The 57671-nt window shown below is 61.7% G+C and carries 52 protein-coding genes, 1 tRNA gene, 3 rRNA genes and 1 riboswitch (2 of these 57 cut by a window edge); of the genes, 15 read left to right on the forward strand and 41 right to left on the reverse strand.

Annotated features, from left to right (window positions below; all coding sequences use genetic code 11):
* From gcvP to A0W34_RS15545, 11 genes are all read right to left on the reverse strand, one after another.
* A protein-coding gene (gcvP, locus tag A0W34_RS15495; protein WP_081557907.1) for an aminomethyl-transferring glycine dehydrogenase crosses the window boundary here: on the reverse strand, positions 1–1445 show its 5' portion. The gene continues 1414 nt to the left of window position 1, outside the view; the window shows 1445 of its 2859 coding nt (coding positions 1–1445); the start codon lies at positions 1443–1445; the stop codon falls past the left edge of the window.
* Positions 1446–1498: 53 nt separating this feature from the next.
* Positions 1499–1627: riboswitch (glycine riboswitch) on the reverse strand.
* Between the two features lie 220 nt (positions 1628–1847).
* Entirely contained in the window at positions 1848–2402 is a 555-nt protein-coding gene (locus A0W34_RS15500) for a MerR family transcriptional regulator (RefSeq protein ID WP_021344354.1), read from the reverse strand.
* Positions 2403–2734: 332 nt separating this feature from the next.
* Positions 2735–3208 (reverse strand): bifunctional nuclease family protein, encoded by a 474-nt coding sequence (locus A0W34_RS15505; RefSeq protein WP_003946194.1) that lies wholly within the window; start codon positions 3206–3208, stop codon positions 2735–2737.
* 93 nt (positions 3209–3301) lie between these two features.
* Positions 3302–4039, reverse strand: a complete 738-nt coding sequence (gene ftsR, locus A0W34_RS15510; protein ID WP_003946161.1) for a transcriptional regulator FtsR — start codon at positions 4037–4039, stop codon at positions 3302–3304.
* Entirely contained in the window at positions 4039–4533 is a 495-nt protein-coding gene (gene garA / locus A0W34_RS15515; protein WP_003946166.1) for a glycogen accumulation regulator GarA, read from the reverse strand. The genes ftsR and garA overlap by 1 nt, the downstream gene beginning before the upstream one ends.
* Positions 4534–4744: 211 nt before the next feature.
* Complete coding sequence (gene gcvH, locus A0W34_RS15520; RefSeq protein ID WP_003946160.1) at positions 4745–5149, reverse strand: glycine cleavage system protein GcvH; 405 nt, start codon at positions 5147–5149, stop codon at positions 4745–4747.
* Positions 5150–5194: 45 nt separating this feature from the next.
* Positions 5195–5977: a DUF881 domain-containing protein gene (locus A0W34_RS15525; RefSeq protein ID WP_007731994.1), complete on the reverse strand. Its 783-nt coding sequence runs from the start codon at positions 5975–5977 to the stop codon at positions 5195–5197.
* 3 nt (positions 5978–5980) lie between these two features.
* Positions 5981–6331 (reverse strand): small basic family protein, encoded by a 351-nt coding sequence (locus A0W34_RS15530; protein WP_003946178.1) that lies wholly within the window; start codon positions 6329–6331, stop codon positions 5981–5983.
* Positions 6332–6344: 13 nt separating this feature from the next.
* Positions 6345–7211: a DUF881 domain-containing protein gene (locus A0W34_RS15535; protein ID WP_003946177.1), complete on the reverse strand. Its 867-nt coding sequence runs from the start codon at positions 7209–7211 to the stop codon at positions 6345–6347.
* Positions 7208–7807: a CDP-alcohol phosphatidyltransferase family protein gene (locus A0W34_RS15540; RefSeq protein WP_030537518.1), complete on the reverse strand. Its 600-nt coding sequence runs from the start codon at positions 7805–7807 to the stop codon at positions 7208–7210. Before A0W34_RS15540 ends, A0W34_RS15535 begins: the two co-directional genes overlap by 4 nt.
* Positions 7808–7916: 109 nt before the next feature.
* Positions 7917–8531 carry an NUDIX hydrolase gene (locus A0W34_RS15545; protein WP_003946186.1) on the reverse strand — a complete coding sequence of 205 codons (615 nt, stop codon included), beginning with the start codon at positions 8529–8531 and terminating at the stop codon, positions 7917–7919.
* Between the two features lie 139 nt (positions 8532–8670).
* On the opposite strand from A0W34_RS15545, the gene A0W34_RS15550 reads away from it, so the two are divergent.
* Together A0W34_RS15550 and A0W34_RS15555 are read left to right on the forward strand one after the other, a co-directional pair.
* Positions 8671–10806: a bifunctional lysylphosphatidylglycerol flippase/synthetase MprF gene (locus A0W34_RS15550; protein ID WP_081557908.1), complete on the forward strand. Its 2136-nt coding sequence runs from the start codon at positions 8671–8673 to the stop codon at positions 10804–10806.
* Positions 10807–10810: 4 nt separating this feature from the next.
* Positions 10811–13078, forward strand: a complete 2268-nt coding sequence (locus tag A0W34_RS15555) for a DUF2254 family protein (RefSeq protein WP_081557909.1) — start codon at positions 10811–10813, stop codon at positions 13076–13078.
* Here the strand turns inward: A0W34_RS15555 and A0W34_RS15560 are convergent.
* From A0W34_RS15560 to A0W34_RS15580, 5 genes are all read right to left on the reverse strand, one after another.
* A complete protein-coding gene (locus A0W34_RS15560; protein ID WP_042451019.1) occupies positions 13040–14329 on the reverse strand; it encodes an alpha/beta hydrolase in 1290 nt (429 codons plus the stop codon). The two genes, A0W34_RS15555 and A0W34_RS15560, sit on opposite strands and share 39 nt — an antisense overlap.
* A gap of 65 nt (positions 14330–14394) precedes the next feature.
* On the reverse strand, positions 14395–16878 hold the full coding sequence (gene pepN, locus A0W34_RS15565) for an aminopeptidase N (RefSeq protein WP_030537514.1): 2484 nt from the start codon (positions 16876–16878) through the stop codon (positions 14395–14397).
* A 48-nt stretch (positions 16879–16926) separates the two neighbouring features.
* Positions 16927–17727, reverse strand: coding sequence for a bifunctional hydroxymethylpyrimidine kinase/phosphomethylpyrimidine kinase (gene thiD, locus A0W34_RS15570; protein WP_003946192.1), 801 nt, complete (start codon positions 17725–17727; stop codon positions 16927–16929).
* 93 nt (positions 17728–17820) lie between these two features.
* Entirely contained in the window at positions 17821–18435 is a 615-nt protein-coding gene (locus A0W34_RS15575; RefSeq protein WP_228401006.1) for a class F sortase, read from the reverse strand.
* On the reverse strand, positions 18432–19160 hold the full coding sequence (locus tag A0W34_RS15580) for a hypothetical protein (RefSeq protein ID WP_081557910.1): 729 nt from the start codon (positions 19158–19160) through the stop codon (positions 18432–18434). Before A0W34_RS15580 ends, A0W34_RS15575 begins: the two co-directional genes overlap by 4 nt.
* 343 nt (positions 19161–19503) lie before the next feature.
* On the opposite strand from A0W34_RS15580, the gene A0W34_RS15585 reads away from it, so the two are divergent.
* Positions 19504–19947: a DUF7144 family membrane protein gene (locus A0W34_RS15585; protein ID WP_030537512.1), complete on the forward strand. Its 444-nt coding sequence runs from the start codon at positions 19504–19506 to the stop codon at positions 19945–19947.
* A gap of 21 nt (positions 19948–19968) precedes the next feature.
* Positions 19969–20790: a class II glutamine amidotransferase gene (locus A0W34_RS15590; protein WP_064074344.1), complete on the forward strand. Its 822-nt coding sequence runs from the start codon at positions 19969–19971 to the stop codon at positions 20788–20790.
* An 85-nt stretch (positions 20791–20875) separates the two neighbouring features.
* Here the strand turns inward: A0W34_RS15590 and A0W34_RS15595 are convergent, their stop codons facing one another.
* The gene (locus tag A0W34_RS15595; protein ID WP_021333511.1) at positions 20876–21433 is read right to left on the reverse strand and encodes a QsdR family transcriptional regulator; all 558 of its coding nucleotides are present in this window, start codon (positions 21431–21433) and stop codon (positions 20876–20878) included.
* 275 nt (positions 21434–21708) lie between these two features.
* On the opposite strand from A0W34_RS15595, the gene A0W34_RS15600 reads away from it, so the two are divergent.
* The 8 genes from A0W34_RS15600 (at position 21709) to A0W34_RS15635 (ending at position 29343) form a co-directional block, all read left to right on the forward strand.
* Positions 21709–22620 (forward strand): ABC transporter ATP-binding protein, encoded by a 912-nt coding sequence (locus A0W34_RS15600; protein ID WP_232329862.1) that lies wholly within the window; start codon positions 21709–21711, stop codon positions 22618–22620.
* A complete protein-coding gene (locus A0W34_RS15605) occupies positions 22620–23594 on the forward strand; it encodes an oligopeptide/dipeptide ABC transporter ATP-binding protein (protein ID WP_007731960.1) in 975 nt (324 codons plus the stop codon). The genes A0W34_RS15600 and A0W34_RS15605 overlap by 1 nt, the downstream gene beginning before the upstream one ends.
* Before the next feature lie 130 nt (positions 23595–23724).
* A complete protein-coding gene (locus tag A0W34_RS15610; protein WP_198035645.1) occupies positions 23725–25257 on the forward strand; it encodes an ABC transporter substrate-binding protein in 1533 nt (510 codons plus the stop codon).
* 98 nt (positions 25258–25355) lie between these two features.
* Positions 25356–26300: an ABC transporter permease gene (locus A0W34_RS15615; RefSeq protein ID WP_075833272.1), complete on the forward strand. Its 945-nt coding sequence runs from the start codon at positions 25356–25358 to the stop codon at positions 26298–26300.
* A complete protein-coding gene (locus A0W34_RS15620; protein ID WP_075833273.1) occupies positions 26297–27157 on the forward strand; it encodes an ABC transporter permease in 861 nt (286 codons plus the stop codon). The genes A0W34_RS15615 and A0W34_RS15620 overlap by 4 nt, the downstream gene beginning before the upstream one ends.
* 65 nt (positions 27158–27222) lie before the next feature.
* Positions 27223–28107, forward strand: a complete 885-nt coding sequence (locus A0W34_RS15625) for an SCO6745 family protein (protein WP_007731949.1) — start codon at positions 27223–27225, stop codon at positions 28105–28107.
* Between the two features lie 295 nt (positions 28108–28402).
* Complete coding sequence (locus A0W34_RS15630) at positions 28403–28966, forward strand: hypothetical protein (RefSeq protein ID WP_081557915.1); 564 nt, start codon at positions 28403–28405, stop codon at positions 28964–28966.
* 35 nt (positions 28967–29001) lie between these two features.
* The gene (locus A0W34_RS15635) at positions 29002–29343 is read left to right on the forward strand and encodes a hypothetical protein (protein WP_042451032.1); all 342 of its coding nucleotides are present in this window, start codon (positions 29002–29004) and stop codon (positions 29341–29343) included.
* On the opposite strand, the gene A0W34_RS15640 is transcribed toward A0W34_RS15635, so the two are convergent.
* Complete coding sequence (locus tag A0W34_RS15640) at positions 29344–29799, reverse strand: hypothetical protein (protein WP_021333520.1); 456 nt, start codon at positions 29797–29799, stop codon at positions 29344–29346.
* Positions 29800–30266: 467 nt separating this feature from the next.
* Here A0W34_RS15640 and A0W34_RS15645 point away from each other — a divergent pair, with 467 nt between their 5' ends.
* The gene (locus A0W34_RS15645) at positions 30267–30692 is read left to right on the forward strand and encodes a hypothetical protein (RefSeq protein WP_054828053.1); all 426 of its coding nucleotides are present in this window, start codon (positions 30267–30269) and stop codon (positions 30690–30692) included.
* Positions 30693–30962: 270 nt separating this feature from the next.
* Here A0W34_RS15645 and A0W34_RS15650 read toward each other — a convergent pair.
* The 23 genes from A0W34_RS15650 to A0W34_RS15760 all read right to left on the reverse strand — a co-directional run bounded on the left by A0W34_RS15650 (position 30963) and on the right by A0W34_RS15760 (position 56803).
* Positions 30963–31036 (reverse strand) — tRNA-Pro (locus A0W34_RS15650).
* Between the two features lie 102 nt (positions 31037–31138).
* The gene (gene der, locus A0W34_RS15655) at positions 31139–32566 is read right to left on the reverse strand and encodes a ribosome biogenesis GTPase Der (protein ID WP_003946199.1); all 1428 of its coding nucleotides are present in this window, start codon (positions 32564–32566) and stop codon (positions 31139–31141) included.
* A complete protein-coding gene (gene cmk / locus A0W34_RS15660) occupies positions 32563–33243 on the reverse strand; it encodes a (d)CMP kinase (protein ID WP_182261235.1) in 681 nt (226 codons plus the stop codon). Before cmk ends, der begins: the two co-directional genes overlap by 4 nt.
* 11 nt (positions 33244–33254) lie before the next feature.
* Positions 33255–34676 carry a pseudouridine synthase gene (locus tag A0W34_RS33825; protein ID WP_019748584.1) on the reverse strand — a complete coding sequence of 474 codons (1422 nt, stop codon included), beginning with the start codon at positions 34674–34676 and terminating at the stop codon, positions 33255–33257.
* Positions 34677–34753: 77 nt separating this feature from the next.
* Positions 34754–35437: an SMC-Scp complex subunit ScpB gene (scpB, locus tag A0W34_RS15670; protein WP_037127047.1), complete on the reverse strand. Its 684-nt coding sequence runs from the start codon at positions 35435–35437 to the stop codon at positions 34754–34756.
* A 41-nt stretch (positions 35438–35478) separates the two neighbouring features.
* Positions 35479–36300 (reverse strand): segregation and condensation protein A, encoded by an 822-nt coding sequence (locus A0W34_RS15675; RefSeq protein ID WP_232330053.1) that lies wholly within the window; start codon positions 36298–36300, stop codon positions 35479–35481.
* 50 nt (positions 36301–36350) lie between these two features.
* Entirely contained in the window at positions 36351–37364 is a 1014-nt protein-coding gene (locus tag A0W34_RS15680) for a ParA family protein (protein WP_003946138.1), read from the reverse strand.
* Positions 37365–37507: 143 nt separating this feature from the next.
* Entirely contained in the window at positions 37508–38431 is a 924-nt protein-coding gene (gene xerD / locus A0W34_RS15685; protein ID WP_007731892.1) for a site-specific tyrosine recombinase XerD, read from the reverse strand.
* Position 38432: 1 nt separating this feature from the next.
* Positions 38433–39065, reverse strand: coding sequence for an NUDIX domain-containing protein (locus tag A0W34_RS15690; RefSeq protein WP_081557917.1), 633 nt, complete (start codon positions 39063–39065; stop codon positions 38433–38435).
* 6 nt (positions 39066–39071) lie between these two features.
* A complete protein-coding gene (locus A0W34_RS15695; RefSeq protein WP_003946139.1) occupies positions 39072–40832 on the reverse strand; it encodes a CTP synthase in 1761 nt (586 codons plus the stop codon).
* A gap of 156 nt (positions 40833–40988) precedes the next feature.
* On the reverse strand, positions 40989–41942 hold the full coding sequence (locus A0W34_RS15700; RefSeq protein WP_007731900.1) for a copper transporter: 954 nt from the start codon (positions 41940–41942) through the stop codon (positions 40989–40991).
* Positions 41939–43123 (reverse strand): putative cytokinetic ring protein SteA, encoded by a 1185-nt coding sequence (steA, locus tag A0W34_RS15705; protein ID WP_007731902.1) that lies wholly within the window; start codon positions 43121–43123, stop codon positions 41939–41941. Before steA ends, A0W34_RS15700 begins: the two co-directional genes overlap by 4 nt.
* 86 nt (positions 43124–43209) lie before the next feature.
* Positions 43210–44988 carry a DNA repair protein RecN gene (recN, locus tag A0W34_RS15710; RefSeq protein ID WP_003946143.1) on the reverse strand — a complete coding sequence of 593 codons (1779 nt, stop codon included), beginning with the start codon at positions 44986–44988 and terminating at the stop codon, positions 43210–43212.
* Between the two features lie 2 nt (positions 44989–44990).
* The gene (locus tag A0W34_RS15715; RefSeq protein WP_003946132.1) at positions 44991–45938 is read right to left on the reverse strand and encodes an NAD kinase; all 948 of its coding nucleotides are present in this window, start codon (positions 45936–45938) and stop codon (positions 44991–44993) included.
* The gene (locus tag A0W34_RS15720; RefSeq protein WP_003946142.1) at positions 45935–46774 is read right to left on the reverse strand and encodes a TlyA family RNA methyltransferase; all 840 of its coding nucleotides are present in this window, start codon (positions 46772–46774) and stop codon (positions 45935–45937) included. Before A0W34_RS15720 ends, A0W34_RS15715 begins: the two co-directional genes overlap by 4 nt.
* 1 nt (position 46775) lies before the next feature.
* A complete protein-coding gene (locus tag A0W34_RS15725) occupies positions 46776–47018 on the reverse strand; it encodes a hypothetical protein (RefSeq protein ID WP_081557918.1) in 243 nt (80 codons plus the stop codon).
* Between the two features lie 76 nt (positions 47019–47094).
* Entirely contained in the window at positions 47095–48078 is a 984-nt protein-coding gene (locus A0W34_RS15730; RefSeq protein WP_007731903.1) for an HAD-IIA family hydrolase, read from the reverse strand.
* Positions 48075–49016, reverse strand: a complete 942-nt coding sequence (locus A0W34_RS15735) for a hypothetical protein (protein WP_073513327.1) — start codon at positions 49014–49016, stop codon at positions 48075–48077. Before A0W34_RS15735 ends, A0W34_RS15730 begins: the two co-directional genes overlap by 4 nt.
* A gap of 61 nt (positions 49017–49077) precedes the next feature.
* Positions 49078–49194: ribosomal RNA gene (gene rrf / locus A0W34_RS15740) — 5S ribosomal RNA — on the reverse strand.
* A 153-nt stretch (positions 49195–49347) separates the two neighbouring features.
* A 23S ribosomal RNA gene (locus tag A0W34_RS15745) occupies positions 49348–52480 on the reverse strand.
* A 328-nt stretch (positions 52481–52808) separates the two neighbouring features.
* Positions 52809–54326: ribosomal RNA gene (locus A0W34_RS15750) — 16S ribosomal RNA — on the reverse strand.
* Together the 16S, 23S and 5S rRNA genes form the textbook arrangement of a ribosomal RNA operon.
* A gap of 571 nt (positions 54327–54897) precedes the next feature.
* Positions 54898–56175: a tyrosine--tRNA ligase gene (gene tyrS / locus A0W34_RS15755; protein ID WP_007736194.1), complete on the reverse strand. Its 1278-nt coding sequence runs from the start codon at positions 56173–56175 to the stop codon at positions 54898–54900.
* Positions 56176–56194: 19 nt separating this feature from the next.
* On the reverse strand, positions 56195–56803 hold the full coding sequence (locus A0W34_RS15760; protein ID WP_198035646.1) for a DNA-3-methyladenine glycosylase: 609 nt from the start codon (positions 56801–56803) through the stop codon (positions 56195–56197).
* 86 nt (positions 56804–56889) lie between these two features.
* Here A0W34_RS15760 and A0W34_RS15765 point away from each other — a divergent pair, with 86 nt between their 5' ends.
* Positions 56890–57624 carry an ABC transporter ATP-binding protein gene (locus A0W34_RS15765; protein ID WP_054781543.1) on the forward strand — a complete coding sequence of 245 codons (735 nt, stop codon included), beginning with the start codon at positions 56890–56892 and terminating at the stop codon, positions 57622–57624.
* Positions 57621–57671: the start of an ABC transporter permease gene (locus A0W34_RS15770; protein ID WP_003944033.1), read on the forward strand. Its footprint extends 705 nt past the window's final position; 51 of the gene's 756 nt are visible here — the first part of the coding sequence; it begins with the start codon at positions 57621–57623; its stop codon lies off the right edge, out of view. Before A0W34_RS15765 ends, A0W34_RS15770 begins: the two co-directional genes overlap by 4 nt.

Raw genomic sequence — 57671 nt, forward strand, 5'->3', positions numbered from 1 at the left:
GCCGTTTCCGTACGGTAACGGGTGAAGGCTTCGTGCTGCAGGTAGTCGGAGGTGCGCTCCTGAGCAGCCGGAACCGAATTGCCCTCGGCTTCGATGGCGACAACAGCATCCTCGATCCCGAACGCGTCGAGCACGGCAAGGACGTGGTCGGCGGTCGTGGCCTCGTCGCAGGAGATACCGACATGATCGGCGTCGACCAGACGCAGGTTGATCCCGGATTCCTTGGCCGCAGCGACGATGTCGGCCGCCTTGCCCGGAACCTGAGCGAGCACGGTGTCGAAGAACGAATCGTGGACTACGGTCACGCCGCCTTCGCGCAGGCCGTTTGCCAACGCGTGTGCGCGGGCAGCGACGCGCAACGCAATCGCCTTGAGTCCCTCGGCGCCGTGGTAGCTCGCGTACATCGCAGCGAGGATGGCGAGGAGCACCTGAGCGGTACAGATGTTGGACGTCGCCTTCTCGCGGCGAATGTGCTGCTCACGTGTCTGCAGCGCCAGGCGGTACGCCTTGTCTCCGTCGGCGTCGATGGAGACGCCGACCAAGCGGCCGGGCAGCTGACGCGCATGCTTGGAGTGCACGGCCAGGTAACCGGCGTGCGGTCCGCCGTATCCCATGGGAACACCGAAACGCTGGGTGGTTCCGAAGCACGCATCCGCGCCGAGCTCACCGGGTGAGGTGATGAGCGTCATCGCGAGGAGGTCTGCGCCGACGGCAACCAGTGCGCCGCGCTCGTGAGCTTCCGCGATGATCGAGGTGTAATCGACGACTCGTCCCGAGGCACCTGGGATCTGGGCGATGACGCCGAAGAAGTCACCTTCCGGAAGACCAGCGGTGAGGTCCGCAGAGACGATCTCGATGCCGAGCGGCTCGGCGCGAGTCTCGATGACGGCGAGGGTCTGCGGGTAGAGATCGGCGTCGACGACAAATCGTGGGGACTTGCTGCGGTTCGCGCGGCGCAGGAGCGTCATGGCTTCGGCAGCGGCGGTGGCCTCGTCGAGCATCGACGAGTTTGCCAGTTCCATGCCGGAGAGATCGGCGACCATGGTCTGGAAGTTGAGGAGGGCTTCGAGACGGCCCTGGCTGATCTCCGGCTGATACGGGGTGTACGCGGTGTACCAGGCCGGGTTCTCGATGATGTTGCGCAACAACACCGGCGGCGTCAACGTGTCGAAGTAGCCGAGGCCGATCATCGACGTCGCGACGGTGTTCTGGGCTGCGAGTGCAGTCAGTTCGGCAAGTGCCTCGTGCTCTCCGACCGGAAGCGGCAGAGCGTCGAGTCCGGCAGCGATGCCGTTCGGGGCAGCGTCGAGGATGACGGAGGGAACGGCCTTGGTTGCCAGTTCGTCGAGTGAATCGACCCCGACGAGTTCGAGGATGCGCGCGAGTTCCGCGGCGTTCGGACCGACATGGCGGTCGGCAAATATACGGCTTGCAGCGTCGATCACGACAACTCCCAGACAGATCGGAGGATCAGGACACACACCGAACTGCGGTGTGTTCCTCCCCCTCTGTCGCATGCTCGATTCCCGAGCGCCTGAGAGATTCGGTAGTGATCCGCCGAAGGCGGAAGCCACAGCCTTTCCCCGTCGGCGGGTGGGTTGTCCCACCGCTTTCCAGAGGCGTCGGAGCCCGTACGGTCCTTGGTGCCTGAGAGATTGACGGGGAGGTATTGCTCCTTCGGCGCCCTGATCCCGCTCACGACTGACCTTTGAGACAAAGACTGAAACAAAGACAAGTTCGGTGAATCGGTATCCGAGGCTCTCCCGTACGCCGGCGACGCAGGCCCAGTCTAGTTGACCGAAACGCCGACCTGCACCGTGGCATCCTCCAAAGAGATGTGACGTACGTTATCCGGTTTTGCGGCTGGCGCGATTCTTGCGTCGCGAAGCCAACTCGTCTTCCGGGTTGGGATCACTTTCGCCGCCGTCGGCCCGTTCGGCGGGGAAGTCGGCGATCGTTCCGGTGAGTTCACGCATCGCGCCACTGACTGCGATGCCGAATACGCCCTGCCCACCCTGGAGGAGGTCGACGACCTCTTCGGGGGACGTGCATTCGTACACGGTGGTGCCGTCGGAGAACAGAGTGATGTTGGCAAGATCGCGGACGCCACGCTTACGGAGGTGATCGACGGCAACGCGGATGTTCTGCAGTGAGATGCCGGTATCGAGCAGACGCTTCACGATCTTCAGAACGAGAATGTCCTTGAAGGAGTACAGACGTTGGCTTCCGGATCCGGCAGCGCCACGGATCGACGGAACAACCAACGACGTCCGTGCCCAGTAGTCGAGTTGGCGGTACGTGATCCCGGCGATCTGGCACGCACTGGGTACTCGATATCCGACGAGGTCGTCGGGGATGGAATCGTCCGGGAACAAGCCCGGCTGCAGCTCTTCGGAAGACATTTCTGCAGTCGCGGCACTACCGGCTATGCCCGTCCCGCGCTCATTCGACTGTTCTTCCACTGCCGTCTCCCTCTCGCTTCGCCATCATGTAACCAACCTGTGCTATCAGCAGTCACGAGAATCCCGTGCCGACCGAACTTTCAGATGTGAATCCAAGGCAGGTAATTCCATGAGTGGACTTACCCAGAGTACGCCTCGATCGACAAGGCGAGAAGATCTCCACCGCACGCAACGGTAAGTCCAGGAGGGTGCATGGTCAACGCAACACGCCGACCGAGACTCAACCTCTACTTGAGAGTTGAAGACTAAAGTCCGCAACCAGTCAATTCAGGCTAACCATCAGTGGCTTTGAAATCGTCCGGCGAGATGGTGTCGAGGAATTCCTTGAACTTCTCGACCTCGTCTTCGCGCTCGTCGGGAATGACCAGACCGGCCTCGGCGAGAACAGCCTCCGACGCGAAGATCGGAACGCCGATGCGCAGGGCCAATGCAATCGAGTCCGACGGACGTGCCGAGACAGTGGTCTGCTCGTCGAAGACGAGATCCGCGTAGAAAGTGCCCTCTTGCAGGTCCACGATCCGAACTTCCTTGAGGCTCCGACCGAAAGATTCGATCAAGATCTTGATCAGGTCGTGAGTCAGCGGCCGCGCCGGCTCGACTCCCTGTTGTTCGAGAACAATCGCGGTAGCTTCGGTTTGCCCGATCCAGATCGGCAGGTACCGATCGCCGTCGGACTCTCGCAGCAACAGGACCGGCTGATTCTGAGGCTGCTCGACACGAACTCCGATCACACGCATTTCGCCCATCGAGCTTGCCTCCAACCTGACGTGATCCAGCCGACCGACTCCGATGCGGTCGTACTGAAATTCTATTCGAGTGTGCCCCGCTGATCGAGGAACTCAGCGATCGAGACTTCCCCGAACTGCCGATTTGACCAGACACGTGTGCAAAGTCAGTGACAGAGCTGCCAGCTCCCGCACCATTTCCTCGGCACGATCACGTGCTCCGGCGTCACGACCCTTGGCAACCGGTCCGGCGATCTGAGTCACCAGTCCCGCTTCGCGATCAGCAGCCAACTTGAACGCGCGCAGATGGCGAACCTCCAAGCCGTACTCGGACATCGCCTTAGCGGTGCGCGCCAACGTCACGGCATCCTCGTCGAAGAAGCCCGCCGCGCCGGGAACGACCAAACCGGTGCGGATCAGATCGGTCAGAAACCGATCGTCGATGTCAGCGCGCGCGAGAAGATCCTGACGACCGACTCGAACTTCGCGATCGACCCGGAACGCCTCGGGTGAGACATCGCCCGTAGCGATCGACAGGACGCGAGCACGACGAGGCGCAGGAACTTCTGCACTCACCGTCGCTGCGCCACTGTCGATCGCTTCGAGTTGTTCTTTGATCACTTTGAGCGGCAGGTACTGATCGCGTTGAGCGGTCAGCACGAAGCGAAGACGCTCGCAGTCCTCGACAGAGAATCTGCGGTATCCCGACGGTGTCCGTTGCGGGCTGATCAAGCCCTCGGACTCGAGGAAACGGATCTTCGAAATCGTCACGTCGGGAAAATCTGGACGCAACCGATCCAGCACGGAACCAATCGACATTCCGGGCTGGCTCTGCTGCCGCACTGCCGTCATTAGCTACCCGCACCTGCTGACGACTCGCCGACCTGCGAACCGCCGGCACGAGGGCCGGTGAGGAACACCAGACGGAACTTGCCGATCTGAACCTCGTCACCATTCGCGAGAACTGCCGAATCGACAGGCTCACGGTTGACGTAGGTGCCGTTGAGGCTTCCGACGTCGACGACGTGGAAATCTGCATCTTCCTGACGGAACTCGGCGTGACGACGGCTGACGGTCACGTCGTCCAGGAAGATGTCGCTGTCCGGGTGCCGACCTGCCGACGTCGTCGGCTGATCGAGCAAGAAGCGGGATCCTGCATTCGGTCCCCGCTTGACCACCAGAAGTGCGGCTCCGGCGGGAAGGCCTTCCACACCCGAAACCGGCTGCTCGGCGGCCGGTGCTGCAGAGGAGGTGTTGTCGAGCTCATTGAGGAAGTCCGCGCGGAAAACCGAAGTGGTCTCCGCCGGCGACTCCCCATAGCCCGCGTCGTTACCGTTCTCGCTCACTGTTTCTCCTCCTGGGTCAATCATCCAGATCATGAATCACTGGACTACGCAGTGCACTTTCTTCACGAGCATCTTTCACAGTCACGTTCGATACGGCCCTGCGCCCCGACTCGGCACATGCGTACCTAACGACCGTACCCTGCGCAGACCGCCGTGTGCAGCGAGACAGGCCGCGACACAACACGAGTTGGCCGGTCCACGCGCAGGTTTTCTACTCGGACGTGAGTCCCTTGTATGCCTCCGCGTCCAGAGTTGCCGCGAGTGCGGCGTCGAGTGTGGCCTCGTCGGCAACCTCGAGTTCGACCAACCAACCCGTGTCGTACGGGTCGGTGTTGACGAGGTCGGGCTGTCCGTCCAATTCACCGTTCGCTGCAAGAACTTTCGCAGTGAACGGAGCAAAGATGTCGGAGACGCTCTTGGTCGACTCGACCTCACCGAGCGATTCACCGGCGGTCACGTCTTCGTCGACAGCGGGAAGCTGGACGAACACGACGTCACCGAGCTGCGACTGAGCAAAGTCGGTGATACCGACTCGAACTGAGGTCGGGCCGGTTCGCTTCACCCACTCGTGCTCCGCGGTGTAGCGCAGATCGGTAGGTGTATCGAGCTCACTCACAGTGGCTTCCTTTCACAGGCCGTCCGAAAGTCGGACGCAAAAAGATCAATTTCCGGGTTGAGCGTATTGGCGCGGATTCAATTGTCGCAAGACGGAGATCGTGACCTGCTGCGATTGCTCGACGGACGACGTTCCGCCATTGCGTGCGACATTGTCGAAGACGCCTCCGGGAATGTTCAACGCTGCCGCCAATGTCGGCGGATCTCCGATCGCGGTCACAGTGTACGGCTGCTCGATCCGGGTTCCATCCAATTCGATCTCGCCGCCACGCCCACTCACCCACGAGTTCACGCCGATACGAATGGGTTCGCCGTTCGCACCTGCGATCGAGATGGCTTCGGCACCGGCAGCACGCAGTTCCTGGATGAGATCGAGAATCACTTCCGATCCGACGCCGCCCGCCGGATCTGTCAGGGTCATCGTCACACCCGGTCCAGTGGCCGGAGCGGTCCCCACTTGAATGGAGAGTGAGGTCAGCCGCGCCCGCGCCTCGTCCAGCGCTGCTCCCGTGTTGCCACCGGCTTCCAAAGTGGCAAGCGATTCCTGAAGATTCGCGACTTCCTGCCTCAGCGCGGCTTCGCGCCGATTCAAATTGTCGAGAACCACCAGGAGGTCGGCAGGGCGCGCGGCGTCGAGTGAATCTCCGGCCACTGTGCTGCGTACCTGTGTGGCAATCGCAACGCCGAGCACGCCCAACAGCACAGCAGCGAGGATTGCGAAGACGACGTTGGTGCGGTGTTTGGACGGTGAACGCAACTCGTGACGACCTTCACCCGCAGTGGTGACGGGAGGTTCTTCTTCCGGTTCGGTCGTGGAATGTTCCGCCATGACTCACGCTCCGAACAGTCGGCGTCGCAATGCCGCTGCGTTGCCGAAGATCCGGATACCCAACACGACGACGATCGCCGTCGAGAGTTGAGTACCGACACCCAACTGATCACCGAGCCAGACGATCAACGACGCGACGAGCACGTTGAAGACGAAGGAAACCACGAACACCTTCGCGTCGAAGATTTCGTCCAGATACGCGCGTAGTCCACCGAAGACGGCGTCGAGCGCCGCAACGACAGCGATCGGAAGATAGGGCTGGATCACGTCGGGCACCTGCGGGCTGAAAACTACGCCCAGGACGATGCCGACGACCAGTGCTGCGAGTCCGTACAGGGCGGAACCGGCCTTCATCGAACTCCTTCTGTCACTTGGGTTCTGTTGGTTCTGTTGCCACTCGGACGGCGCGAGGCGCCGCAGGCGGCAGAGTCAACGAATCGTCTTCGGCCACCGCGAAACCGACTCCGTACAGTTGCGAGACGCTAGACATTCTCACGTAGGCGTCGCTGACGACGAATTTCCGCTGCAGTGCTCGCGTGTCTCCGATCGCCTCGACGAGGTACGGGGAGAAAACAGGTTGGTTGTCGACGAGCATCGCGCCGCCCGCCTGACGAATGGTCACCGTCGGCCCGATTCGCACGCCGCCGACGGCGATCGCCTCCGCTCCCCCAGCCCACAGGGCGTTTACGACGGTCTGCAGATCGCGATCGAGGACAACTGTCTTACCGCCGACACTCCGTTGCGACGCATCCGAGAGGTTCGGGCGTCCGGCCGGGTCGGTCAACGTCACAACCAGTCCCTCCCCGTGAACAGCTTCGGCTCCTGCGCCGGATTCGACCGCTCGCAGTTGGTCGAGGACGGCGCTGCCGCGTGCATCGCCTTCGAGCGCCACGCCGCGCGCGGCGTCGACGGCTCCGCCGAGTGAATCGCGGGACGCGGCCAGCGAATCGATTCGATCCTCCGCATCACGGACCTTCGCCACCAACTCGCTTCGAACCTCTTCGGTGCCGGTCACCTGCTTCGTCGCCTGAACAGCCGAGACCGTGACGATGAACCCGATCAACAGTGCGCCGAGGGCCAGCCACGGCCCCGTCTTCGAGGATCTGTTCTTGGTGTGCTCGTGCTGGCGTTCGAATGCAGTTGCCTCGTAGCCCGGGTCGAGATGTTCGGTCATGAGTGACCGAAGCAGCGACGGTACCGGGTTACGACGGACGTCCTCCCCGGTCGACTTCATCGGGGCACGACCTCGTGGGTTCGCGCAACGTCAACGGCCTTGAGCACGTAGATCGCGGCAGTCCACACGTACAGGACGGTTCCCCAGATCAGGAAAGCGAAACCGAAGGCATGGGTGAACGGTCCGATGGCCCAGTCTCCGTGCCCGGCAAGAATCAACGGCAGAGCGAACATCAGTAGGAAGGTCGCAGCCTTGCCGAGATAAACCACCTCGGGCGGTGGCAGGCCACGCCTGCGGTAGATCGGCAGCGTCAACGCAAGCAGAAGATCACGGCCGATGAGTATCGCTGCGACCCACCAGGGAATGAAATCGCGGGCGACGAAGGTGACCAGTGTCGTCACGACGTACAGACGATCGACCAACGGGTCGAGAAGCGCTCCCAGACGCGAGGTCTGTCCGAGCACTCTGGCCAGCTTGCCGTCGAGCCAGTCGGTGAACCCGCTGAGCATCAGCAGCGCCAATGCCCAGCCGTCCGAGTGCGTGACGAGCAGCAGGTAGGCGAACAGCGGAAGGGCGAGTAGACGCACGATACTGAGCACGTTGGGAACAGTGAGAATCCGATCCGTGGGGATCGGTTCTTGTTCGCCAGAGTTCACTGCACACACCTCGCGTCGTTCGATTGCCGTGCGGCCAGCTTTCCACAGCACGACGGACTATTCGCCGAGGCGCCGTAGCCTGAACTGTCCCGAGCGTGTCGAGCTGCCCCTATCTCCAGGCGAACACCGGCTGCTCGAGCTTGTCGATGCGCGTGTGCCGTCCGTTCAGCACTTCGCGGAACTGATAGATGACGGCTCCGGTCGGCGCATGGATCAGGCTCGTTCGGAACGGCCATTGGATCACCGGGTTCGGTGACTCCTCGATGGTGACGAAGCGCGAGTCCACGTCGAGCTCCTCCGAAGTGACGGCATACACCTGGGCCACCTCGTCGGGATTGGGTACCAGTCCCCCGATGTCCTCGCCCGACCACATGACGAACGGCCGGATCACGAATCCCGAACGAGTGACGTAGTCGTCGAGCCGGCCGATGATCTTCGACTCGGGAACGTCGACACCCAGCTCCTCGGAAAGTTCCCGAACCGCTGCCTGTTCGGACGACTCGCCCGGGTCGACGCTTCCGCCCGGCAACGCGAATTGACCGGGGTGGGCGCGCATCTTGCTCGGCCGCTTCGTCACCGGGAACACTGGTGTTCCGTCCGCAGTCCGCATGACGACGATGACCACCGACGCCGAGCGCCTTCCGTCCAATTCGACCGACCGAGGTTCGAAAGCGGCAAGTGAGGCGACCACGTGGTCCCGATTCAGTAAATCTCCGTTCACCATGGCTCGACAGTAGCGCCACGAGACTGAGACCCTCAGCCAGTCTGGTCCATTTTGGCCGCTTCGCCTGATTATCGGTCTGTATTCCTGTCATGCTGAACAGGCAGAATCCACCGTGCGGCATGGCGAGAAGAGAACCTCGATGGCTGAGCAGTCCCAGACCCCCACCCCGCAGACCGACCAGAGCGCGCCGGGCGCGTCGAATCGGGCCTCCCGCTTCGCCTCCGACACGCTGAGCGTCCTGCGGCGTGTGCCGTTCACCGCGAGCGTCGTGCTCACCATCACCGTCGTCGGGATCGCGACCGGCGCCCTGTGGAATCACGTCCGTACCTACTCGTGGTTCGACGACATCGCCTACGGAGTTCCTGCCTTGCAGGAAGGCAAGTGGTGGACTCTCGTCACGGGGTGGTTCTTCGGATTGACGCCGGGTCAGTATGTTTCGATCATCGTCGTTTTTGCCTTGGCGGTCGGCTGGTGCGAATGGCGCCTGGGAACCAAGAACGCGGCCATCGTCACGATCAGCGGTCAGTTGGCGGGCGAACTCGGTGCATCGCTCCTCCTCTGGGCGGGCAGCCACACCGACTGGGATTGGGCTCGCAACCTCGCCACCCACCGCGACGTCGGCGTGACCACTGCAATCATCGCCGCTCTCGCCGCGACCACGGCAACACTCCGCTCGCCCTGGCGAATGCGAGTGCGCGCCATTCTGTGCGCGTACATTGCGATCGCGTTCCTCTTCGAAGGCCGCCTCGCCGACGTGCAGCACCTCATCGCGGTCGCGATATTCCTGCCGGTGGGCGAGAAGTTCTTCGGCGACGGAGAGCGCGGGTTCATCCCCCGAACGCGACGCGAGATCCGCCTGCTCGGATTCATCGGCCTGCTCCTGATCGGCGTGGTCGAGATCGCCGTCTGGCTGTTCCCCGGAAGCGGACCGTTCGGGCCGACGGAAGCCGAAACCGGTTCGGGCTGGACGGCATTGATCGACGTGGTCATCGTTGCCCTGATCGCGGACCAGTTGCGACGAGGTCGCCGCTGGGCCTGGTGGGTTGCCGTGGTGTTCGGTTCACTGACGGTTTTGGCCACCGCCCTCGTCCTCGTCTCGGTCATCTTCTTCGACTACGAGAGCGCCGGCGCCGTCACGGTCGGTACCGCGCTGCTCTGGCTTCTCGAACTCATCTTGTTGATCAAGGGCCGCCACGCTTTTCACGTACCGATGCGGCGCAAGATTCGAGGCGGGCCGTTGTCCGGGAACGATCCGCGCGCCGCCGCTCGGGAACTGCTCAAACGACACGGCGGCGGAACCATGTCGTGGATGACGACGTGGGACGGCAACAGTTACTACTTCGGCGAGTCGGGTGAGAGCGTCGTTGCATTCCAACGGCATGTCGGTGTCGTCGTGGTCCTGGCGGATCCGATAGCGAGCCCCGACCGACTTGCCGCAGCGGTCGACGAATTCACGACGATGTCCGAAGCCAATGGCCTCACTCCCTGCTTGTTCTCCGTGGGGAAGGAGACAGCCGATGCCGCCGCCCGGCGTGGCTGGCGCACCGTTCAGGTCGCCGAAGACACGATCGTCGACCTACCAGAACTGCAGTTCACCGGTAAATCCTGGCAGGACATCCGCTCGGCGCTCAACAAGGCCAAGAAGGACGACATCACCTTCCGGATGACAACATTGGCCGACGAGCCGTTCTCCGTATTGGCTCAGGTGCGCGCCATCTCCGAGGAATGGGTGGGCGACAAGGGGCTACCCGAGATGGGGTTCACCCTCGGAAGCGTCGAGGAGGCGCTCGACCGCGACGTCCGGGTCGGCTTGGCCGTCGACCCGACCGGAAGCATTCACGGCGTCACCTCGTGGTTGCCGGTGTACGGCGAAGGCGGCGTGGTTCAGGGTTGGACACTCGACGTCATGCGTCGACGTCCTGACGGGTTCCGTCCGGTGGTCGAGTTCCTCATCGCATCGTCGGCCCTCGAGTTCAAAGAACAAGGTGCCCAATTCGTCTCACTGTCCGGAGCACCGCTCGCACGCAGCGACGACGGCGCCGACGCCGCATCGATGGACCGCCTGCTCGACATGCTCGGAGCCGCGATGGAACCGCTCTACGGCTTCCGGTCTCTTCACGCGTTCAAGAAGAAGTTCAAGCCGAGGTACGAACCCGTTTTCCTGTGTTTCCGCGACGAGGCCGACCTGCCTCGGATCGGAATCGCACTGACGCGTGCCTACCTGCCCGACGCAACGGCTCCTCAGCTGATCAAGCTCGCCACCAGCAAGAGTTGACGCCGTGCGGTCCTGGTTCGAGCACACGGTCGTCGACACCGGCAGGCTCCCGCTGTTCTTCCTCCTACTCGCCTTTGTCCTGACGTTCCTGTTCATCCGCTTCAGCGTCCGGATGATCCGGGCCGAGGTCTCGTGGTGGCCAGGCAATGTCACGCCCGGTGGAATGCACATCCACCACATGGTTTTCGGTTTGATGATGATGCTCGTGTCCGGCTTCGCCTTCATCGCTCTGGCCGACTATCACACCCCGATCGCCAATTGTGTTCTCGCGTCGGTGTTCGGTATCGGCAGCGCGTTGGTCCTCGACGAGTACGCGCTCGTGTTGCATCTGCGCGATGTCTACTGGGCCGAGGAAGGTCGCTCGTCCATCGACGCGGTGTTCGTTGCCATCGCGATCTCGTTCCTTTTCCTTCTCGGGGTCCACCCGATCGGGTTCGCGGGAGAGTTCGACCCGTACGAGCAGGACCGGAGCCTGGCGACGTTGATCGGCGTTGTCGTCGCGATCGTGATCCAACTCGGACTAGCCGTGATCACGTTGATGAAGGGCAAACTCTGGACCGGCTTGATCGGGCTGTTCTTCACCCCACTTCTGTTGATCGGAGCAATTCGGTTGAGTCGCCCGGGTGCGCCGTGGGCGCGCTCGCGTTACCGCGACAAGCCGGCGAAGATGAGCCGGGCAGTGGCCCGTGAACAGCGTTATCGCGAGCCGATGATCCACGCGAAGATCTACGTGCAGGAAACGGTGTCGGGAAGTTTCGGTTCCGCTCCCCCGCCCCCACCACCGCTCCCCGTCGTCGACACCACAACCCCCACGTCGAAGGTCGGATTGTCGCGGCGGCTCTCGGACAGAATTCGCTGGCGTCGAACTCGCCGACGACTACGAACAGTCCCCGTCTGGCGTCTCCCCGTGATCCTCGTCGTCCTGTCCGTCGTCACCGCGAACATCCTCGTCGGGATCGACGGAGATCTCGTCAGCGACGGCGACGTCGGTACCATTTCCGAGGGCGTGGACGCCGGGGCCACCGCGACGCTGCTCAGCGTCATCGCCGGCGGGATGATCACTCTCACCGGTCTGGTGTTCACCGCCATCACCCTCGCAATGCAGTTCGGCGCATCGCAGATTTCGGTGCGGGTGGTCCCGATGCTTGCGCAACAGCGGGTGATGCGGTGGTCGATCGGCATGTTTCTGGCCACGTTCGTCTTCTCCTTGATCATTGCGCTCGATCTGGCGCTCGATTCGGAGAATTCCTCACCGACCATCTCCACGGCGATCGCACTGCTTCTGGCATTGGCCAGTGCGATCCTGTTCATCGCGTTGGTGGCGAAGGTCGGGTCGATTCTCAATTCCAGTCGGTTGCTGCGTTGGATAGCGGCCCAGGGCCGGAGCGCGACGATTCGTGCCTATCCGCTGTACGAGGACCTGCCCTCTGGCGCACCGAAACCCAGTCAGCCGCTCCCCCTACCCCAACCGCGCGAGTCCGAGAACTCCGAGAGCGCCGACGCACTGGTGATTCGCCTGCGCCACCTCTCACCCGACGGCCGGATTCTGCTGGCGATCGATCTCGCACGACTGCAGCGGTTGGCCGGCCGCTGGGACGTCTCGGTCGAAGTCGTCCCCAGCATCGGCGAGTTCGTCGCCCAGAACGCGCCCCTCTTCGAGGTACGCGGACCCTCGCTGAAGGTACGCCCGGACACCTTGATGTCGTGCTTGATCTTCGGTGACACGCACAGCCCGGTCGTCAGCCCCGGTGCAGCGCTTCAGTCGATCGTGGACATCGCGCTCAAGGCACTGTCACCCGCCATCAACGACCCGGGCCGAGCCGTCCAGGCTCTCGACCACATCGAAGATCTTCTGGTACTTCTCGCCCCGCGGGTCCGATTCGACACATCAACCTCGGATCTCACGCTGATCCGAGGGCAGCAACGCACCTGGACCGATTACGTGTCCGTCGCCACCGACGAGATCCGGCACTTCAGTACCAATTCCGCGCAGGTCCAGCGCCGTCTACGCGCGGTATTCGCGACCTTGCTCGAAGCCTGCCCGCCGGACCAGCACCCTCCGCTACTCGAGCGCGTCGACGCACTCGATGCGCAATTGAACCGAGAATGGACCGGCGCACTCGACCTTCGGCTCGCGAGTGTGGCGGATCCGCAGGGATTGGGCTCCGAAGCCGGGGCGACCGGAAGAATTCACCCGCTGATCATCGGGTCTTCGGAACTTCCGGACGATCGTTCATCCGGGCAGGCCGAGTCGCGTTCCCAGCCAACCTAATTGACTCGCCAATCCAGCCGACCACACTTGGAAGCTGTGTCCTCCGTCGACCTCGGCGTATTGGACGTCCATCCCTGCGGCTTTTGCGGCTTCGTAGAGCGTTTGAAGACCTGGGCGGTAGTCGTTGTCCTGTTTGCCGACCACGAACACCCCGGCGCTGTCGGGGAACTTCTTCTCCCGGAGCAGATCCTGCGGATTCACTGCCACGAACGCGGCTTCATTGCCGCCGAACGCTGCATCGACCGTCTGCTTGCGATCGCCGAGTGTGGGTTCGATCTGACCGGACAGATCCAGGAACGTCGGATAGACCGCGGGGAAGTTCGTCGCCATCTGGAACGCGCAGGTGCCGCCGTAGGAAAGTCCCCCGATCGCCCACTTCCTCGGGTCGGGATCCACCTGGAGGTTCCCGCGCACCCAGTCGGGAACATCGCGCGAAAGGTACGTCGCGACGTTCCCGAGTTGGGAATCGACGCAGAGCGGATTCGCCAGTTCCGACCCGGTCCCGTCAGCAACGACGACAACGGGAGCCAAGCCCGAATGCGCAGCGGCGTAGGTGTCCATGGTCTGGACGAGACGTCCGCCCTGTAGCCAGTCCTCGGGCGCGCCTGGTTGGCCGGCTAGCAGGACCAACACGGGCAACTCCGGTCGTGGGTTGGTGAAATACGCGGGCGGTAGGTAGATCTCGGCGTCGCGGGCGCTGAATCCGGAGACCGTCCCCGCAATCGTGACCGTGCTGACCTTGCCCGCCGACGGCATGTCCGTGGGAGCCTTCCATTGCGAAACCGGTACCGCGCCGTCCTTGCCGTCGTCCAGGTCTGCGAGTGAAACCTTCTCCGCGTCCGAGAGTCCCAGCGCTGTTCCCAACGTCGGATACGACTGGAACTGCAGATTCACGTGAGCCGCGCTCGACACGACCACCAGGAGCACGGAGACCACGGTGAGCACGCGGCCGTCGATCCGCGTCGCCGCAAATACCCGCGAAACGCCCAGCAGCACGCCGAGAATGCCCAACCCGATCCACACGTAGACCGGACGGGCAATCGGATCGGGGAACGGGTGCCACACCTTCTCGATCAGCCAGTACAGCACGAGAGTGATCGCGATTGCCGCGACGATGCAGACCGGAATCGAGATCAGGACGTGACGCCTCGATCTCGAGAAGATCAGCCACAGAAGTGCCAGAATTCCGAGCACCGTCACCACGGGCGGAACCGGGCCCGTGACCAGCGACAGATCCGTGATCGTGTGCACGTCGTCTCCCGTCGCAGCCCTGTTTAGACAATATCCAAGAACAGGACATTTCGGAGCTGATGGCGTCAGATCACTGCGTTCGACGCCTGGGCACGTAGGTCTCGGGCCAGGTGATCCCGACGCTCGAGAACAAGCCTCCGCAGCGACGCGGGCGCCTCCGCATTGGCCTGGATCCAGGAATCGACAGCAGAGGTGTCTTCAGCTGCCGGGAAGAGTCCGTTCACCAACCGTCGGGCGATCTCGATGCTGCGTTCGGACCACCACTTCCCCAGGGACGAGAAGTACTCTGCCGCATATCCCTCGATCAACGACGGGTCCGTGCCCGAACGGAATCCGGCGATCGTCGCATCCAGGCGGTCGTTCGAGAGTGAGCCGTCAGTGGTCGCCGACGCCCAGGCAGCCGCCTTGGTCTCGGCATCGGGAATCGACGCCGCGGCGCGGACGTACGCCGTTCGACCCGCTGACGTGCTGTCCTTGCTCAGCTCACCATCGAAGTCGCTCACACTCGCATGGCCGGTCGCCGACAGGGCGATCCACAATGCCCACCGCAGATCAGGATCGAGAGCCAGTCCGACCGGCCCCGGGCAGGTGCCGTCGAGTATCGACCGCACCTCGTCGGCGCGAGCATCGTTGACCGCTGCAGCGGCCGACAGAGCCCGTGCCCATGCCAGCTGCCTTCCGGACTCCGGTTCGGCTTCGAACACCGCCTTCCAGGTCGTTTCCAACCAGCCTGCACTTACATTGGGCCGCAAGCTTTTCGGAACGTAGTGAAGAACCGCGTATTGGGCATCGGTCAGGATCGAGCTGAGAATCGCAAGATCTGTCTCCGCGGGAGCGAATCGTTCCACCATGTCGAGGTACCGGAACACCGAGAGCTGCGCATCACGCACCGAGTTCCACAGCGACGACCAGATCACCCCGCGCGCAAGCGGATCGCTCACGCGGTCCAGGGATGCCTCGACAGTGGACAGAGATTCCGCGTCCAATCGCACCTTGGCGTAGGTGAGGTCTTCGTCGTTGAGCAGTGTGAGTGCTCCGGGCGGAAGGTCGACCGACGTGCGTGATTCGGTGATGTCGAGTTCGACGCGTTCGGTGCGAACAAGGTCTCCGGACTCGTTGTAGTCGTAGATTCCGACTGCGAGCCGATGCGGCCTCGGGTCCGTCTGGACCAGGTCTGTTCCGTCGAGCGACAGCGTGGACACTCCGGTGGTCTGCAACCAGATTCGGGCCCATTCGCGCACATCACGTCCGGAAGTCTCCGCGAGCACGTCGAGCAGATCAACCAGCGTGGTGTTCCCGAAGGCGTGGGCCTTGAAGTACCGTCGTGCCGCTTCGAAGAACGCGTCACGGCCGACGAACGCCACAAGTTGTTTGAGGACACTGGCGCCCTTGGCGTAGGTGATTCCGTCGAAGTTAAGCTTCGCAGCTTCGAGATCGACGATGTCGGCGACGATGGGATGAGTTGTCGGCAGCTGATCTTGGAGGTACGCCCACGCTTTTCGCTTGATGGCGAATGCCACCCAGGCATCGGTGAAGCGAGTGGCTTCGGCGCTGACCAGCGATCCCATGAAATCAGCAAAAGATTCTTTGAGCCACAGGTCGTCCCACCAGACCATGGTCACGAGATCGCCGAACCACATGTGCGCCATTTCGTGCAGGATCGTGTTGGCGCGGCGCTGATGCTGCTCGTCGGTTGCGGTGCCGCGGAACACGTATGCCTCGGTGAAGGTCACCAGTCCCGGGTTCTCCATGGCGCCGAGGTTGTACTCGGGGACAAAGATCTGGTCGTACTTGCCGAACGGATACGGATAGTCGAAGTACTCGGCGTAGAAGTCCAGCCCCTGACGGGTGATGTCGAAAACGTTGTCTGCATCAAGGTGTGGAGCCAACGACGCCCGGCACAGCGCACCCAACTCGACAGTGAGTTCGCCGCGACTCCACGACGACGCCACGCGGTGATACGGCCCGGCCGCGATCGCGGTGATGTAGGTCGAGATCGGCAGCGTCGGGGCGAAAGTGACGCGTTGTGCACCGTCCACGGAGAGAGTCTGGGTCGCGGGCTGATTCGACAGGACTTCCCAGCCGTCAGGTGCTGTCACCTCGAATGTGAAGGGCGCCTTGAGGTCCGGCTGCTCGAAGCAGGCGAAAACACGCCTGGCATCGGCAGGCTCGTATTGCGTGTACAGATACGTCTGATCGTCAGCGTCGTCGACAAATCGGTGCAGCCCTTCGCCCGAACGGCTGTAGTGGCCGTGAGCTGCCACCCGAACGACGTTCGATCCGCCGAGTCCGCGCAGCCCGATCCGGGATCCGTCGTACTCCACCGGAATCGACGCACCGTCGACGTCCACGGAATCGACTGCAGCACCGATGAAATCGAGCCACGTGGACTCCACCGAGGACGTCAGATCAATTGTCGTGACCGTCGAAAAGGTCTTCACGGCGGAGTCGACCGCCGATCGCAGATCCAACTCCACCCGGTAACCGGCGACGGAGATGGCTCGAGATCGTTCGGCGACTTCGCTTCGATTCAGGTTCGCAGTACTCACGCACTCGATCCTGCCAGGCCGCGCGCGGCGATGTGAGCCGCCGTGCGCCTATCCCTTGAACGCGCCCTGCCAGACGGTGTCGAACGGCGTGTGTGCCGAGACGCGGCCTTCGATGCCCGCCGTGACGAACTTCTTGGCCAGAGCGACGGCTTCTCCCACGTCGGCGCCCTTTGCCAGTTCGGCGGTCACTGCGGCGGCCAGCGTGCAACCGGCACCCGAGACGCGCTCTTCGCCGACCTTGGGGGCGGAGAGAACCGTCACGTCGGTCCCGTCGAACAACACGTCGACGGCGTCGCCACCGGCGAGTTCGACACCGCCCTTTGCGAGCACGTACTTGGGTCCGAGGTCATGGATACGACGTGCGGCCTCGATGAGGTCGTCGACGCTTTCGATGCTGTCCATTCCGGCGAGGGTGCGTGCCTCGAACAGGTTGGGTGTGACGACGGTGGCGAGCGGGAGGATCGAATCACGAAGTGCTGTATCGGTATCGAGAGCCGCGCCGGGCTCCTGGCCCTTGCAGATCAGGACCGGGTCGAGGACGACGTGGCGCCAGGACTGCCGACGCAGACCCTCTGCCACAACCTCGATCGTGGCGGGAGTTCCCAACATTCCGATCTTGACGACGTCCAGATCGTGAGCTGCCGTGGCAGCCTCGATCTGATCAGCGATCACGTCAGGAGCGATCGGCACGAAGCGATGACCCCAATTGTTCTTGGGATCGAACGAGACGATACATGTGGTGGTCGCTACGCCGTAGACGTCCAATGCCTGGAACGTCTTCAGGTCGACCTGCAGGCCGGCACCGCCAGTCGCTTCGGACCCAGCGATGACATAGGCGAGGTCAACCACAGCACAATCTCCTTCTTCGGACTTTCGAAACGTGCGTGGATGGCCACGAACGCGGGACCCAGTTTATCAACCGTTCCGACGTCTGGTTTTCGGCTATGCGGGCACCGGAGTTCCCCACGCGACGTCGTTGTCCTCGTATCCGAACGGCGGACCGACGAACTCGCCGCCGCAGGTGATCAGCGCGAGGGTTTCGGGTCCGTCGAGGCTGTTCAATCGCTCGACCGGCAGCTCGCCGTCCTTGCCGTAGTGATCGACCGCATCGATACGGTAGTTCCAGGTCTGTCCCCCGGCGCCCGCCACGGTCACGACCGAGCCGATTTCCAGTGTCGAGAACTTCTTTCCGAAACCGTCACCCTGATAGATGTCGTTGACGTGTCCGGTGATCACCACAGTGCCCGCGCCGGAGCCGGGAAATGCCGAATCTGCCCACCATCCGATCTCACTGACATCCTCGGGCGGAATGAGCGAGCCGTCCGTCGTCGTCTTGATCGGCAGGATGTCAGCGGTGCTGTTGCCTGTGCGCAGCGTGGTCGGGACATCCGGACCGTCGACTGCGGCGCGAACTGCCGGCGGCAAATCTTGTTGGCCGGTCGCGAGGACGCGGGTCGGCGAGTCACCGTCGTCGGAACATCCGCCGATCAAGAGCATTGTCGCCACTACTGCAGCGGCCCACGTTCGGCTGGCCGTGGATCCAGGTGCCGCTGTCACGGACGAGAAGTCGGGCCGGACGGAATCTGGGCAATTGGTACTCGGTTTCCTACGTCACGACCGGGAAGTGCGTCACCGGAATCCCCACCGTTCCCACCGGAACCGTCACCACCGCTGCCGTTTCCGCCACCGCTTCCATTCCCCCCGCCGCCGGGGCCGGGGCCGGGGCACTCACCTCCCGGATCGGTGGTGTCGCCTGCCAAGACAATCTTGACTGCCGAGAGGTTGACCGTCTGGTTCTGCGCGACTTGTCCAGGAGTTGTGACGTCGAATGCGAGCTTGGCACGTACGGGGATGACCGAACCGTCGTCAGCGTCGGTGACCGTTGACCCTGACCGGCCGAGATCTTGGGTCAACGTCATTCTGGAGATCAAATCCTGATCTCCGGTCAAGCCGGCGCCGTCGATCCGAAGGGTCCCTCGGACGGGACTTCCGTGGGCTCTGATCGTCACCGATGCGCGAAACTCGAGGATGTCTCCCGGCACTGTCCGCCACGCCTCGATCGAGTTGATTTTCGTTCCAGGCGATCCAGTCGAGATGTCGTACCAACCGTCGATCACGGCCGGATCGAGTGACATCGAATTTTCGTTGATTTCCGAGTTGCACGCGCGGGTGAGCGAAACGGGGGCAGCCGATCCCACTGCGGGGAGTGCTGTCGACACAACGGTCGCCAAGACGAAGGCCGTCGCGGTGATGCCCGCGGTACGCCTGCCGAAGATCGTCATTCTCTCGCTACCTTTTTCCGCGGACCGTAGCTTCCGGTCAATTCAGTCAAAATACCAGTACAGCTGGACAAATAGGTCGAATTCCGTGCCGAATTCCTCTTGTTTTCTGTGAACTTCGGTTACGAGCAATTTCTCCGCACACACGTTCCGGCAAGGGGTACATCGGATCAACAGGGGTCAGAAGTTACATTTCGCCCGCACATCGGAGCAGATCGCACTGATTTCTCACCGCATTGGACAGGTATTTCCGTTTCATAGCGGTCAGCCGGTGGAACAACGATCACTACAACGAGCGTGCCGGGCACGTGTCCGGTCGCCCCCCACCGAATCAAGGGAAACCGTCATGTCGGATACAACATCAGTCAAGCAGGGTTTCGCGGTAGGAACATCGATCGGGGCAGCCGTCATCTTGGTGACGGTCGGCATCGTGCAGTTCTTCCAAGGACTCGCTGCCGTCGCCGAAAACGAAGTGTTCGTAGTCGGGATCGACTACGTCTATCAGTTCGACCTGACGACGTGGGGTTGGATCCATCTCGTGCTGGGCGCGCTCGTCGCTCTCGTCGGGCTTGCACTGTTCACCGGAGCGGCCTGGGCGCGGGTGTCGGCAGTGGTGATCTGCGCGATCTCGATCATCGCGAACTTCTTGTGGCTGCCGTACTACCCCTGGTGGTCGACTCTCATCATCGCGCTGAACATCGTCGTGATCTGGGCTGTGTCGACATGGAAGCCCACCCAGACGACGCACGCCGCTGCGCATGCACCGTCAACGCCGACTCGATCTGCTTGAGTTGAAAGTATGTGTAGGTGGATGGCGTATTCCGGAGAGCCGATACTGGCCCATGACTTGCTGTTCAGGCCACAGCACTCGCTGATCGACCAGAGCCTGCATTCTCAACTCGGGGCCACGACGACAAATGGCGACGGCTTCGGAATCGGCTGGTACGGGGAAGGCCCCCAACCGGCAGTTTTCAAGAGCATCGAACCCGCGTGGAACGACTCGAACCTGCGCGAAGTCACCTCCCAATTGCGCACCCCTCTGCTGTTCGCTCACATCCGCGCCTCGACGGGAACTGCAGTGCAGCGCAGCAACTGTCACCCGTTCCGGCACCGGCGATGGTTGTGGATGCACAACGGTTCACTACACGGATTCCACGACATGAAACGGGAATTGGTGACTGCCATTGATCCGTCGCTCTTTCCGGATCTCGAAGGATCGACGGACTCGGAAACCTTGTTCTTCCTCGCGCTGACGTTCGGCCTGACCGACGATCCGTTCGAAGGTGTCGCGAGGGCCGTCGGATTCGTCGAGCACACGGCCCGCTCGCAGGGAATCGACAATCCGGTTCAGATGACCGTCGCCACGTCGGATGGCATCTCCACCTGGATCTTTCGCTATTCCAGCGAGCACCAGTCGAGGTCGTTGTTCTTCTCCACCGAGATTTCCACGTTGCGCAAGCTCCATCCTGAGGTGGATGCCCTGCACCATCTGAGTGAGGAGACCCGAATCGTCGTCTCCGAGCCTCTACGTGACCTTCCCGGCGCCTGGAACGAGGTTCCCGAATCCGCCGCAGGCGTCATCCGGCCCGGACGGGACGAGATGCGGAGCTTTGTGCCGATCCCACCAGCCTGATTGGGTCATACAACCAGGCATAGCTATGAAATAGCTTGCATTCGAAGCGCTTTCACGAAAACTGAGAAAACGGAAACTCGGCACACTAGTCACGCGAGAGGATGAGCCGGAACGCCAAGCGAGCCTTCTCCGTATCCGGAGTGCCACCAGTGAGCAAATCGTTGTAGATGAACGACTCACCCACGCGAACCAGCAGATACGCCATGTCCTCGACGGGCAGGTCTGGCCGAATCTGCTCCGGTATTTCAGCTTCGATCAGCCTTCGCACGGATTCGACCATCGTGCCCTGAATCGGCCCCAGTCCAGTTGTGAGTATGCACAACGCCTTTTGCGGTTCCCGAGTCAAATACGTCCGGAAGAATTCGGTCTCGATTGTCGCCCGTGCATGGTAAGTGAGGACGTCGACAACCCTTGACGCTCCGCTTCCACCGCACTCCTCGAGGCCCATTCGCCACGTTCGGCGCGCCAGCGAATCGAGCACGTCACCGGTAATTGTGTCGCGATTCCCTGCACGCCGGAACAAGGTGGTCCGATCCACCCCCAACTCGGTGGCCAAAGCGTTCACATCGAGCGGTTTTCCGGCCGCGAACTGTCGTCGGGCGGCACTCAACGCTTCCGCGCGGATGTCACGTGTCTCGGCCATGGAGTGAATGTATCGCTGACGACGTGCTGGTCGGTAGCCGGAGGCGATCAGACGGCGCCATCGACGGCAATCGTTGCAACATTCATTGACTTTGTTGCAGGTGAGTGTTTATGGTTCCCCGGTACGTGATTCCAGTCACAACAGTTCAGTTGTTTACGGAGGAATGCGATGAACGATTACACGTGGACGACCCGACGATGAGCCCACTTCTGCAAGTACGAGACCTCACGGTTGACATTGGGACAGAATCGATTTCGAACAGACTCCTCGACCGCGTGAGCTTCGAGTTGGGGTCGGGCGAAATCACCGGTCTCGTAGGAGAGAGCGGGAGCGGAAAGACACTGACCGGACTCGCTCTGCTCGGTCTCTTGCCCCGTACGGCAACAACCAGCGGAAGCATCCGTTTGGAAGGACAGGAACTTGTGGGTCTGCCCGCCGCCGAGTTGAGGAAAATACGCGGTCGCGACGTCAGTATGGTCTTCCAGGACCCGAGTTCGGCTCTCAACCCCTCCGTCAGCATCGGTCGCCAGATCGTCGATGTGTTGAAGGCCCACCGCGACATCACGAAAGTCGATGCGGAGGACGTGGCTACAGATCTTCTCCACCAGGTCGGACTGGCCGACCCGAGCAGAACCTTGAAGTCGTACGGGTACGAGCTTTCCGGCGGGATGTGTCAGCGGGTGATTATCGCGATGGCCCTGGCATGCGGTCCGAAGTTGCTGATCGCGGACGAACCGACAACAGCGCTCGACGTCACCATCCAAGCTCAGATTGTCGATCTCCTTCGAGAACTGGCCGAACAGCGCGATCTTGCCGTGTTGTTGATCAGTCACGACCTCGCGGTTGTCGCCGAGGTCGCGGATCGAGTCATCACCATGTTTCGCGGCGAGATCGTCGACGTCGCGCCGCGGGACGCGCTGCTTCGGCGGCCCGCGCATCCCTACACGTTCAGCCTTCTCGAGGCGGCACGCTCGACATTCGAAGAAGTCTCCTCCCAATCACCCAAGGCGCGAGGCGATTTCACCAGCAAAGCCCCTGCTGACGGCGTGGGTTGCCGATACGTCGCCCGGTGCAACTACTCCGAGGAGCTCTGCATATCCGATCATCCACTTCTGATCGGATCACCGGAATCGGCAACAAGATGTCACCGCAGCGACGAACTCGAGTTGCTCGGACTGGTGAGCTGATGAGCAACACCGACGTCATCGTCGACGTTCGGAATCTGGCAGTCGAGTACGGACGCGGACGCAAAGCTCTTCGCGCGGTCGACGACGTCAGCTTCTCCGTACAGAGGGGCGAAACCCTTGCGATAATCGGTGAATCAGGATCGGGAAAATCCTCGACGGCTCACGCTCTCGCGGGTCTGGTGGCTACGGCCGCAGGCTCCATCACTATGAATCTCGACGACCCGGCGTTCGGCAAGGGTGGATCTTCCCATCTCATTTTTCAAAACCCTACGTCGGCCTTGAACAATCGGATGGCCTCATGGGCTTGCGTGGCCGAGCCGATGGCGCCAGGGCGTCTGCGCATCCCACAGTCCTTGCGGCCGAAAGCCGTCGAGCTGTTGCGTCGGGTCGGTCTCGGCGCTGAGCTTGCCGACCGCCTCCCGACCCAGCTCTCCGGTGGCCAACGCCAACGCGTGACCATCGCTCGTGCACTTGCCTCCAAGGCGCCACTGATTCTCTGCGACGAACCTGTTGCCTCCCTAGATGTTTCGCTTCAGGAAGAGGTGTTGCAACTTCTTGCCGATCTCCGAGAAGAACATGACCTCACGTACATCTTCATTTCGCACGATTTGGGTTCGGTGGCACGGATCGCCGATCGCGTCGCGGTGATGTACCTCGGCCGAATCGTCGAGATCGGACCGGTTGCCACGGTCCTGAGGACTCCATCGCACCCCTACACGCAGGCGCTTCTCGCCGCGGCCCCGCACATCGAACTCGAGCGGCGCAGTCGTCGGAAAGCATTGGTGCGGGGCGAGTTACCCGACCCACGGAATCCACCCTCGGGCTGTCGATTCCGCACCCGCTGCCCGTTTGCGATGGATCGCTGTGCGTCGGAAGCGCCGTCACTTCGCGCGGCCTCGAATTCCGCACACAGCTCCGCCTGCCATCTATCGTCCCCGGCCACATCGATCGGAATCTCCAACCCGCCGCAGTAAATGCGTGCCGCGTCAGTCTCCCCCTTCCGAGAAGACCAAAGCGAAAGTCCACCATATGAATCCGCGTCTGTCTTTGCGATCCCGATATCCGATCACACGCTTCCAGAATCATGGGAAAAGTGGCCCACGTGTGCTGGTAGCTGCGTTTGCACTTTCTGCTCTTGTGCTCAGCGGCTGTTCGAGCAGCGCCACCGGTACCGCCGGCGATACCGGACCTGCCGATCCGAACGCCGAACTCAAGGTCGCGACATCGCACGTGCCCGCCTCGCTCGACCCGTGTGCGGGAAACATCGGATACGACATCGACTACTTACAGTTGATGTATGCACCACTGATCGATGCGGAACCTGCCACCCAGAAGTTGCGGCCCGGAATCGCCAGCGAGTGGGGCTTCTCCGGACCGGACAACCTGACGTTCGAGATGACGTTGCAGAACGGCTTGACCTTCCACGACGGTACAGCTGTCGATGCAGCAGCCGTCAAGGCAAGCATGGAACACTGCTTGAGTCTCGGAATCGTTTCCGTCCCGACGATCAAGAGCATCGAAGCAACGTCCCCAGATCACGTCACGATCTCGTTGAGTTCACCTACCTCCGGTTTACCAGGCTGGCTCAACGGCAGATTGGGAATGGTGGTCTCCCCCACTGCGCTGGCAGCAGCAGGGGCAGACTTCGCCAACAAGCCTGTAGGCGCAGGGCCGTACACATTCACCAGCGCAGTCCCGAACAGTTCATACACATTCAGTCGATTCGACGATTACAAACCGGCAGGTCCACCCAGCCCCCAGCTCGCCAAGATCCAGATCCAGGTGATCTCCAATCCCACAGCGCTGACAAATGCCCTGACATCGAACGCTGCGGATTTTGCATACGGGCTCACACCGTCGAGTGCTCCGATCCTCGAACGGAATCCCAACCTGAACGTCAGTCACGACCCGAGACTCGGAGTTGCGCTCGTCGTGATCAACAACAAGAACCCTGTGGTTAACGACGTCCGGGTTCGTCTGGCGATGCAGTATGCGCTCGACCGCAAGGCAATTGCGCGAGCCGCGCTGGACAGCTCGGAAGGAACTGCGGCGTTCGGTCAATATCCTCCCGGTTCGCAGTTCTACGACGAGGAAACCGAAGATGCATGGCCGTACGACCCGGAGAAGGCCAAATCGGTACTAGCGGAGGCGGGGTATCCGAATGGGGTCACCGTGCGCGGACTAGCAGGCAACCTACCGCCGTACTCGACCAACGCGGTCCTTGTCGGAGAACAATGGGAGAAAGTCGGCATCAAGGTCGACTTCGTCGAAATGAGTGGACCTCAGGCGATTACGGAGTTCGTCGCACACAACAGCGCGGACGTCTTCAGCGTGGGATGGCCCACGCGAGCATCCGCACCGCTCAATTTCGAAGCCTCGCTGGGTTCGCGGTCGTACTTCCGGCAGAATTCCGTCCCCAACGAGGATTTGGAGAAGTTGATCGCACTGTTGAACAACACGTATGACGAAACCGCTCAGCTCGACATCGTCAAACAGATCAATCAAGTCGTGATCAAGTCCGCTGAGTACGTACCGTTGTACTTCACTCCCGACGTGGTCGCCTACACCAAGAACGTCCACGGGGCCGTTCCTGCACTGAACGGCTCCCCCAATCTGACGTACCTCTCGAAGTCATGACAGCGACCGTCGTATCACACGAGAATTCGGTGAGGCCCGAGCCTGAGAGCGTTCCGACTCGAAACTCTCACCGATCGCCCGTCAATCCACATATACGGATGATCGCCGTCCGGTTCGCGCAAATCATTCCGACCGCGGTTATCGCCAGTTTCATAACCTTTGCCCTTATCCGGATCATTCCAGGTGGACCAGCCGAGGCCCTTCTCGGTCCGAACGGCAGCGATGAATCGATCGCCGCACTCAACGAGCGCCTCGGATTGAATCAACCCTTCCTGGCCCAGTACTGGAACTGGGTGGTGTCGGCTCTGCACGGAGATCTAGGCACGTCGCTACAGAACAGCGCCCCCGTCGGCCCACAGATCCTTGCGCGCCTGCCGGCGAGCGCCGAGCTCGTTGTACTCGCACTGTTACTCTCCGCCGTCGTCGCCATACCGCTCGGAGTGTGGACCGCGACGCGGCAGGGACGACGCAGCGATGGCCTGACCCGCACGGTTTCAGGGATCGGACTCGCGGTGCCGGACTTCTTCCTCGCTATCGTGCTGGTCGATGTCTTTGCCCTCGGCTTGGGAGTTCTACCGGTGCTCGGCTGGGTTCCTCCGGGCGACGGTGTGATCGACAATCTGAGCCATCTCGTCCTACCTGCAACGGCACTCGCTGCCGGCGCAGCATCGATTGCGGTCCGGCAGACCAGGGCCGCGATGATCGAGACGCTGTCCGGTGACTACGTGCGAACCGCGCGTGCGATGGGTATCGACGAGCGGAAGATCGTGTGGCGCTATGCGTTACGAAACATCGTTCCCACCATTGTCACAGTCTATGGATTGCTCGCCGTGGCAATGCTGGGTGCGACGGTCATCCTCGAGCAGATCTTCGTGCTACCGGGCCTCGGCAGCGCTTTGGTCATCGCGATCGACACGCGAGATTATCCGATGCTTCAAGGCATCGTGTTGCTGTTCGTCGTGATCGTGCTTCTCGTGAACATCCTGGTCGACGTCGTCAACAACATGATCAGCCCGCAATTGAGAAAGGGAACGATCTCGTGAGCCAACTCGTAGTGACCACTGCAGGCGAATTTCGTTCCAAGCGGCCTCGTTACCGACTGGCGCCCGGATTATGGCTCAGCTACTGCTTTCTCGGAATACTGATCGCGGCGTCCGCCTTGGCCTCGTTCGTGGCTCCGTACAGTCCGACCGATCAGAACCTGACCAACACGTTCGCCGGGCCAAGTGCCCAGCACCTGCTGGGCACTGACGGATTCGGCCGCGACGTGCTCAGTCGGCTCATCTGGGGAGGACGCTCCGCCTTCTTCGGCGTTGCGATTGCGGTCGCTGTCAGCCTGCTGTTGGGAATTCCATGGGGACTGATCGCCGGATACTGGCCACGCTGGATCGGTGCGTCGCTCCTCCGGGTGGCAGACGCACTACTGGCATTCCCCGGTTTGGTTCTTGCAGTGGCAATTACGGGCGTTCTGGGGCCGAGCCTGATTACGTCGATGTCTGCCCTCGGAGTCGTCTACGCACCCACGATTGCAAGAATTCTGGCTGCCGGGGTCAGCGAGACGAGGAACCGAGACTTCGTCCTGAGCGCGCGACTCTCGGGATGTCCGCCGCACGTAGTGCTTTTGCGTCATCTCCTACCGCACGCGATCGGACCGGTTGTCGTTCAGGTGACTGTGCTCACCGGTCTGACCTTTCTCGCGCAGGCCGCCCTCTCGTTCCTCGGGTTGGGTATACAGCCGCCCACTCCGAGTTGGGGCGGTGACTTATCCGATGCGTACCTGCACATCTTGAGCGCCCCACAACAGATTCTCCCCTCCGGCATTCTGATTTCACTGGTCGTCCTGGCCGTCTACCGAGTGGGTGATGCCGTCCGAGACCGCATGTATGTCAAAGGGAGATAGCTTACGAAGATCCCGCACCCAGTCCGACTTCTCGACCACCACACCACCCGTATGAAGGAATACCGATGACCTTGATCGCACCAGAAACTGCGCGCCGCGTCTTCCGTGGAGCCGAACCGATACACGGCATGATCTACTTCACTCCATTCGGCGCGGAAGCCTATGCTGCACTGGGCTTTACGCATCCTCGAATGGGGTACTTCGCTTCGCGGTCCGCACCCATGGGTGCAGTAGCGGCAGAAGTCACCATCGCTACCTTCTTCAACTTCAACCCCGAACTGGTACACGCGGTCCTGCCGAATGCCTGGACGATCGCCACCCCCGAACAGATCTTGGCCGCTCGACTCGACGCTGTCGACCGTTCGCTGCGCAAGGCATGGGGAGAACATGTCGACGGCGCCGAGGTTCGAGAAGCCGCCGAACTCGCACGTCGAGCAGCGGAGCGCGCATGCAACAGACCGCAAGGTCGGCCGCTGTTCGGTGGACACGCATCCCTACCGTGGCCAGAAGAGCCCCATCTCGTGTTGTGGCATGCCCAATCCTTGCTCCGGGAATATCGCGGCGATTCTCATGTCGCCCTACTTCACACCGAAGGGCTCAACGGTGTCGAAGCGCTGGTAGTTCACGCCGCAACCGGTGATGTTCCTGCTGCTGCTCTGCAAATGAGCCGGGCATGGGACAACGATCAGTGGGCGGAAGGCGTCGAAAGTGTGCGGGCGCGTGGATGGCTCGAAGACGGCCCCGAGCTTCACCTGAACGAGGTGGGTCGCGATCGCCGGCAGAGGGTTGAGCATCAGACCGATGTGCTGGGGTCGTACCCGTACGAGGCGATCGGAGAGACCGGATGCAGTCGACTGATCGAAATCTCGGAACGTCTCTCCGGTGAAGTGATCGATGCAGATCTCGGATTTCCGGCAGCACTGGCAGCACGTCGCCGATTGCGTGCGTGACAGCAGGTCGTGAGTGTCGGACGTGGGCTGGTGGTGATACGACGAGGGTGTCACCACCAGCCCCTTCACATGATTGTCGCCGAAGTCGGCTGCGCCCCGAATCTACACAGTGAGAAGGCATCCGGATGAGACTGCCGTTGTGCCGAATTCCCGCTCCGTTTAGGTGATGATGGCTTGATGTGGAAACAGGCTCTCGGGTTTGCTTTGTTCGGGGCGGCCGTTGCCTTGGTCGCCGCGTCGCTGACACAGGGGACTTCACAGGCATCGGACACGATCACCCTCTTTTTTGGGTGGCATGACAATCTCGGGCTTCGCGGGTGAACCGCAATGGAACTGGCCGATAGAGGCTGCGGTGATCGGCGCCGTTCTGGGCGCGCTGACCGCGTTCGTGCTCCGCCTCGCGGGCGTGCGAATCTCCGGAGGCCAGGACAATCGAATGGTCCGAACTGTGGTGGCAGGCATCGCAGGCGTCACGCTTGGGCTGACGCCCCTGTTGGTCTTGATCGGCATGGCATTCACCGGGTCGGTTGATATGGGATGGTCCCCGCTCCTGGTCTACGCCGTCAGCGGTCTTCTGGCCTATGGCCTTTCGGTCGCCGCCGTGTTCGGAGTTCTTCGCGCTGCCGGGGATCGACTTACTGTTCGCACGACGCGAGCGGTCGCGGCGATGCTTCCGGTAGGGGCGTTGGCGGCGACTGCTGCGGGTGTCTGTACTGCGTGGAAGCTGGGCTTCTCCACCGCCGCTCCCACCTGGATTGCAGTCGTACTGCTGGTGGTGCTCGTATTGGCCGTGACGTTCGTTGCGGCCCGGGCGTGGGCACTACGGATGCAGGCTCGTGACTTTCCAGAAGTGGCATAGGCGGTGGAACGATTGATTCCGACGGGCGCATCGAGATGAGGGGCGAGCGAATCTTCGCGGGACTCGTCGTCGGCCTTCTGCTCGGGCTGTTCGGCTATCTGCCGTTGGTACTCCTGTGGCAACATTTCGCAGATGTCCCGCAGCCGCAGCTTTATCCGAACCGTTCGTTCACGTCGTTCGGCCCCAACCCGCCACCGCTCACCTACTGGATAAGTTGGGCGGCGCCTGCCGCCGTGTTCGTCATTCTCGGACTTATGACTATTCCCAGCCGCACCGGCAGGCAATTCGCGTTGCCATTGGTGCTCGCGTTCCTTTCTGTGGCAGCAATGGTGGCGTGGTTCTGGATCTCGATGGAACTGTTCTTCAGCCCCGACTGATCACTCACTCGGCTGCGTATCGCGAACCCCACTGCGCGCACGCGCAATGGCGCCCTTGTTGCGCAATGCGATCCCCTGATGCACCGCAGCAAGTACCAATGCCAGCACTGCAGCAGGGAGGCTCCCCACCATCGACAGCAGAGAAGGCATACCAGAGCTGAAAGCGGTAAAGAAACCCAGTACTGCAGCGCAAAGCATTGTCGCCGAGACGATCCAGGAAACTAATGGTCGTGGGATCACGGCTGGAATAACGCACAGAGCCACCGGCAACGCCAGCACCAAGAAGAGCTCCCGCCCGAAATAGTCGTGAATCGAGCGGTAACAATCGGCAGAACTGAGCGGGCCGAGGCCTATTTCGCAATCGGTGATCTCGTACAGCGGCCACTGTGCCGTCGCGGATCCCAGAATCCCGGTGGCGACCGCCAATACAACCCACGCGATCCGAATCCCAATCATACGAAGAGATCATGCCAGTAGGCGAAATTGCGCTCCGGAGAAGAAAGCAATTACGACTCGAACTGCGTGGAAGGTCGATACCGTCAACGCTAATCAAAGAATGGATCAAACTATGTTGAGCGCATGGGGAGCACTGGCGCTTGCCACTGGTGCCCATATCTATGGCGCTCGCCTCGCAACTCACGGCGACTACGGGCGGAGATTACCTCTCTCGGTAGGACCGACCTCCTCGCGAGCGGCACAACATGTCCGACGTGCTCAACTCACGGGCTGGGTATCGAGCTTGATCGGAGCATCTGCCATCGTCGACAACTATTGGGAGACAGCACCTCTCTTGAGTGCGGGTATCGCAGTCGCTGTACTCGGAGTAGTTAACGGCCTACCGAGTTTGATTGTCACCCTGATGCACAATCGACGGCCGCAACAGGGTTGAAGTTTTCGATTATGTTTTGTGGAAGGGTGCTTGCATGGCAACACAACCGCATGGCCAGTCCATAACCCCGGCGTGGAAAGTATTCACGGCCATCGGTTTTGCAGGTGTTGTGGGCGCTGCCGTGACGTACTTCCGAGACGGGTGCACTTTGGCGATCATTGGCGGGATGGTCATCCTCGCGATTGGTCTGCCGCTTACTGTCTGGTCCATCCTGCGAATGCTGCGTGAGAATCGAGGACATCGCCTTCATTGGTGGAGAACACCGCCGGTCAATCCGAGGAACGTCGACCTGTCTCGTGCTGTCGGCATTCCGACTACAATTTTCGGTGCACTGACCATCTGGCTGAATACAGCAGGTTCGGCGCCGTGGTGGTTGGCAGCAATCTTTACCGCCATTCTGATCGCGCTCTTCGGAGTAACCGTTGCCGTTCACAATATTCGCCTCAGTCAGCGAACCTGAGCTAGCCTTCCGCGCATGCCGGTTTCCGCGAGTGTCCGTGCGCGCCTTCGCTCCCACTTGCATCCAGACGACGAGATCCACTACGCGTTTCCAGCAGAAGTTCTGATGAGCGCGAAACCGACGAAGAATATGTTGCAGTCGTGAACGCTGCCGACGCGGAGATCACGTCACCGCAGGACTTTCCACGAGATCCGTTGCCGAACCTTTGAAGGCACAAACAAAAAGGCAGTTTCTCATCTCTGAGAAACTGCCTTTTTGATCTAACTTCGGTCGGGCTGACAGGATTTGAACCTGCGACCACTTGACCCCCAGTCAAGTGCGCTACCAAGCTGCGCCACAGCCCGTCCCACGCCCTTGTTTCGGGCGCTTGGAAAGATTACATCAGGGACGGGCCGAAGTACCAATCGGCTGGTCAGAGCCGTTTCAGTACCGAATTGGACGCAGAATCAGCGGCCCTTACGGTCACGCTTCTCGCGCACTCGGACGGATACGCGGATCGGACTGCCGTCGAAGTTGAACTCTTCACGCAGACGCCGCTCGATGAAGCGGCGGTAGCCGGCCTCGAGGAAGCCCGTGGTGAAGAGAACGAATGTCGGCGGGCGCGTGCTTGCCTGCGTCGCGAACATGATGCGCGGAAGGCGACCACCACGCATAGGAGGCGGCGTTGCTGCCACAACTTCCTTGAGCCAGGTGTTCAGGCGACCTGTGGGGATGCGCTTGTCCCAGGACTCCAGAGCCGTGTCGAGAGCCGGCACGAGCTTCGCCACGGCGCGACCGGTGTGGGCGGAGATGTTGACTCGCTGAGCCCACGGAACGCGGACCAGATCGCGGTCCACTTCCTTGTCCAGCATGAGTCGACGGTCCTCGTCCACGAGGTCCCACTTGTTGAATGCGATCACCAATGCACGACCCGTGTCGGCCACCATGCTCAGAACACGCAGGTCCTGCTCGGTGATCGGCTCGTGCGCGTCGATCAGCAGGATCGCAACCTCAGCGGCCTCGATCGCGCTCTTCGTACGCAGCGACGCATAGAACTCCGCGCCGCTGGCATGGCTGACGCGCTTGCGCAGACCAGCCGTGTCGACGAAACGCCAAGGGCGCCCGCCGAGTTCGACGATGGAGTCGACCGGGTCGACGGTGGTGCCGGCAACATTGTGCACGACGGACCGCTCGTCACCGGACAGCTTGTTGAGCAAGCTGGACTTTCCGACGTTCGGCTTTCCGACGAGAGCAACACGACGCGGACCGCCGCCGGGGATACCTTCACGCGGGGTTTCCGGCAGCTTCTCGAGAACCTCGTCGAGCAGGTCTCCGGTACCGCGGCCGTGCGTCGCACTCACGGAGTACGGCTGACCGAGGCCCAAGGACCACAGCGCTGCAACCTCGGACTCGGTGCGTCCGTCGTCCACCTTGTTGGCAACGAGGATGACCGGAGTCTTCGAGCGGCGAAGCACGCGAGCAACAGCTTCGTCCGTCGCGGTAGCGCCGACAACAGCGTCGACGACCAGGAGAATGGCGTCAGCCGTTCCCATGGCCAACTCCGCCTGACGTGCGACCGCCTGCTGAAGACCCTTTGCGTCGGGCTCCCATCCGCCGGTGTCCTGGACGAGGAAGCGTCGTCCGGCCCAGTTCGCCTCGTACGAGACGCGGTCACGGGTAACGCCGGGGATGTCTTCGACTACCGCTTCACGACGGCCGATGATGCGGTTGACGAGCGTCGACTTGCCGACGTTCGGTCGACCGACAACAGCCAAGGTCGGGACGGCAATGTGCGCTTCGCCTTCGCCGTCCGCTTCGAGATCGGCGTAATCCCACTCCGATTCCTCGGACCAAGTTCCGTCACCGGCATATTCGGTTACCAGATCGTCGCTCACTGCACTGCTCCAGTTCTGTCGCTGACCACCAACAGCAACTTGGCGATCACATCTTCAATTCCCAATTCGCTCGTATCCACCAGAATGGAGTCGTCGGCAGGGCGCAACGGCGACACTGCCCGAGTCGAATCGAGATGGTCACGGCGCTGCACATCAGCCAGCACCGCTTCGTAATTGTCTTCACGGCCTTGGCCGATGTTCTGCGTATTGCGCCGTGCCGCACGGGTTTCCGCCGATGCGGTCAAGAAGATCTTGACGTCTGCATCGGGGAGTACGACGGTTCCGATGTCGCGACCTTCCACGACGATCCGGTCTGCGCTTGCCGCCAACTCACGCTGAGTGGCGACCAGCAGGTCGCGAACCTCGGGTACGGCCGACACTGCGGAGACAGCCTTGGTGACCGCGTCGCCGCGGATCTCCTCGCTGACGTCCGCGCCGTCGAGATGCACCTGCTCGCTGCTCGGATCGGTACCGATGGACCACGGCAACGCCGCAACGGCGGCCGTGATCGCGGCGGAATCCGCCAGATCGATTCCCTGACGCAGCACGTGCAGGGTCGCGATCCGGTAGATGGCTCCGGTGTCGAGGTAGCGAGCACCCAAACGCTGCGCCAACGCGCGAGAGACGCTGGACTTGCCGGTTCCGGACGGTCCGTCCATAGCGACTACCAGCGGCATGGACGAATCGGTCACAGGCCGACCGCCTCGTACAGTCCACCGACCTCGCTACGTCCGAGGACGCGCTGCGTTCCCGGACGCTGATCGCCGAGGGCGACAACTCCGACGTTGGTGCGAACCAGACGGACAACGGGGTGACCGACGGCATCGAGGAGGCGACGCACGATGTGCTTACGACCCTCGTGCAGAACCAGCTTGACGAGCGTCTTGCCCTCGTTGATCTCGAGCACGGTGAACGCGTCCACCTTGGCCGGACCGTCGTCGAGGGTGACACCGTCGCGCAACTGCTTGCCGGTGCTGCGCTCGACAACGCCGTGAACCGTGGCGAGGTACGTCTTCGGAACCTCGAACGACGGGTGCATCAGGCGGTGAGCCAGATCGCCGTCGTTGGTGAAGAGGAGCAAGCCTTCGGTGTCGGCGTCGAGGCGGCCGACGTGGAAGAGTCGCTGACCCGACTGAACGCGCTCGGAGACGATGTCGCCGACGCACGGACGACCGAGATCGTCGGACATGGTGCACTGCCAGCCACGCGGCTTGTTCATCGCGAGGTAGACGAGGTCCTTCTGCACGACGACGCGGACGCCGTCGACACGAACCACTGCGTTCTCGGGGTCGACACGCAGACCCTGTTCGACCACGATGCGGCCGTCGACCTCGACGCGACCCTGGTCGATCAGCTCTTCAGCTGCACGGCGTGATGCGACGCCGGCCTGAGCCAGCACCTTCTGCAAGCGGACGCCGTCGCCCTTCGGCGGGCCGTCGTGCTTGGTGATCTCGGCATGCTGATGACGCGCCGGCTTGGCGTTGGAGACCAACGGGTTCTGAGAGACGACGCGCTGCGGCTTCTCGGTCTTCGGCTTGCCACGCTTGTTGGTCGCCGGCGGTGTCGGGGCTGCCGGGCGCTTGCGCGGAGGTCCGTCGAACTTGGACCCACGAGGTGCGTTCGACCATGCGCCGCCGCGAGGAGCATCGGGGCGTGCGCCGCGCTGATCGTCACTACGACGGTCAGCGCCGCCACGCGGTGCGCGACGGGCGTCGACGTGGGGGGTACGGCGGTCATCGCTGCGGGGTCCGCGGCGGTCGTCAGTGCGCGGTCCGCGACGGTCGTCGTTGTAGCCACCACGACGGTCGTCGGTACGTGCGGGGCGACGGTCATCGCTGCGCGGCGGGCGACGGTCATCGCTGCGCGGCGGGCGACGGTCATCATTGAATCCACCGCGACGGTCGTCCGTGCGGGGACGGTCGGATCCGGCGTTGCGGTCGTATCCGGAGGTACTGCGGGAAGTGTTGCTGCGTCCACCACGGGGCGCTTCGCTACGTGCGCCGCGGGGGGCGTCGCTGCGACCACCACGAGGTGCATCGCTGCGTGCGCCGCGGTTGTCGCGGGAGTTGTTACGGTCCGGTGTGCCATCTCGGCGAGCGGGATTGTTCACTTTTTTCCTGTCAGTTTTCTACTGTTTCCCGAGCGTGGTCGGGTCTTTCTCGGTGCTGACGACGGCCGGAATTCCGGTCAGTCGTCGACTTCGGTGTCCACTACGTCAGCGGGCACGTCTGCCTTGTTCATTCTCGCAAATCGCGGATCGGATTCCAGGCTTTCGCTGATGTCGTCGATGAGATCGACATCAGGCAAGAGCGGGGCCAACTCCGGGAGCTCGCTGAGCGAGGCCAGGCCGAGCCGTTCGAGGAACAGTTCGGTCGTGGAGTACCGTGTCGCGTTGGTGTCCGGGTCAGGCCCGGCTTCCGCGATCAGTCCGCGGGCAAGGAGGGTGCGTACCACCCCGTCCACGTTGACGCCTCGTACCGCACTGATCCGCGCACGAGTCAACGGTTGACGGTATGCGACTACGGCCAAAGTTTCCAATGCCGCCCTGGTCAATTTGGTGCGTGCGCCGTCCAATAGCAGCTTTTCCACGTACGGGGCAAACTCTTGTCGCGTGTACAGACGCCATCCGTCGCCCGCGTAGCGAAGGTCCATTCCGCTGCCGCGAGCGGTCAATGCGGCCGACATCGACGTCAGGCGTTCTTCGACTCGTTCCGGCGCGGTTCCGGTGACAGATGCGAGTTGGTTCACTTCGGCCGGCGAATCCACGACAAGCAGAAGCGACTCCAGCACTGCGTCGAGTTGATCGTCGTCGAGTTCGAAATCGGGGGCGGAATCTTCGGACTCCGAGGCGTGTTCGGTAGGCTCGATCATCTCGTCTAGCTGCGAAGACTCTGATTCCGTCGGCTCGGCGTTCATCCGTAGTCCTCCTCTGTGACCGGCGCGGCCGGGTCGTCTCCGGTCCAACTCACCATCAGCGGTCCGAGTGCTTCGGGTTGCTCGAACACAATGACCTGCCTGCGATACAACTCGAGCAACGCGAGAAATCTTGCGACTATCTCGACGGTGATCTCACACTCGGCAACGAGGTCCCCGAAGGGTGTCCACTCCCCTATGCCTCGCTCGCGCAGCAACTCGAGAATTCGCTCAGCCTGCTCGGGTATCGAGATATTGGACACATGGAGGTGATCGAGGCCCACCGTCGGCACCGGACGCGGTGTGAACACCGTCGCCGCGATCTCCGCAAAACGCTGAGGATCGACGCCCAACAACACCTCGGGCAGGAGTTCGGTGAACTGATCCTCGACGGCAACCGAGCGCGGATAGCACCACAGCGCTGCTTCCTCCAACTCACCGAACAGCGCCGCAACTTGTTTGTACGCCCGGTACTGCAGCAGTCGCGCGAAGAGAAGGTCGCGGGCTTCGAGAAGCGCCAGATCCTCCGCGTCCTCGACCTGCCCGGCGGGCAACAGCCTTGCCGCTTTCAGGTCCAGAAGAGTGGCTGCGACGACCAGAAACTCTGTTGTCTGATCGAGGCCCATCGCACTGCCGAGTTCCTTGGTGTATGCGATGAAATCGTCAGTGACGGTGTGCAGGGCGACTTCGGTGACATCGAGCTGTCGTTGATTGATCAGGTTCAACAGCAGATCGAACGGGCCTTCGAAGTTCCGGAGAGTGACTCGGAAACCGGCAGCCTTGGCTGCGGTCTGAGCGTCGGTCGGCACGTTCGGGTCGATCGAATCCGGCTCGACTTCGACCGAATCTTCTTGCGATGCAATCAGTTCCACTAACGACCAGACCGGTGAATGACCTCGCGGGCCAATGCTCGATATGCCTCGGCCCCAGCCGATTTCGGCGCCCACGTCGTGATCGGCTCACCGGCGACGCTGGTTTCGGGGAATCGGACGGTGCGGTTGATCACCGTGTCGTAGACGACGTCGCCGAACACCTCGACGACTCGCGCCATCACCTCACGAGCGTGCAGGGTCCGAGCGTCGAACATCGTGACGACGATGCCGGCCAACTCGAGCTTGGGATTGAGACGATCGTGCACCTTTTCGACGGTGTCGTTGAGCAGTGCCAGGCCGCGCAGGCTGAAGTACTCGCATTCCATCGGAATGATGACCGAATCGGCGCAGGCCAGTGCATTCACCGTGAGCAGGCCAAGCGACGGCTGGCAGTCGATGAGCACGTAGTCGTACCGATCGAGAACAGGGTGCAACACGCGTCCCAAGGTCTGCTCACGTCCGACCTCGGTGACCAATTGGATCTCGGCGGCCGAAAGGTCGATGTTGCTGGGCAGCAGGTCGAGGCCGTCGACTCGGGTTCTCATCAGCACATCGTCGATGGACACACGTGGTTCGACCAGGAGATTGTGGACGGTCAGTTCGAGGTCGTGATGCTGAACGCCCAGTCCGGCAGACAGTGCTCCTTGGGGATCGAGATCCACCAGGAGCACTCGGCGACCGTATTCGGCCAACGACGCACCCAGGTTGATGGTCGACGTCGTCTTGCCGACGCCGCCCTTCTGGTTGCACATCGCGATGATCATCGCGGGTCCGTGGTGCGCCAACGGTGTCGGTTGGGGTACCTCGCGGACCGGTCGACCTGTCGGGCCGAGTTCTTCCGCGGAAACGGTGAGGGTTTCCGCAGGTGGAGAGGCTACTGGCGTCGTATCTATTTCGAACATCGCCTCTGGTTCGGAGGGTACAGCTGGTGCTGATTCGTTCACGCGCTCGAAGAGTTGGGCATTGACATGCGGCGGCGCGGACTCCGCCGCTGGTGGCTGCGATGTCGACACGGTCCGATGCTCCCCTACTCTTTCGGCGGTTGCTCTCGGCGCCGGCAAACCCCCGAAACTGCGGTGGAGGCCGCTCGCGCTCCTTGAACGCTACCGCTTACATCACCGAATGGTCTCGCAGACACGCATGAGCCAACCAACCCCTAACGGGCACGCGGGTGTGCCTGAGCCCACACTTCGCGCAGCGCGGTGACGGTGACCAGCGTGTAGATCTGCGTCGTGGTTACCGAAGCGTGACCGAGAAGTTCCTGCACGACGCGTACGTCCGCGCCGCCGTCGAGCAGGTGTGTGGCAAACGAGTGCCTGAGCGTGTGGGGTGAGACGTCCGCCTTGATCCCGGCCGACGCCGCCGCATCCTGAAGTATCTGCCACGCACTTTGACGCGAGAGGCGTCCACCGCGCGCGTTGAGAAAGAGGGCAGGAACACCGCGCGTCGCCAGGCTGGGGCGCCCGCGGACGAGATACGCGTCGACGGCGGCGATCGCCGGCCTGCCGACGGGGACGATCCGCTGCTTGCCGCCCTTGCCCTTGAGCAGCACGGAACGAGTTTCGGTATCGATGTCGTCGACGTCCAGATCGATCGCCTCGGTGATTCGCGCTCCGGTCGAGTACAGGAGCTCGAGCAGAGCGCGATCCCGCAGGTCGCGGGGCCCGTCACCGGCCGCACCGCCACCCGAAGCGTCGAGCAGGGCGATCACGTCGTCGAGAGGCAGGGCCTTGGGCAGCTTGCGTCCGGGCGTCGGCGGCTTGACCGTTCGGGCCACGTCGACGCTGACCAGACCTTCGGCGGCGGAAAACTTGTGGAATCCGCGAACCGCGATCAGGGTGCGTGCTGCCGAACTGGCCGCCAATGGTACGACGCCGGAATCTTTGTCACCCAGGCGCAGATGTGTCACGAATTCGGTGACGTCGTTCTCCGTCACGCCCGCGACGTCGTCGATGCCGCGTCCGTGCAGGTACTCCGCGTACCGATTCAGGTCGCGGCGATAGGAAAGTAGAGTATTGCGCGCAGATCCTCGCTCGACCGCTAGATGATCGAGATACGAGTCCACCTGTCGGGCAAGCACTTCAGGCTCGCGACTTGCGTTCTCCGAATGCGCGAGGACGATCGGGCCACGGTGCGTCGGCGGGGCGTAGCGGCTTTCCCGTCGCGCGTGCGGTGGCGATCGCGAGAATGCCTGATACCGCTGTGGCATTGACGATGTCGCCGCGTAGCGCCATGTCGACGGCGTCGGCGAGCGGAACCCGCGAAATCTCGAGATCGGCTTCTTCGTGTTCGGGATCGTCGCGCTCCACCTCGCGCAACCCCTCGGCGAGGAAGACGCGAACCGCCTCGTCCGTGAACCCGGGTGAGAGAGCGACATCGACCAGCACCGACCACCGATCGGCGCCGAGTCCGGTTTCTTCGCCCAGCTCGCGCGCTGCCGCCTCGACCGGGCTCTCCCCCGCAGCGTCGAGCAGACCGGCAGGGATTTCCCACAACCGGTGCCCGAGCGGGTGACGGTACTGGTGAATCAGCACCAGGTTGTCGTGCTCGTCCAGTGCCACGACGGCAACGGCGCCGTGGTGTTCGACGACTTCCCGATCGGCACGCTGACCACCAGGCATCGCAACGGTGTCGACGCGCAATGCGATAATCGCGCCGGTGTAGACCGTCTTGGAGCCGAGGGTGTCGAATTCGTGCCGACCGGGATCGCTCATGTGTGGCTAGACCTTTTCCACGTTCTCGACTGCAGCGTCGAGCGCCGTCTCGGTGGCGGCGGTGTCGATCTTCTCGTCACCGTGGACGTCGACGGGCAGGCGCTCTTCGAGCTTGTACGTCAACGCTGCTTCGACGAAGGCCGCGAACAGCGGGTGCGGGCGCGTCGGGCGGCTCTTGAGCTCCGGGTGTGCCTGGGTGGCAACGAAGAACGGATGCTGCTCACGCGGGTACTCGACGAACTCGACCAGATGACCGTCCGGTGAGGTTCCGCTGAACTGCAAGCCGGACTTGGCAATCCGGTCGCGGTAGGTGTTGTTGACCTCGTAACGGTGACGGTGACGCTCGGAAACGTCCTCGGTTCCGTAGGCCTGAGCGACGACGGAACCCTTGGTCAGCACAGCCGGGTAAGCACCCAGACGCATGGTGCCACCGAGGTCGGCGTCACCGGCGATGACGTCTTCCTGATCAGCCATCGTGGAGATAACCGGATGCTTGGTGTCCGGCTCGAACTCGGCCGAGTTGGCATCGTCGAGGCCGACGCTACGAGCAGCTTCGATGACGACGCACTGCAGACCCAGGCACAGACCCAGCAGCGGCAGCTTGCGCGAACGTGCGAAACGGATCGCGCCGAGCTTGCCTTCGATGCCGCGGATGCCGAAGCCGCCGGGGATCAGAACACCGTCGACGTCACCGAGAGCGGCCTGCGCTCCGGCTTCGGTCTCACAGGCGTCCGACGGGACCCAGGAGATCTCGACCTTGGACCGGTTCGCGAATCCACCGGCGCGCAGTGCCTCGGTGACGGAGAGGTATGCGTCGGGCAGGTCGACGTACTTGCCGACCAACGCGACCCGCACGGTCTCACGCGGCTGGTGAACACGATCGAGGAGGTTGCCCCACACGGTCCAGTCGACGTCGCGGAACGGGAGACCGAGCTGGCGAACGACGTAGGCGTCGAGGCCCTCACGGTGCAGAACCTTCGGGATGTCGTAGATCGAGGGAGCGTCGGGCGTCGAGATGCAGGCGTCGACGTCCACGTCGCACATCAGGGCGATCTTGTTCTTGAGGCCCTGCGGAACGTCACGATCGCAACGAAGGATCAGCGCGTCGGGCTGAATGCCGATGCTGCGCAACGACGCAACCGAGTGCTGCGTGGGCTTGGTCTTGAGTTCTCCGGAGGGGCCGAGGTACGGCACGAGGGAGACGTGCAGGAAGAAGACGTTGTCGCGGCCGACGTCGTGGCGGACCTGGCGAGCGGCTTCGAGGAAGGGCTGCGATTCGATGTCGCCGACGGTGCCACCGATTTCGGTGATCACGACGTCCGGGCGGTGTCCCTGCAGATCCGGACCGCTCATCTCGAGGATGCGACGCTTGATCTCGTCGGTGATGTGCGGGATGACCTGAACGGTGTCGCCGAGGTACTCGCCGCGGCGTTCCTTGGCGATGACCGTCGAGTAGACCTGGCCGGTGGTGACGTTCGCCTGGCCGGAGAGGTCACGGTCGAGGAACCGCTCGTAGTGTCCGACGTCGAGGTCGGTCTCGGCACCGTCTTCGGTAACGAAGACCTCGCCGTGCTGGAAGGGGTTCATGGTGCCCGGATCCACATTGAGATAGGGATCGAGCTTCTGCATGGTCACGCGCATTCCCCGCGCGGTCAACAACTGTCCCAGGCTCGAGGCGGTCAAACCTTTGCCGAGCGAGGAAGCTACACCTCCGCTGACGAAGATGTGCTTGGTGGCGGTACGCGTGTTAGTGCGTGACTGTGGCAAAGGGGCTCCCGTGACGACTGTGCAGGGCTTGGTCTGATGAAGCATGCTGGGGCCTGCCGACCCACGGGATTTCACGGTAACACCTATCGGGGGTCGGTGCCTACAACGCGCCGACTTTCCGCCCCCGATGTGACCGGCGTATCAATACCGGGGTGTTCAGTTGGTGGGTGCGCCGACGGTGACCGCCGCCGCTCCCGGTCCCGTGCCGTAGCGGCCGGCGCCGCCGTTCAACTGTTCCTGCAGCGCCAACGGCGTGGTGATCTTGCCCGACTCCCGATCGATGTTGTCGATGGTCGTCAAGCCCGCTGAGAGCGCCGCGTCCGCACGAGCAACGGCAACCGGACCACTGCCCTCGGCCGAGCCAGGCCGGCCCGCGAGAATCGTTCCTGCGCCGCGTCCGTCGAGAGCACCGGCGAACCGGGCGATGACGGCGCCGCGGTTACCCGTGGCTGCGTCGGATTCACTCTTGTTGTCGCCGGTGAGAACCACCGCGAGTTGAGCCGGCTTGACCGCTCCGTCGTCGTAGCTGATGAAACCGGCGCTACGCAGCGAGTCGAGCGCGAGATTCATCTCGTCCGGAGTGCTCTGCGGCTCGCTGTTCTGCCCGTTGAGAAGCAGAACCGAACCGAGCAGATCACCCGCGAGACTGCCCTGATCGACCGCACCGGTCTTGAGTGTGATGCCCGCAGGGATGACATTGGTGACGACGGTCCGCAAGCGGTCACCGCCCGTGGCGTCGACAAACGAATCGGTGAGCGAGACGCGTCCGGTCACGGCGCCACCGGCGGCAGTGACGAGTCGGTTGACACCGTCGAGATCACCGGGATCGGCGTCCGGTGCCGTGATGACGACGACGGTGCGACCAGCGAGACTGTCACGCACGACGCGACCGCCGACAGCAGCATCGAAGCCGTCCGCGGAATTGAGTTGCTGCTGAAGCTGATTGGACTGTTGATTGAGGTCTTCGATCTCGTTCTGCAGGTCCGCCTTGTCGTCGCGCAGACCCGAAAGCAATCCACTGGACAGCATTCCGGAACCGAGCACCACGCCGATCGCGAGTGCCAGGAAGATTGCCGCTATGGAAATTGCATGTTGACGCATCGAAATCACTTGAAGAGCCCCTGAACCCACAGCGCGAAGCTGTTCCACGTTGCGATTGCCCAGTCGAGAACTTCACTACCGGCATTGGACACGACCAGGGCGACGATCACTGCCACCAGGGCGGCGAGCACCAGGAGCGCGATCGCGCCGCCGGACACTCGACTTCGATACAGCGTTGCCACAGCCTTGGCGTCGACCAGTTTCGGTCCCACCTTGAGCCGAGTCATGAACGCCGACGGATTGCTTTCACGACGCCCACGGTCGAAGAACTCGTCCAAGGACACCACGTTGCCGACCGTCACGATCAGTGAAGCTCCGTGGTGATCGGCGAGCAGCAACGCAAGGTCGGTCGGTGAGCAGGTCGCCGGGAACGTCATCGCCCCGATCCCGAGATCCTGGATTCGGGAAAGCCCCGCCGCATGACCGTCCTGGTCTGCGGGCAGAACAACTTCCGCGCCGGACTTGAGGGTGGAACTGGTGATCTCTTCCGGGTCGCCCACGATCAGATCGGGGCGGTATCCGGCCTTGCTCAACACGTCCGCACCTGCACCGACACCGATCAGGATCGGCGAATACTCCTTGATGAAGGGCTTGAGGTTCTTCAGATCGGCCTCGTGTTCGGGTCCGTCGGAGACGACCACGACGTGGCGATCCTTCAAGTCGATGTCGATGTCCGGAACACCGATTCCGTCGATCAGCAAAGGACTTTCGGTGCGGATGAACTCGATGGTGTTACCCGAGAACGCTTCCAGGTGATCGACCAGGCCGGTCTTGGCCTCGATCATCCGATCGGAGATCTCGGCCTCGGTCTGCTCTTCGCCCTTGACGAGGCTCTTCTCGCCGTTGAAGATCTCGCCCTCGTGCAGGCGGATCTTGCTGCCGTCCTTGACGTTCTTGAAGACGTCACCGTCTACGGCATCGATCAGAACGATGTCGTTGGCGACGATCACTTCCGGTCCGAGGTTGGGGTACCGCCCCGAAATCGACGGCGACGCGTTGACCACGGCCATGACTCCGGCTTTCACCAGAGCATCGGCGGTCCGGCGATCGATGTCGACTTCGTCGAGGATCACGATGTCTCCAGGACCGACGCGGCGTAGAAGCTTCGCCGTGTTCCGATCGGCCCTGGCGATGCCACTGATCCCAGGCAAGGATTCGGTGTTACGTGAGAGCAATCCGGGCATCTTCATGGCTTCGATGATGAACCTGAAACCGCGTTGACCGGTGGAGGCGCGCCGACAACTACCACATCAGTCACACCAACACCACAGAACCTTCAATCTGTGACGCGGGCCGCATTCGCGATCTCGAGCAGTTCTTCGGCGTGCGCACGACCGGTCTCGGTGTCGTCCAGCCCTGCCAACATACGGGCCAATTCGACCACCCGATCCGAATCCGACAAGGTCCGCACGCCACTGCTCACCACGCCGCCTTTGTCGTCGACCTTGTCCACCACGAGGTGGGTGTCGGCAAACGCAGCAACCTGCGGAAGGTGGGTGACGACGATAACCTGATGCGTACGAGCAAGTTTCGCCAATCGGCGGCCGATCTCGACAGCAGCGCGACCACCGACCCCCGCGTCCACTTCGTCGAAAACCATCGTCGCACCGGTGTCGCTACCAGCGAGAACAACCTCGAGCGCCAGCATGACGCGTGACAGCTCGCCACCGGAAGCGCTCTTACTGATCGGAAGTGACGGTGCCCCGCTGTGCGCAGACAGACGAAATTCCACCTCGTCGACGCCGGCAGACCCGGCATGAAGGTCTACTCCCCCGACGCTGAGCGGCGCCGAGTCCTGCGGGCCCGCAGGCTGAGAACGCACAGTCACCTCGAGACCCGCACGTCCCATCGCCAGACCGGCGAGTTCCGCGCTGACGGCTTTGGCGAGCTTTGCCGCTGCCTTGACTCTGGCGGCGCTCAGCTTTGTGGCGGCTTCCGCGGTGAGGCCAGCCGTCTCCTCGACCTGCTTGGCCAACAGCGACAACGCATCCGACGACACGTCGAGTTTGGACAGACGAGCGCGAGCGGTATCTGCCCATTCGAGAACACCGTCGACATCGGCGGCGTACTTGCGAGTCAGAGTCTTCAGTTCCGATTGCCGCGACAGCAAAGAGTCCAGCGCACCCGGGTCTGCGGGCAGCCCGGACAGATAGGTGTTCAGGTCACCGGCAACATCGGTGACGACGGCAATAGCGTCGGCCAACCGGGAACCGAGGCCGTCCAGATCTGCGTCGGTGACCGACTCGATACGCGCCCGCGCTTCGGACATCAGGTCTAGCGCCGGCATGACCCCGACGTCGCCGCTGGCCATGTCGTCACTACCGGCGAGCGCAGCGTGCGCCTCTTCCGCAGCCGAGCGGAGCGAATCGAGTTCACTGAGTCGACGAACTTCGGCAACGATTGCCGTGTCCTCGCCTGGCTCGGGTGCCACGCCGTCGATTTCGTTGAGCGCGAAGGTCAACTGATCTGCTTCTTGCGCCAGTTCACGAGCCTTCGACGTGCGTTCGATCAACTCCGAACGAGCATCTAGCCATTCACGACGGTGTTTGCGGTACCTCGTCAGCAGCGTTCCGATTGCCTTGTCCCCGAAGCGGTCCAGCGCATTGCGTTGCTGGTCGGGACGAAGCAATCGCAGCTGATCGTTCTGTCCGTGGACAGTCAGAAGTGGATCCGTGAATTCGGAGAGAACTCCCGCCGGCACGCTTCGTCCGCCGAGATGAGCCCGTGAGCGGCCGTCGCTGCCGACTGTCCGGACGGCGATGATGGTCCCGTCCTCGTCGCGCTCGGCGCCGGACGATTCCAGGATTCGGACGATCTCACGCTCGGTGGCCGGTGAGACGTCGTCGGCGATGAATCGTCCTTCGACGACGGCTCGCGACGCGCCCAACCGCACCCGCCCGGCATCGGCTCGCGCTCCGCTGAGGAGGTGCAAGCTGGTGACGACCATCGTTTTACCTGCGCCGGTTTCACCGGTCAGGACGGTCAGGCCCTCGTGGAACTGGGCGCTGGCCTCGGAGATCACACCAAGACTGTCGATACGGATCTCTGCGAGCACGATTAAGGCTTCCTTCCTCGCCATCCGGTAACCGGAAGCTCGAACTTGCGAACCATCCGATCAGCGAAGGGCGCAGAGTCCAACCGGACCCACTTGACGGGAGTGGCGCCGCGAACGATCTCGACGCGAGCGCCGGCAGGCAGTTCCAACGTACGACGACCGTCGCAGAAGACCAGGCCGTCGTGGCTACCGGCGACGGTCTCCACCGCGATGATCGAATTCGGGCTGGTGACCAACGGCCGCGCGAACAGCGCATGCGCGTTGCTGGGTACGACGAGCAAAGCTTCGAGTTCTGGCCACACGACAGGGCCGCCTGCGGAAAAGGCATAAGCGGTCGAGCCTGTAGGAGTGGACACGAGAACACCGTCGCAACCGAAGGCAGACACCGGTCGGCCGTCGACTTCGAGGACAACTTCGAGAACTCCCAAACGCGAACGATTCTCGATACTGGCCTCGTTGAGCGCCCACCCGCGATCGATGATCTCGTCGTCCACCCGAATCACAACGTCGAGTGTCATACGGGACTCGACGCGATATTCCTTGCGAACTACCTGTGCGAGAGCCTCGTCGAGATGCTCGGCCTCGGTCTCTGCCAGAAATCCGATCCGTCCGAGGTTGATGCCCAGTACCGGAATGGACGCTTCTTGAGCGAGTTCGGCGGCGCGCAGAAATGTGCCGTCACCACCGAGAACCAGAACCAACTCGCATCCGACGGCAGCATCAGGGCCGGGATGAACAACCGTGACGTCGAGACCCGGCGCAGAGAAGCCCGCGGGTTCCGTCATTGCTTCGATGCGCGAGCTGTCTGCTTCGTCGACGAGGACTCGCAGCCCGATTCCCGCCCGTTCGAAAATCTTCCCGACTCGTTTGGCGGTTTCCGTGATGTCACGTCGACCAGGGTGTGCGACAAGAAGGATCTCGCGCGACTCGCCGTTCGTGACCGCGTTCACTGGGGCCCTTCCTCTACAGCCTTGCGAATCATGTCCTCCACCGAAGGAATTCCCTCGGTGTCCGGCTCGTGATCACCGGGCGAACCTGTCTTTCGAAGCCACAGGAAATACTCGACATTTCCCGACGGACCGGGCAATGGGCTGGCCACAACACCTAACGTCCGCAGACCTACCTTTGCAGCAGCCTCCGACACGTCGAGCACAGCCGAGATTCGCAATTCCGGATCTCGTACGACGCCACCGGCACCGACGCGGTCCTTGCCCACCTCGAACTGAGGCTTGACCATCGGAACCAGGTCCGCGCCGTCAGCAGTACAGGCGACAAACGCCCCGAGTACAAGTTTGAGAGAAATGAACGACAAGTCCGCGACAACGAGATCGACAGTTCCGCCGATGGTCTCTGCATCAATTGCACGAACATTGGTTCGGTCGATGACGTGCACCCGGTCATCGGACTGCAGGCGCCACACCAGTTGTCCGTAGCCGACGTCGACTGCGACAACTTCCTTCGCACCACGCGTCAGCAGAACATCGGTGAACCCACCGGTGGATGCGCCGGCGTCGAGGCAACGGCGACCTTCGACCGTCAATCCTTCGGCACCGAAGGCGTCGAGTGCGCCGATCAGTTTGTGAGCACCTCGCGACGCCCACGAAACTTCCTGCTCCACCTCGACGACCCGAAGTGGCGTTCCGGCTTCGATCGCCGTCGCAGGCTTGGTCGCAACGGCTCCCGAGATGAGAACTCGCCCGGCGGAAATCAGTTCTTGCGCATGATCTCGTGACCGTGCGAGTCCGCGACGGACAAGTTCGGCGTCCACCCGTGCTCTACGTGCCACGTCAAGCCCTGTCCACAGAGGCGAGTGCCTGGACGAGCACCTCGTGTGCCTGTTCCAAAAATTGTGCCTTCTGCGGAATCACACCTGCTCCGTGCTGATCGTTCGGATCCTGTTCGATGCCGCCCAGGCGCGCCAGCAAACCGTCGACGTCAGAACGTATGCGTTCCGGATCGACGGAAGGGCGTGGCCCGGGCAACGGAGATCCGTTACTCGTGTTTCCGGGGTGCGGTGTCGGCGTGCTCATCGGGCACAACGTTAGTGCATGACTCTCGGTTACGCATACACCCGCACCCCCGCGAGTCGAACACATTTGCGAGAGATCAGACGAGCCAGGATGCAAACAGATCCGCCACGCCGGCATCCGACGCTTCCAGGGTCCGGAACGACGGATTAGCCCATGCGACAGGCGCAACCGCGCGTAGAAGCGACATCTCGTCCCCGACAACCGGGCCGTCGACAACCAGCGCCGACCCGTTCACGGAGACAGACCACTTGGAGTCCGCACCGACCAGCGATTCGACGGCCGGCTGATTGAGCGAATCCAGAGTTGCTGCAATGTAGGTGGGGCGCTGCTCAACCGGAGCCCGCAGTACGTCACCCGGCGTGCTCACACCGGTGAGAACCAACAACGAGTCGATCGAAACAGCTTGTGCGCCTTCGATATCGGTGTCCAAACGATCACCGACCACCAGTGGACGCGAGCACCCGCTGCGAGCGAGCGCGTCCTCCATCAGCGGTGCAGCAGGCTTACCTGCCACCAACGGTTCCTGCTTGGTCGCAGCGCGTAGAGCTGCCACCATCGAGCCGTTGCCCAGCACCAAACCCCGCTCCGACGGCAGTGTTGTGTCCAGGTTTGCCGCTACCCACAGCGCACCGGCCCGGATCGCCAAGCACGCCTCGGCAAGGATCGACCAGTTGGTCTCCGTCGAATGTCCTTGAACGACAGCAACCGGAGAATCCGCGAATTCGCGCACCGGAAGCAACCCGACGCGCGTCACCTCGTCGGCCAATGCGTCGGTACCGACGACGAGCACAGCGGCACCGGGTTCGAGACGCTCCGACAGCAGACGCACTGCCGTCTGAGAACTGGTGACGACACGATCGTCTTCGGAATCGAAACCGAGTTCGGTCAGATGCGCCGACACTGCCGAAGGCGAGCGACTCGCATTGTTGGTCACGTAGTACAAGGCCTGCGTGCCCTGACCGAGAGCGGCCTGGGTGCCGGGAATCGCATGAGCTCCGGCGTACAGAGTGCCATCGAGATCGAGCAAAAGTACGTCGTACTGAGTACGAAGCACGGTCACTGATCTTCTCCGGTCAACTCGGCCACCCGTTCTTCAGCATCCGTGTCACCCTCGAGGTCAGCAGCTGCAGCGTTGAGGAACCATTTCAGTCCGTCTTCGACACGACCAGCTGCAACGAGGGCATCGGCGTAGGCGTAGAACAGCCGAGCCGCAGCTTCACCGGTACGCGCTGCGTCCAGATCCTTGGTCTGCAGTGTGACAACTGCCTGGTCGAACTGACCGAGATCCATGCGGGCGCCCGCGACGACGATCCTCAACTCAGACGCCTCGTCGCCCGAAAGCAGGGCAGCCTCGTCGCTACGGCCGAGCTCGATCGCGCGTTCGGGTCGACCCAAACCGCGTTCGCAGTCGGCCATGACAGCGATCAGACCCGGTCCGCCAGCCATTCGACGGGCAGCACGAAGCTCGGAGAGAGCTTCAGCCCATTCACCGGCGTGGTACGCGGTGATTCCGGCAGCTTCACGAACGACCGCAATTCGGCCGGCGCGCTGACGGGCAGCGCGAGCGTGGAGCAGTGCGAGTTCCGGATCTTCGTCGACGAGCTTGCCCGCCATGACGAGGTGACGCGCAACCGTGTTGGCGTTGTCCTTGTCGAGGCTGAGCAGATCCCGACGAACGGCCGGGTCCAACTCCGTGGGCTCTACGTTGTCGGGCAAATCCGGTTCGTCAGGTCGTGCTTGCTGACGGTTGCGGTCGCCATCGCGTCCACGAGGGGTGAACCCACCCTCGCCGCCGCGACGCTGTCCGCCGTTGAATCCGCCGCCGCGGTTACTGTTTCCAGCACCGCCACGGTTGTTGTCTCCGGCACCACCGCGGCGGTCTCCGCCTGCAGCGCCGCGTGATCCACGCCCGTCGTTGTCACGACGGGGGCCACCTGATCGAGGCGCTCCTCCCCCACGGAAGGACCGACGCTCGTCGCCATTCTCCGACACAGTCATTCCTCTCATACAACGCACGAAAGGGGACCCAATATGTTGGGTCCCCTTTCGGTTAACGGGTGTTCGGCGGTGTCCTACTCTCCCACACCCTGTCGAGTGCAGTACCATCGGCGCTGAAGGGCTTAGCTTCCGGGTTCGGAATGGGACCGGGCGTTTCCCCTTCGCTATGACCGCCGTAACTCTATGAAACTGTCACAGTAACCTTCTTCTGATCACCTGGTTTCACCACCCGTCAACACCAGTTTCTGGTGTTGGGGGATGGAGAAAACAGGGTTTCTCATCAGTATCTGTGTGTTGTTTCAGATACCGCACAGTGGACGCGTAGCTTCTTTGTGGTAAGTCCTCGGCCTATTAGTACCAGTCACCTGCATGCATTACTGCACTTCCAGTTCTGGCCTATCAACCCGGTGGTCTGCCGGGGGCCTTACCCCCTCGAGGGGGTGAGAAACCTCATCTTGGAACAGGCTTCCCGCTTAGATGCTTTCAGCGGTTATCCCTTCCGAACGTAGCTAACCAGCGGTGCTCCTGGCGGAACAACTGGCACACCAGAGGTTCGTCCGTCCCGGTCCTCTCGTACTAGGGACAGCCTTCCTCAAGTTTCTAACGCGCGCGGCGGATAGAGACCGAACTGTCTCACGACGTTCTAAACCCAGCTCGCGTGCCGCTTTAATGGGCGAACAGCCCAACCCTTGGGACCTACTCCAGCCCCAGGATGCGACGAGCCGACATCGAGGTGCCAAACCATCCCGTCGATATGGACTCTTGGGGAAGATCAGCCTGTTATCCCCGGGGTACCTTTTATCCGTTGAGCGACACCGCTTCCACTTGCCGGTGCCGGATCACTAGTCCCGACTTTCGTCCCTGCTCGACCTGTCAGTCTCACAGTCAAGCTCCCTTGTGCACTTGCACTCGACACCTGATTGCCAACCAGGCTGAGGGAACCTTTGGGCGCCTCCGTTACATTTTGGGAGGCAACCGCCCCAGTTAAACTACCCACCAGGCACTGTCCCTGAACCAGATCATGGTCCGAGGTTAGAGGTCCAATTCGATCAGAGTGGTATTTCAACAACGACTCCACGATAACTGGCGTCACCGTTTCACAGTCTCCCACCTATCCTACACAAACCGAACCGAACACCAATACCAAGCTGTAGTGAAGGTCCCGGGGTCTTTTCGTCCTGCCGCGCGTAACGAGCATCTTTACTCGTAATGCAATTTCGCCGAGTCTACGGTTGAGACAGCTGAGAAGTCGTTACGCCATTCGTGCAGGTCGGAACTTACCCGACAAGGAATTTCGCTACCTTAGGATGGTTATAGTTACCACCGCCGTTTACTGGGGCTTAAATTCTCAGCTTCGCTCCGAAGAACTAACCGGTCCTCTTAACCTTCCAGCACCGGGCAGGCGTCAGTCCGTATACATCGTCTTACGACTTCGCACGGACCTGTGTTTTTAGTAAACAGTCGCTTCTCACTGGTCTCTGCGGCCCCACCCAGCTCAGACAGTAAATGTCGTCACCAGACAGGGCCCCCCTTCTCCCGAAGTTACGGGGGCATTTTGCCGAGTTCCTTAACCATAGTTATCTCGATCGCCTTAGTATTCTCTACCTGACCACCTGTGTCGGTTTGGGGTACGGGCCGTGTGAAAGCTCGCTAGAGGCTTTTCTCGGCAGCATAGGATCACTGAATTCGCCTCAATCGGCTACGCATCACGTCTCAGGCTATGTGCGACCCGGATTTGCCTAGGTCACGCCCTACACGCTTACACCAGTATTACCACTGACTGGCTCAGCTACCTTCCTGCGTCACCCCATCGCTTGGCTACTACCAGATCAGGTCCCATGCATCCACCAACTCGAGACCCGAAGGTCTTCTCGTGGCTTCAGGATGGTTAGTATCACTGATTCACCATGGGCGCGTTCACACGGGTACGGGAATATCAACCCGTTGTCCATCGGCTACGCCTGTCGGCCTCGTCTTAGGTCCCGACTCACCCTGGGCGGATTAACCTGGCCCAGGAACCCTTGGTCATTCGGCGGACGAGTTTCTCACTCGTCTTTCGCTACTCATGCCTGCATTCTCACTCGTGTGGCCTCCACGGCTAGGTCACCCTGCCGCTTCCATGGCCACACGACGCTCCCCTACCCATCCACACACCTGCCAGAAAATCCTTGGATCAACTGGGGGCTATTGCGTGAATGCCGCAGCTTCGGTGGTGTACTTGAGCCCCGCTACATTGTCGGCGCAGGATCACTTGACCAGTGAGCTATTACGCACTCTTTCAAGGGTGGCTGCTTCTAAGCCAACCTCCTGGTTGTCTTCGCGACCCCACATCCTTTTCCACTTAGTACACGCTTAGGGACCTTAGCTGGCGATCTGGGCTGTTTCCCTCTCGACTACGAACCTTATCGCCCGCAGTCTCACTGCCGCGCTCTCACTCACCGGCATTCGGAGTTTGGCTGATTTCGGTAAGCTTGTGGGCCCCCTAGACCATCCAGTAGCTCTACCTCCGGTGAGAAACACGCGACGCTGCACCTAAATGCATTTCGGGGAGAACCAGCTATCACGGAGTTTGATTGGCCTTTCACCCCTACCCACAACTCATCCCCTCAGTTTTCAACCTAAGTGGGTTCGGTCCTCCACGACGTCTTACCGTCGCTTCAACCTGGCCATGGGTAGATCACTCCGCTTCGGGTCTAGAGCATGCCACTACGATCGCCCTATTCGGACTCGCTTTCGCTACGGCTACCCCACACGGGTTAACCTCGCGACATGCCACTAACTCGCAGGCTCATTCTTCAAAAGGCACGCCATCACCCCCAGCAGTAAACTGCTCGAAGGCTCTGACGGATTGTAAGCGCACGGTTTCAGGTACTATTTCACTCCCCTCCCGGGGTACTTTTCACCTTTCCCTCACGGTACTAGTCCGCTATCGGTCACCAGGGAGTATTCAGGCTTATCGGGTGGTCCCGACAGATTCACACCAGATTTCACGGGCCCGGTGCTACTTGGGTTTCCATTACAACAGTCACAAAGTTTTCGTGTACGGGATTCTCACCCTCTACGACAGGCCGTTCCAGACCACTTCCACTAACCCTGTGATTTCTTACTGTTGGCCTGCTCGGCAGAACAGACAAAATGAACCCCACAACCCCACGAATGCAACACCTGCCGGCTATCACACACCCATGGTTTAGCCTCTTCCGCTTTCGCTCGCCACTACTCACGGAATCACGGTTGTTTTCTCTTCCTGTGGGTACTGAGATGTTTCACTTCCCCACGTTCCCTCCACACGCCCTATATATTCAGGCGCGGGTAACACGACATCACTCGTGCTGGGTTTCCCCATTCGGACATCCTCGGATCACAGCTCGGTTGACAGCTCCCCGAGGCTTATCGCAGCCTCCTACGTCCTTCATCGGCTCCTGGTGCCAAGGCATCCACCGTACGCTCTTCATTACTTACAACAAAGATGCTCGCGTCCACTGTGCAGTTCTCAAACAACACACAACACTCAGGCTCCAAGCAGACACCAACAAGAAAAAAATTCTTGCGGTATGACCGCGCCTGAACATTGTCGTTACTTCCTTCGAGGAAACACTCGCGTGTTCTCTCAGGACCCAACAGTATGCCGATATAATTTGTTCTCCCACCAGCACTGAGGCCGGCAGTAACGAAAACGAATGCTTGTCAGCGTCCACCCATGAGCAACCACCGTTCCACATACGGGAACGAAATGGCCTCTGCTTTCCTCAACCACACCTGTGTGCAGCGAGCGAAAGAGATGCTCCTTAGAAAGGAGGTGATCCAGCCGCACCTTCCGGTACGGCTACCTTGTTACGACTTCGTCCCAATCGCCGATCCCACCTTCGACGGCTCCCTCCCACAAGGGGTTAAGCCACCGGCTTCGGGTGTTACCGACTTTCATGACGTGACGGGCGGTGTGTACAAGGCCCGGGAACGTATTCACCGCAGCGTTGCTGATCTGCGATTACTAGCGACTCCGACTTCACGGGGTCGAGTTGCAGACCCCGATCCGAACTGAGACCAGCTTTAAGGGATTCGCTCCACCTCACGGTCTCGCAGCCCTCTGTACTGGCCATTGTAGCATGTGTGAAGCCCTGGACATAAGGGGCATGATGACTTGACGTCGTCCCCACCTTCCTCCGAGTTGACCCCGGCAGTCTCTTACGAGTCCCCACCATAACGTGCTGGCAACATAAGATAGGGGTTGCGCTCGTTGCGGGACTTAACCCAACATCTCACGACACGAGCTGACGACAGCCATGCACCACCTGTATACCGACCACAAGGGGGGCCACATCTCTGCAGCTTTCCGGTATATGTCAAACCCAGGTAAGGTTCTTCGCGTTGCATCGAATTAATCCACATGCTCCGCCGCTTGTGCGGGCCCCCGTCAATTCCTTTGAGTTTTAGCCTTGCGGCCGTACTCCCCAGGCGGGGCGCTTAATGCGTTAGCTACGGCACGGATTCCGTGGAAGGAACCCACACCTAGCGCCCACCGTTTACGGCGTGGACTACCAGGGTATCTAATCCTGTTCGCTACCCACGCTTTCGTTCCTCAGCGTCAGTTACTGCCCAGAGACCCGCCTTCGCCACCGGTGTTCCTCCTGATATCTGCGCATTTCACCGCTACACCAGGAATTCCAGTCTCCCCTGCAGTACTCAAGTCTGCCCGTATCGCCTGCAAGCCAGCAGTTGAGCTGCTGGTTTTCACAAACGACGCGACAAACCGCCTACGAACTCTTTACGCCCAGTAATTCCGGACAACGCTTGCACCCTACGTATTACCGCGGCTGCTGGCACGTAGTTAGCCGGTGCTTCTTCTGCAGGTACCGTCACTTGCGCTTCGTCCCTGCTGAAAGAGGTTTACAACCCGAAGGCCGTCATCCCTCACGCGGCGTCGCTGCATCAGGCTTTCGCCCATTGTGCAATATTCCCCACTGCTGCCTCCCGTAGGAGTCTGGGCCGTGTCTCAGTCCCAGTGTGGCCGGTCACCCTCTCAGGTCGGCTACCCGTCGTCGCCTTGGTAGGCCATTACCCCACCAACAAGCTGATAGGCCGCGGGCCCATCCTGCACCGATAAATCTTTCCACCACCCACCATGCGATAGGAGGTCATATCCGGTATTAGACCCAGTTTCCCAGGCTTATCCCGAAGTGCAGGGCAGATCACCCACGTGTTACTCACCCGTTCGCCGCTCGTGTACCCCGAAAGGCCTTACCGCTCGACTTGCATGTGTTAAGCACGCCGCCAGCGTTCGTCCTGAGCCAGGATCAAACTCTCCGTTGAAGACTCTAGATATCACCAACCCGAAGGCCGGCTAATCAGTCATAGACAAAAAGAGTCAAATCACTAGCAAAAAAACTCAACTAGCAAAAAATGTGTCGGCAACCATTCAGACGGAAGAATGAACAATCACCGACGAAAAATACTCACACCCCGAACATCAGAACCGAAACCCGAAGGCCCGGAACATCATCCGACATGCGAAGTACCAAAAAAATTTGGCACTGACATTCATCGACACACTGTTGAGTTCTCAAAGAACACGCACACACCATCACTTCAACCAGGTTGAAAGCTCCGGGGCAAGGGTTACAATCTTAGCTTGTTCGCTCCAGGGAAGCAAGTTCCCGCTGAGCGTGATTGTCTCCGACTTCGTCCAACCGCGTTTCCCCGGCCTGTCGGTCGGGGTTGGTGTCCGTGTCGCTCTGACTTGGACAAAGTTACGCGAATGAAAACTGAGCGTCAAACGTGCAGGTCGCAGATGTTCGACAGGTTAAATCCGCTGGTAGCCCGCCCGGAGGCGGGCCACCAGCGGCCACAGGAGCCCCGCAAGACAACTGTGACCCCACACACGTCAGTTTGGAAGGATTCTCACGCCGGCGAAGTTGCGCTTTCCGCGCCGGACGACCAACCAGCTGCCGTGAAGCAGATCGGATGCGGTGGGCTCCCAGTCGTCGGCCGACACCTTCTGGTTGTTCACCGAAGCACCGCCCTCTTTCACGGCGCGTCGAGCGGCCCCCTTGCTCTCGCACAAGCCGCTCGTCACGAGGAGATCGATGATCGTGCGCGGCTCCCCCGGCGCCAATTCGCTGACCGATGCTTCTTTCAGCGCCGCGGCTAGCGTCGACTCGTCGAGTTCCGCCAGCTCCGCCTTGCCGAACAACGCCTGACTGGCGAGCTCGACAGCACGGGTGTTGTGTTCCCCGTGAACCAAGGTCGTCATCTCCGCGGCAAGTCGCTTCTGCGCTTCTCGCGCATGCGGCCGCTCCGCTGTTGCAGTCTCCAGCTCCGCGAGTTCGTCCGCAGTCAGGAAGGTGAACCAGCGCAGGTACTTGATCACGTCGGCGTCGCCAGTGTTCACGAAGTACTGGTACCAGGCGTACGGGCTGGTCATCTCGGGGTCGAGCCACAAACTTCCGCCACCGGTCGACTTTCCGAACTTTTTGCCATCGGCCGAGGTCACCAGCGGAACCGTCATTGCATGAACGCTCTCACCGTCGACACGACGGTTGAGTTCGACGCCGGCAATGATGTTGCCCCACTGATCGGACCCGCCGACCTGCAGAGTGCAGCCGAGATCGCGTCGCAAGTGCAGGTAGTCGTTGGCCTGGAGCAGCATGTAGCTGAACTCGGTGTACGACATCCCGTCCGACTCGAGACGACGCTTCACGGTGTCACGCGCAAGCATGACGTTCACGGAGAAGTGTTTACCGACATCACGCAGGAAGTCGATGGCCGACATCTTGCCGGTCCAGTTCATGTTGTTCTCGATGACCGCGCTCGTCGGCGAATCGTCGAAATCCACGAATCTTTCGAGCTGACCACGGATGCGACCTGCCCAGTCCGCGACGGTATCGGCGGAGTTCATCGTCCGTTCCCCGACGTCACGGGGGTCTCCGATCAGGCCCGTTGCACCGCCGGCAAGAACGATCGGGCGGTTGCCGGCGCGCTGAAACCGCTTGAGCGCGAGGAGCGGAACCAGGTGACCTGCGTGCAGGCTCGGTCCTGTCGGGTCGAAGCCCGCATACAACGTGACCGGTCCGGCCTCGAGATCTTTACGCAAAGCGTCGAGATCGGTTGATTGGGCGATCAGCCCGCGCCAGGTCAGTTCGTCGAGAATATTCTCAGTCACGGACTCGATCATCCCATCTTCACGAAATGACCGGCGCTCGCGGGCTTCGGCGATACGCGGACACCGCCGGGGAGTCCGGAATCCAGAGGCGCCACGGGACCTCCGCCGCGGTGCTGACACCCACCCGCGGTCCGCTCACCCATTCCTTCGACTCCCCCAATTCGAGCCGAATCCGCGACGCCGGGTCGAACACGTCTGTTCCGTTGTCCCCCAGCGTGATTGCGGCGGAAGCGCCGAGATTACCCGGCCCTCTGGCCCATTGGTGAGACGGCCGGTCCGGCGATCTCCTTGCGGACACCACATCGTGGCCGGCTTCGATTTCGGCGGCTCGGAGCAGAACACCGCCCGCGACACCATCCGGGCCGTACGAGATGTTCATGCAAAAGTGCATTCCGTAGCTGCGGTAGACGTACAGACGCCCCGCCCGCCCGAACATCACGCTGTTTCGCGGCGTTTGCCCCCGATACGAATGCGCTGCCGGATCCGGCCAGGGCCCGTCCTTCTCCCCGCCGTAAGCCTCCACCTCGACAATTCTCAGAGCGACCTCGTCGACGATCAGGGTCGAGCCGAGAACCGCCAAGCCCGCTTCCAACGGGTTTTTCACATTTACCAAGGTCTCGATACTCACCCTTCGATTGTGCCCACACCGTTGACTCGCCGGTCGGCCGAGTCGCATAATTCAACAAGTGATGAATTATTGAAACGAGGCGAACCGTGACCACAACGCCGGCAATAGACATCCGCGGACTCCGAGTCATTCGCGGCAAACACGAAGTACTCCACTCGCTTGACCTGCAGGTTTCGGCGGGATCGATCACCGGACTGCTCGGACCCTCCGGTTGCGGCAAGACAACCCTCATGCGCGCGATAGTCGGAACGCAGATCGTCGAAAGTGGTGAGGTCAGAGTCCTGGGAGATCGCGCCGGTTCCGTTGCCCTTCGCCGTCGGATCGGGTACGTCACCCAATCCCCCAGTGTGTACGGCGACCTGACGGTCACGCGAAATGTTCAGTATTTTGGCGCTCTGTACGGAAAATCCGGCGCAGACGTCGCAGCAGCGGTCGACGCCGTCGGATTGAGCCGATACGCCGACCAGACCGCCGCCGATCTGTCTGGTGGTCAACGCGGGCGAGTCTCGCTGGCTTGCGCGTTGGTGGCGTCACCTGATGTGTTGATCCTCGACGAACCGACCGTCGGCCTCGATCCGGTGCTTCGTGTCGAACTGTGGGAACGATTTGCCGACCTTGCTCGCAGCGGAACCACCCTGGTGGTCTCCAGCCACGTCATGGATGAGGCCGACCACTGCGCTGAGCTGATCCTGATGCGAGACGGGCATCTCCTCGCTCAACTCACACCCGATGAATTGCGCGCCAAAACCAGATGTGAACGCCTAGAGGACGCCTTTCTCGAGCTGATTCGGACTTCACCCGTCGGAGGCGAAATATCATGAGCATCAGGATCTTCGGTGCTACGACCGTCCGCATTCTGCTTCAGCTC

It is taken from the genome of Rhodococcus sp. BH4, assembly GCF_002079265.1.
Taxonomy (GTDB): Bacteria; Actinomycetota; Actinomycetes; order Mycobacteriales; family Mycobacteriaceae; genus Rhodococcus_F; species Rhodococcus_F qingshengii.

Excerpts from the sequence above, each read along its gene's own strand:
- A0W34_RS15500 (WP_021344354.1), bottom strand. The coding sequence starts at position 2,402 with ATGTCTTCCGAAGAGCTGCAGCCGGGCTTGTTCCCGGACGATTCCATC.
- A0W34_RS15505 (WP_003946194.1), bottom strand. The coding sequence starts at position 3,208 with ATGGGCGAAATGCGTGTGATCGGAGTTCGTGTCGAGCAGCCTCAGAAT.
- ftsR (WP_003946161.1), bottom strand. The coding sequence starts at position 4,039 with ATGACGGCAGTGCGGCAGCAGAGCCAGCCCGGAATGTCGATTGGTTCC.
- A0W34_RS15525 (WP_007731994.1), bottom strand. The coding sequence starts at position 5,977 with ATGGCGGAACATTCCACGACCGAACCGGAAGAAGAACCTCCCGTCACC.
- A0W34_RS15530 (WP_003946178.1), bottom strand. The coding sequence starts at position 6,331 with ATGAAGGCCGGTTCCGCCCTGTACGGACTCGCAGCACTGGTCGTCGGC.
- A0W34_RS15535 (WP_003946177.1), bottom strand. The coding sequence starts at position 7,211 with ATGAAGTCGACCGGGGAGGACGTCCGTCGTAACCCGGTACCGTCGCTG.
- A0W34_RS15545 (WP_003946186.1), bottom strand. The coding sequence starts at position 8,531 with ATGGTGAACGGAGATTTACTGAATCGGGACCACGTGGTCGCCTCACTT.
- A0W34_RS15550 (WP_081557908.1), top strand. The coding sequence starts at position 8,671 with ATGGCTGAGCAGTCCCAGACCCCCACCCCGCAGACCGACCAGAGCGCG.
- A0W34_RS15580 (WP_081557910.1), bottom strand. The coding sequence starts at position 19,160 with ATGACGATCTTCGGCAGGCGTACCGCGGGCATCACCGCGACGGCCTTC.
- A0W34_RS15585 (WP_030537512.1), top strand. The coding sequence starts at position 19,504 with ATGTCGGATACAACATCAGTCAAGCAGGGTTTCGCGGTAGGAACATCG.
- A0W34_RS15590 (WP_064074344.1), top strand. The coding sequence starts at position 19,969 with ATGGCGTATTCCGGAGAGCCGATACTGGCCCATGACTTGCTGTTCAGG.
- A0W34_RS15595 (WP_021333511.1), bottom strand. The coding sequence starts at position 21,433 with ATGGCCGAGACACGTGACATCCGCGCGGAAGCGTTGAGTGCCGCCCGA.
- A0W34_RS15605 (WP_007731960.1), top strand. The coding sequence starts at position 22,620 with ATGAGCAACACCGACGTCATCGTCGACGTTCGGAATCTGGCAGTCGAG.
- A0W34_RS15615 (WP_075833272.1), top strand. The coding sequence starts at position 25,356 with ATGATCGCCGTCCGGTTCGCGCAAATCATTCCGACCGCGGTTATCGCC.
- A0W34_RS15625 (WP_007731949.1), top strand. The coding sequence starts at position 27,223 with ATGACCTTGATCGCACCAGAAACTGCGCGCCGCGTCTTCCGTGGAGCC.
- A0W34_RS15630 (WP_081557915.1), top strand. The coding sequence starts at position 28,403 with ATGACAATCTCGGGCTTCGCGGGTGAACCGCAATGGAACTGGCCGATA.
- A0W34_RS15635 (WP_042451032.1), top strand. The coding sequence starts at position 29,002 with ATGAGGGGCGAGCGAATCTTCGCGGGACTCGTCGTCGGCCTTCTGCTC.
- A0W34_RS15640 (WP_021333520.1), bottom strand. The coding sequence starts at position 29,799 with ATGATTGGGATTCGGATCGCGTGGGTTGTATTGGCGGTCGCCACCGGG.
- A0W34_RS15645 (WP_054828053.1), top strand. The coding sequence starts at position 30,267 with ATGGCAACACAACCGCATGGCCAGTCCATAACCCCGGCGTGGAAAGTA.
- cmk (WP_182261235.1), bottom strand. The coding sequence starts at position 33,243 with ATGCCGCTGGTAGTCGCTATGGACGGACCGTCCGGAACCGGCAAGTCC.
- scpB (WP_037127047.1), bottom strand. The coding sequence starts at position 35,437 with ATGATCGAGCCTACCGAACACGCCTCGGAGTCCGAAGATTCCGCCCCC.
- A0W34_RS15690 (WP_081557917.1), bottom strand. The coding sequence starts at position 39,065 with ATGAGCGATCCCGGTCGGCACGAATTCGACACCCTCGGCTCCAAGACG.
- steA (WP_007731902.1), bottom strand. The coding sequence starts at position 43,123 with ATGAAGATGCCCGGATTGCTCTCACGTAACACCGAATCCTTGCCTGGG.
- A0W34_RS15725 (WP_081557918.1), bottom strand. The coding sequence starts at position 47,018 with ATGAGCACGCCGACACCGCACCCCGGAAACACGAGTAACGGATCTCCG.
- A0W34_RS15735 (WP_073513327.1), bottom strand. The coding sequence starts at position 49,016 with ATGACTGTGTCGGAGAATGGCGACGAGCGTCGGTCCTTCCGTGGGGGA.